The 57,477-nt window shown below is 63.7% G+C and carries 53 protein-coding genes (1 of these 53 only partly in view); 32 read left to right on the top strand and 21 right to left on the bottom strand.

The annotated features are described in order from the left end of the window. The 7 genes from ARC39_RS06475 to metG form a co-directional block, all read left to right on the top strand. Positions 1–432: the 3' portion of an ATP-binding cassette domain-containing protein gene (locus ARC39_RS06475; RefSeq protein ID WP_068111876.1), read on the top strand. The gene continues 342 nt to the left of window position 1, outside the view; 432 of the gene's 774 nt are visible here — the last part of the coding sequence; its start codon lies off the left edge, out of view; the stop codon is at positions 430–432. Then, entirely contained in the window at positions 432–1,871 is a 1,440-nt protein-coding gene (gene xylB / locus ARC39_RS06470; protein WP_068111873.1) for a xylulokinase, read from the top strand. Before ARC39_RS06475 ends, xylB begins: the two co-directional genes overlap by 1 nt. Further along, positions 1,868–3,175: a xylose isomerase gene (gene xylA / locus ARC39_RS06465; protein WP_068111870.1), complete on the top strand. Its 1,308-nt coding sequence runs from the start codon at positions 1,868–1,870 to the stop codon at positions 3,173–3,175. The genes xylB and xylA overlap by 4 nt, the downstream gene beginning before the upstream one ends. Positions 3,176–3,325: 150 nt before the next feature. Further along, complete coding sequence (locus ARC39_RS06460) at positions 3,326–3,988, top strand: hypothetical protein (protein ID WP_068111868.1); 663 nt, start codon at positions 3,326–3,328, stop codon at positions 3,986–3,988. 294 nt (positions 3,989–4,282) lie between these two features. Beyond that, the gene (locus ARC39_RS06455; protein WP_068111865.1) at positions 4,283–5,539 is read left to right on the top strand and encodes an MFS transporter; all 1,257 of its coding nucleotides are present in this window, start codon (positions 4,283–4,285) and stop codon (positions 5,537–5,539) included. A gap of 50 nt (positions 5,540–5,589) precedes the next feature. After that, entirely contained in the window at positions 5,590–6,336 is a 747-nt protein-coding gene (locus ARC39_RS06450) for a hypothetical protein (RefSeq protein ID WP_068111862.1), read from the top strand. Positions 6,337–6,509: 173 nt separating this feature from the next. Continuing rightward, positions 6,510–8,228 carry a methionine--tRNA ligase gene (metG, locus tag ARC39_RS06445; protein ID WP_068111859.1) on the top strand — a complete coding sequence of 573 codons (1,719 nt, stop codon included), beginning with the start codon at positions 6,510–6,512 and terminating at the stop codon, positions 8,226–8,228. A 72-nt stretch (positions 8,229–8,300) separates the two neighbouring features. Here the strand turns inward: metG and ARC39_RS06440 are convergent, their stop codons facing one another. After that, positions 8,301–8,723 carry a hypothetical protein gene (locus ARC39_RS06440; RefSeq protein WP_161470938.1) on the bottom strand — a complete coding sequence of 141 codons (423 nt, stop codon included), beginning with the start codon at positions 8,721–8,723 and terminating at the stop codon, positions 8,301–8,303. A gap of 155 nt (positions 8,724–8,878) precedes the next feature. Here ARC39_RS06440 and ARC39_RS06435 point away from each other — a divergent pair, with 155 nt between their 5' ends. The 7 genes from ARC39_RS06435 to ARC39_RS06405 all read left to right on the top strand — a co-directional run bounded on the left by ARC39_RS06435 (position 8,879) and on the right by ARC39_RS06405 (position 19,332). Next, positions 8,879–9,535 (top strand): ABC transporter ATP-binding protein, encoded by a 657-nt coding sequence (locus ARC39_RS06435; RefSeq protein WP_068111854.1) that lies wholly within the window; start codon positions 8,879–8,881, stop codon positions 9,533–9,535. Further along, the gene (locus tag ARC39_RS06430) at positions 9,532–11,940 is read left to right on the top strand and encodes an FtsX-like permease family protein (protein ID WP_068111851.1); all 2,409 of its coding nucleotides are present in this window, start codon (positions 9,532–9,534) and stop codon (positions 11,938–11,940) included. The genes ARC39_RS06435 and ARC39_RS06430 overlap by 4 nt, the downstream gene beginning before the upstream one ends. Further along, positions 11,930–13,033 carry a lipocalin-like domain-containing protein gene (locus ARC39_RS06425; RefSeq protein WP_438273255.1) on the top strand — a complete coding sequence of 368 codons (1,104 nt, stop codon included), beginning with the start codon at positions 11,930–11,932 and terminating at the stop codon, positions 13,031–13,033. The genes ARC39_RS06430 and ARC39_RS06425 overlap by 11 nt, the downstream gene beginning before the upstream one ends. 356 nt (positions 13,034–13,389) lie before the next feature. Continuing rightward, positions 13,390–16,458 carry a valine--tRNA ligase gene (locus ARC39_RS06420; protein ID WP_068111846.1) on the top strand — a complete coding sequence of 1,023 codons (3,069 nt, stop codon included), beginning with the start codon at positions 13,390–13,392 and terminating at the stop codon, positions 16,456–16,458. 106 nt (positions 16,459–16,564) lie between these two features. Then, on the top strand, positions 16,565–18,088 hold the full coding sequence (locus tag ARC39_RS06415) for a DUF3300 domain-containing protein (RefSeq protein ID WP_068111844.1): 1,524 nt from the start codon (positions 16,565–16,567) through the stop codon (positions 18,086–18,088). Positions 18,089–18,092: 4 nt separating this feature from the next. After that, on the top strand, positions 18,093–18,998 hold the full coding sequence (locus ARC39_RS06410) for a DUF2950 family protein (RefSeq protein ID WP_068111842.1): 906 nt from the start codon (positions 18,093–18,095) through the stop codon (positions 18,996–18,998). A gap of 4 nt (positions 18,999–19,002) precedes the next feature. Beyond that, positions 19,003–19,332 (top strand): DnaJ family domain-containing protein, encoded by a 330-nt coding sequence (locus ARC39_RS06405; RefSeq protein ID WP_068111840.1) that lies wholly within the window; start codon positions 19,003–19,005, stop codon positions 19,330–19,332. Between the two features lie 3 nt (positions 19,333–19,335). Here the strand turns inward: ARC39_RS06405 and ARC39_RS06400 are convergent, their stop codons facing one another. Further along, on the bottom strand, positions 19,336–19,815 hold the full coding sequence (locus ARC39_RS06400) for a VOC family protein (protein ID WP_068111837.1): 480 nt from the start codon (positions 19,813–19,815) through the stop codon (positions 19,336–19,338). Positions 19,816–20,007: 192 nt separating this feature from the next. Here ARC39_RS06400 and thrS point away from each other — a divergent pair, with 192 nt between their 5' ends. Further along, complete coding sequence (thrS, locus tag ARC39_RS06395; protein ID WP_068111834.1) at positions 20,008–21,966, top strand: threonine--tRNA ligase; 1,959 nt, start codon at positions 20,008–20,010, stop codon at positions 21,964–21,966. Between the two features lie 85 nt (positions 21,967–22,051). Here the strand turns inward: thrS and ARC39_RS06390 are convergent, their stop codons facing one another. Together ARC39_RS06390 and ARC39_RS06385 are read right to left on the bottom strand one after the other, a co-directional pair. Continuing rightward, the gene (locus tag ARC39_RS06390; protein ID WP_068111831.1) at positions 22,052–22,693 is read right to left on the bottom strand and encodes an NrsF family protein; all 642 of its coding nucleotides are present in this window, start codon (positions 22,691–22,693) and stop codon (positions 22,052–22,054) included. A 2-nt stretch (positions 22,694–22,695) separates the two neighbouring features. Next, positions 22,696–23,250 carry a sigma-70 family RNA polymerase sigma factor gene (locus ARC39_RS06385; protein ID WP_068111829.1) on the bottom strand — a complete coding sequence of 185 codons (555 nt, stop codon included), beginning with the start codon at positions 23,248–23,250 and terminating at the stop codon, positions 22,696–22,698. 156 nt (positions 23,251–23,406) lie between these two features. Between ARC39_RS06385 and ARC39_RS06380 the strand changes: the two genes are divergently transcribed. The 6 genes from ARC39_RS06380 to ARC39_RS06355 all read left to right on the top strand — a co-directional run bounded on the left by ARC39_RS06380 (position 23,407) and on the right by ARC39_RS06355 (position 26,908). Continuing rightward, a complete protein-coding gene (locus tag ARC39_RS06380) occupies positions 23,407–23,700 on the top strand; it encodes a BufA1 family periplasmic bufferin-type metallophore (RefSeq protein ID WP_068111826.1) in 294 nt (97 codons plus the stop codon). A 73-nt stretch (positions 23,701–23,773) separates the two neighbouring features. Then, positions 23,774–24,640 carry an MNIO family bufferin maturase gene (gene bufB, locus ARC39_RS06375; RefSeq protein WP_068111823.1) on the top strand — a complete coding sequence of 289 codons (867 nt, stop codon included), beginning with the start codon at positions 23,774–23,776 and terminating at the stop codon, positions 24,638–24,640. After that, a complete protein-coding gene (locus tag ARC39_RS06370) occupies positions 24,637–25,386 on the top strand; it encodes an HvfC/BufC N-terminal domain-containing protein (RefSeq protein ID WP_068111820.1) in 750 nt (249 codons plus the stop codon). The genes bufB and ARC39_RS06370 overlap by 4 nt, the downstream gene beginning before the upstream one ends. A gap of 4 nt (positions 25,387–25,390) precedes the next feature. Then, positions 25,391–26,011 carry a DoxX family membrane protein gene (locus tag ARC39_RS06365; RefSeq protein WP_078059118.1) on the top strand — a complete coding sequence of 207 codons (621 nt, stop codon included), beginning with the start codon at positions 25,391–25,393 and terminating at the stop codon, positions 26,009–26,011. 163 nt (positions 26,012–26,174) lie between these two features. Next, positions 26,175–26,381, top strand: coding sequence for a cold-shock protein (locus ARC39_RS06360; protein WP_068111817.1), 207 nt, complete (start codon positions 26,175–26,177; stop codon positions 26,379–26,381). A gap of 212 nt (positions 26,382–26,593) precedes the next feature. Continuing rightward, the gene (locus tag ARC39_RS06355) at positions 26,594–26,908 is read left to right on the top strand and encodes a hypothetical protein (RefSeq protein WP_068111814.1); all 315 of its coding nucleotides are present in this window, start codon (positions 26,594–26,596) and stop codon (positions 26,906–26,908) included. A gap of 37 nt (positions 26,909–26,945) precedes the next feature. Here the strand turns inward: ARC39_RS06355 and ARC39_RS06350 are convergent, their stop codons facing one another. The 5 genes from ARC39_RS06350 to thyX all read right to left on the bottom strand — a co-directional run bounded on the left by ARC39_RS06350 (position 26,946) and on the right by thyX (position 30,508). Further along, on the bottom strand, positions 26,946–27,239 hold the full coding sequence (locus ARC39_RS06350; protein ID WP_068111810.1) for a hypothetical protein: 294 nt from the start codon (positions 27,237–27,239) through the stop codon (positions 26,946–26,948). 93 nt (positions 27,240–27,332) lie between these two features. After that, the gene (locus ARC39_RS06345; protein ID WP_068111806.1) at positions 27,333–27,659 is read right to left on the bottom strand and encodes an arsenate reductase family protein; all 327 of its coding nucleotides are present in this window, start codon (positions 27,657–27,659) and stop codon (positions 27,333–27,335) included. 61 nt (positions 27,660–27,720) lie between these two features. Beyond that, the gene (locus ARC39_RS06340; protein ID WP_068111803.1) at positions 27,721–28,119 is read right to left on the bottom strand and encodes a DUF2177 family protein; all 399 of its coding nucleotides are present in this window, start codon (positions 28,117–28,119) and stop codon (positions 27,721–27,723) included. A 68-nt stretch (positions 28,120–28,187) separates the two neighbouring features. Continuing rightward, a complete protein-coding gene (locus ARC39_RS06335; protein WP_236545139.1) occupies positions 28,188–28,577 on the bottom strand; it encodes a TraR/DksA family transcriptional regulator in 390 nt (129 codons plus the stop codon). 1,025 nt (positions 28,578–29,602) lie between these two features. After that, a complete protein-coding gene (thyX, locus tag ARC39_RS06330) occupies positions 29,603–30,508 on the bottom strand; it encodes an FAD-dependent thymidylate synthase (protein ID WP_068111797.1) in 906 nt (301 codons plus the stop codon). 199 nt (positions 30,509–30,707) lie between these two features. Between thyX and ARC39_RS06325 the strand changes: the two genes are divergently transcribed. The 4 genes from ARC39_RS06325 to ARC39_RS06310 all read left to right on the top strand — a co-directional run bounded on the left by ARC39_RS06325 (position 30,708) and on the right by ARC39_RS06310 (position 34,657). Next, a complete protein-coding gene (locus ARC39_RS06325) occupies positions 30,708–31,811 on the top strand; it encodes a hypothetical protein (RefSeq protein ID WP_068111794.1) in 1,104 nt (367 codons plus the stop codon). Next, positions 31,789–33,249, top strand: coding sequence for a surface lipoprotein assembly modifier (locus tag ARC39_RS06320; protein ID WP_149866340.1), 1,461 nt, complete (start codon positions 31,789–31,791; stop codon positions 33,247–33,249). Before ARC39_RS06325 ends, ARC39_RS06320 begins: the two co-directional genes overlap by 23 nt. An 87-nt stretch (positions 33,250–33,336) precedes the next feature. Beyond that, positions 33,337–33,765, top strand: a complete 429-nt coding sequence (locus ARC39_RS06315) for a VOC family protein (protein ID WP_068111787.1) — start codon at positions 33,337–33,339, stop codon at positions 33,763–33,765. Between the two features lie 85 nt (positions 33,766–33,850). After that, positions 33,851–34,657 carry a DUF1194 domain-containing protein gene (locus ARC39_RS06310; RefSeq protein WP_236545138.1) on the top strand — a complete coding sequence of 269 codons (807 nt, stop codon included), beginning with the start codon at positions 33,851–33,853 and terminating at the stop codon, positions 34,655–34,657. A 291-nt stretch (positions 34,658–34,948) separates the two neighbouring features. Here the strand turns inward: ARC39_RS06310 and ARC39_RS06305 are convergent, their stop codons facing one another. The 3 genes from ARC39_RS06305 to ARC39_RS06295 all read right to left on the bottom strand — a co-directional run bounded on the left by ARC39_RS06305 (position 34,949) and on the right by ARC39_RS06295 (position 36,209). Further along, positions 34,949–35,446, bottom strand: coding sequence for a MarR family winged helix-turn-helix transcriptional regulator (locus tag ARC39_RS06305; RefSeq protein ID WP_068111784.1), 498 nt, complete (start codon positions 35,444–35,446; stop codon positions 34,949–34,951). 89 nt (positions 35,447–35,535) lie between these two features. Beyond that, entirely contained in the window at positions 35,536–35,811 is a 276-nt protein-coding gene (locus ARC39_RS06300; RefSeq protein WP_068111783.1) for a succinate dehydrogenase assembly factor 2, read from the bottom strand. Then, positions 35,808–36,209, bottom strand: coding sequence for a helix-turn-helix domain-containing protein (locus tag ARC39_RS06295; RefSeq protein ID WP_068113162.1), 402 nt, complete (start codon positions 36,207–36,209; stop codon positions 35,808–35,810). The genes ARC39_RS06300 and ARC39_RS06295 overlap by 4 nt, the downstream gene beginning before the upstream one ends. Positions 36,210–36,307: 98 nt before the next feature. Here ARC39_RS06295 and ARC39_RS06290 point away from each other — a divergent pair, with 98 nt between their 5' ends. The 3 genes from ARC39_RS06290 to ARC39_RS06280 all read left to right on the top strand — a co-directional run bounded on the left by ARC39_RS06290 (position 36,308) and on the right by ARC39_RS06280 (position 38,997). Then, positions 36,308–37,510, top strand: a complete 1,203-nt coding sequence (locus ARC39_RS06290; RefSeq protein ID WP_068111779.1) for a pyridoxal phosphate-dependent aminotransferase — start codon at positions 36,308–36,310, stop codon at positions 37,508–37,510. 110 nt (positions 37,511–37,620) lie between these two features. Further along, positions 37,621–38,037, top strand: a complete 417-nt coding sequence (locus ARC39_RS06285) for a hypothetical protein (protein WP_068111776.1) — start codon at positions 37,621–37,623, stop codon at positions 38,035–38,037. A gap of 15 nt (positions 38,038–38,052) precedes the next feature. Next, complete coding sequence (locus tag ARC39_RS06280) at positions 38,053–38,997, top strand: hypothetical protein (RefSeq protein ID WP_068111773.1); 945 nt, start codon at positions 38,053–38,055, stop codon at positions 38,995–38,997. 19 nt (positions 38,998–39,016) lie between these two features. On the opposite strand, the gene ARC39_RS06275 is transcribed toward ARC39_RS06280, so the two are convergent. Further along, positions 39,017–40,393 carry an MATE family efflux transporter gene (locus tag ARC39_RS06275; RefSeq protein WP_068111770.1) on the bottom strand — a complete coding sequence of 459 codons (1,377 nt, stop codon included), beginning with the start codon at positions 40,391–40,393 and terminating at the stop codon, positions 39,017–39,019. A gap of 73 nt (positions 40,394–40,466) precedes the next feature. After that, positions 40,467–41,066, bottom strand: coding sequence for a class I SAM-dependent methyltransferase (locus ARC39_RS06270; RefSeq protein ID WP_078059116.1), 600 nt, complete (start codon positions 41,064–41,066; stop codon positions 40,467–40,469). 121 nt (positions 41,067–41,187) lie between these two features. Between ARC39_RS06270 and parE the strand changes: the two genes are divergently transcribed. After that, entirely contained in the window at positions 41,188–43,149 is a 1,962-nt protein-coding gene (gene parE / locus ARC39_RS06265; protein WP_068111765.1) for a DNA topoisomerase IV subunit B, read from the top strand. On the opposite strand, the gene ARC39_RS06260 is transcribed toward parE, so the two are convergent. The 7 genes from ARC39_RS06260 to ARC39_RS06230 form a co-directional block, all read right to left on the bottom strand. Continuing rightward, a complete protein-coding gene (locus ARC39_RS06260) occupies positions 43,146–43,433 on the bottom strand; it encodes a hypothetical protein (protein ID WP_149866338.1) in 288 nt (95 codons plus the stop codon). The genes parE and ARC39_RS06260 overlap by 4 nt on opposite strands. A 634-nt stretch (positions 43,434–44,067) precedes the next feature. Further along, the gene (locus ARC39_RS06255) at positions 44,068–45,957 is read right to left on the bottom strand and encodes a bifunctional sugar phosphate isomerase/epimerase/4-hydroxyphenylpyruvate dioxygenase family protein (RefSeq protein ID WP_068111759.1); all 1,890 of its coding nucleotides are present in this window, start codon (positions 45,955–45,957) and stop codon (positions 44,068–44,070) included. After that, positions 45,954–46,805: a shikimate dehydrogenase family protein gene (locus ARC39_RS06250; RefSeq protein ID WP_068111747.1), complete on the bottom strand. Its 852-nt coding sequence runs from the start codon at positions 46,803–46,805 to the stop codon at positions 45,954–45,956. Before ARC39_RS06250 ends, ARC39_RS06255 begins: the two co-directional genes overlap by 4 nt. Further along, positions 46,802–48,316, bottom strand: a complete 1,515-nt coding sequence (locus ARC39_RS06245) for a tripartite tricarboxylate transporter permease (protein ID WP_068111744.1) — start codon at positions 48,314–48,316, stop codon at positions 46,802–46,804. The genes ARC39_RS06250 and ARC39_RS06245 overlap by 4 nt, the downstream gene beginning before the upstream one ends. Continuing rightward, positions 48,313–48,891, bottom strand: a complete 579-nt coding sequence (locus ARC39_RS06240; protein ID WP_068111741.1) for a tripartite tricarboxylate transporter TctB family protein — start codon at positions 48,889–48,891, stop codon at positions 48,313–48,315. Before ARC39_RS06240 ends, ARC39_RS06245 begins: the two co-directional genes overlap by 4 nt. Positions 48,892–49,017: 126 nt before the next feature. Next, on the bottom strand, positions 49,018–50,019 hold the full coding sequence (locus ARC39_RS06235; RefSeq protein WP_068111740.1) for a tripartite tricarboxylate transporter substrate binding protein: 1,002 nt from the start codon (positions 50,017–50,019) through the stop codon (positions 49,018–49,020). 119 nt (positions 50,020–50,138) lie between these two features. Continuing rightward, positions 50,139–51,065, bottom strand: coding sequence for a LysR family transcriptional regulator (locus tag ARC39_RS06230; RefSeq protein WP_068111737.1), 927 nt, complete (start codon positions 51,063–51,065; stop codon positions 50,139–50,141). Positions 51,066–51,186: 121 nt separating this feature from the next. Between ARC39_RS06230 and ARC39_RS06225 the strand changes: the two genes are divergently transcribed. The 3 genes from ARC39_RS06225 to ARC39_RS06215 all read left to right on the top strand — a co-directional run bounded on the left by ARC39_RS06225 (position 51,187) and on the right by ARC39_RS06215 (position 56,822). Continuing rightward, complete coding sequence (locus tag ARC39_RS06225) at positions 51,187–52,881, top strand: FAD-dependent oxidoreductase (protein ID WP_068111734.1); 1,695 nt, start codon at positions 51,187–51,189, stop codon at positions 52,879–52,881. After that, complete coding sequence (locus ARC39_RS06220; RefSeq protein WP_068111731.1) at positions 52,878–53,702, top strand: sugar phosphate isomerase/epimerase family protein; 825 nt, start codon at positions 52,878–52,880, stop codon at positions 53,700–53,702. Before ARC39_RS06225 ends, ARC39_RS06220 begins: the two co-directional genes overlap by 4 nt. A 405-nt stretch (positions 53,703–54,107) precedes the next feature. Further along, positions 54,108–56,822, top strand: a complete 2,715-nt coding sequence (locus ARC39_RS06215) for a cation-transporting P-type ATPase (protein ID WP_068111729.1) — start codon at positions 54,108–54,110, stop codon at positions 56,820–56,822. The last annotated feature ends 655 nt before the right edge of the window (positions 56,823–57,477 follow it).

Genomic DNA, 57,477 nt, shown 5'->3' with positions numbered 1-57,477 from the left:
GTGACGTCCACGGGGCTCGTCGACGATGCCAAAATGGAAGCTGAGACGCGCAGAATCATGGCGCGTCTCAACCCCAACTTCCAACGCTTCCACACACCGGTCGCTGGGCTTTCGGGCGGACAACGCCAATCGGTTGCCATCTCTCGCGCCGTCTATTTCAACGCCAAGATCCTGATCATGGACGAACCTACCGCCGCACTCGGCGTCGAGGAAACGGCCATGGTCGCAAAGCTGATCGACGAGTTGAAGGCGCAGGGCCTGGGCATCTTCCTGATCGACCACGACATCCACCAGGTGAAAGCGCTCTGCGATCGGGCCTCGGTGATGAAGAACGGCCGGCTAGTGGGCACCGTCAAGGTCGATGAGGTCTCCGAGGACGACATCCTCGGGATGATCATCCTCGGCAAGAAACCGGAGAAAGGACTGGCGTGATGTTCATCGGTCTCGATCTGGGGACCTCGGGTCTCAAGGCGCTCCTGATCGACGAGACGCAGGGCGTCGTTGCCGAAGCCACTGCCCCGCTCACCGTCTCGCGCCCACATCCGGGATGGTCGGAGCAATCGCCGGCCGACTGGCTGGCGGCGGCCTCCGCCGCGATGGACGGGCTGGCCGCCGCGGCCCCGCTGTCCGGCGTTCGCGGGATCGGCCTGAGTGGGCAGATGCATGGCGCAACGCTCCTTGATGCCGCAGAGAACGTCCTGCGTCCCTGCATGCTGTGGAACGATACGCGCTCCTTCGAGGAGGCAGCCGCGCTCGATTTGGCCCCGTCCTGGCGCGAGATCACCGGCAATATCGTCTTTCCGGGCTTCACCGCGCCCAAGGTGATGTGGGTTCAGAACAACGAGCCGGAAATCTTTGAAAAAGTTGCAAAAGTCTTGCTGCCCAAGGACTACCTGCGACTGTGGCTGACGGGTGAGGCCGTTTCGGAGATGTCGGATGCGGCGGGCACAAGCTGGCTCGACACCGGCGCGCGGGACTGGTCGGATGCGCTTCTTGCGGGGTCCGATCTCAGCCGGGAACATATGCCGCGGCTCGTCGAAGGTTCCGAGGTTTCGGGCACTCTGCGCAAGGAACTGGCCGATCGCTGGGGCCTGCCGCAAGGCGTGGTGGTCGCTGGTGGCGGCGGCGACAATGCCGCCTCGGCCGTGGGCGTGGGTGTGGTCAATGCCGGCGATGCCTTCATCTCGCTCGGCACGTCCGGCGTGCTCTTTGCGGCGTCGGACGCCTATCAGCCCGATGCCGCGACTGCGGTTCACACCTTCTGCCATGCTCTCCCGGGAACGTGGCACCAGATGGGCGTATTCCTGGCCGCGACCGACTCGCTGAATTGGTACGCCGCACTCGTCGGTTCGGACGCTGCGACGCTCACCGGCGAACTCGAGGCGCTGCGTGCGCCCGGCCGCACGATGTTCCTGCCCTATCTCGGCGGCGAGCGAACGCCGCACAACGATGCGCAGATACGCGGCAGCCTTACAGGGCTGGAGCACGCCACGGACCGCGCTGCGGGCACGGCCGCCGTGCTGGAAGGCGTGACCTTCGCCGTGCGCGACAGCTACGACGCGTTGGCTTCCACCGGCACCAGGTTCGACCGGCTGATCGCCGTGGGCGGCGGGTCCCGCTCGGACTATTGGCTGCAAGCTATCGCGACGGCCCTCGACATGCCGGTTCAGGTGCCGGTCGCCGGCGATTTCGGCGGTGCCTTCGGCGCGGCGCGGCTGGCACTGATGGCGGCCACCGGTTCCGGCGCCGAGATTGCGGGCATCCCGGAGATTTCAAAGGTCGTCGAGCCAGTCAAAGACCTGACGGCCGCCTTCGCCGAGGCGCAACAGCGCTATCGGCAAACCTATCAAGCCCTCAGAGGTCTCTCATGACAAACTTCTTCGACGGCATCGCGCCGGTCAAATTCGATCCGGATGCCGGGGCCGATCAACTCGCCTACCGCCACTACGACCCCGACGAAATCGTCATGGGCAAGCGGATGGAGGAGCAGCTTCGTTTTGCCGTCGCCTATTGGCACAGTTTCGCATGGGAAGGCGGCGACCCATTTGGCGGGCGCACCTTCGAACGCCCCTGGTATCCGCAGGACAGGATGGATACGGCAAAGATAAAGGCAGATGCGGCCTTCGAGATGTTCGACATTCTCGGCCAGCCATTCTTCTGCTTCCACGATGCGGATGTCTGCCCGGGCGGCGACAGCTTTGCCGAGTACAAGCGCAATCTCGAAGAGATCGTCGACTATATCGCCGGGAAGATGGAGAGCCGCAAGACGAAGCTCCTCTGGGGCACGGCCAACATGTTCACCCACCGACGCTTCATGTCCGGAGCAGCCACCAACCCGGATCCGGACGTCTTTGCCTGGTGCGCAGCGACAGTGAAGGAATGCATGGACGCCACCATGAAGCTTGGCGGTCAGAACTATGTGCTCTGGGGCGGGCGCGAAGGCTACGAGACGCTGCTCAACACCGATCTTGTGAAGGAGCGCCAGCAGGCCGGCCGCTTCTTGCAGATGGTTGTCGACTACAAGAAGAAGATCGGCTTCGAGGGCACGATCCTGATCGAACCGAAACCGCAGGAGCCATCGAAGCACCAGTATGACTACGACGTCAACACGGTCTATTCCTTCATCAAGGAGTTCGACCTTGAGGGCGAAGTGGCGATGAATATCGAGCAAGGCCACGCAATTCTCGCCGGCCACAGCTTCGAGCACGAGCTGGCCATGGCGGCGGCATTCGGCATTCTCGGCTCCATCGACATGAACCGTAACGACTACCAATCCGGCTGGGATACCGACCAGTTCCCCAACAACGTGCCGGAAGTGGCGCTGGCCTATTACGAGATCCTGAAGACGGGCGGTTTCACAACTGGAGGCACCAACTTCGACTCCAAACTAAGGCGGCAATCGCTCGACGCTGCTGATCTGATCGCCGGGCATGTGGGCGCAATGGATGTTTGCGCCCGTGGACTCAAGGCAGCCGCGGCGATGCTGGAAGATGGCGGATTGGAGACCGCGCGTGCCGCACGCTACGCGGGGTGGGACAAGCCCGAGAACAAGGCGATGCTCGAGAGCGGTACGCTCGACGGGATCGCGCAACGTGTTCTGGACGAAGGCCTCAACCCGGAGCCGCGTTCCGGGCGCCAGGAAATCCTGGAAAACTACGTCAATCGCTTCGTCTGACGCCAAATCTCCATTCGCGGGTAAAACGGCGGTCCATCCGGGCCGCCGTTCCCATTTGTGAATGCCATGTCGGACGCCCTGCGTTTAATCGGCCGTTAGGCCGCATCGCCTAGAACGCGCCTCAGCGCCATTGCCAGAGGAGTGCCGTCGATGCTGCCCGGAAAGACTCTTGCGAAACTGTCCGCTCTCGCCGTTCCCCTCCTGTCGCTGGTTGCCTGCGCTGCCCCTGACGCCGATACGTCCGTTTCGCGATCTACATCGCGGATCGAGGCGGCGGCCCCCGCACCACATCAGGAGTACCTTCCGCCCGGCCAACGCTGCACGCAGGCGCAGACACGTGCTCCTGAAGACGCGGACGGTAAAAAGGCGCGCACGCCTTGCACCTCCGGCCAGAACGGCACGAAACCGGCTGCGGGCGCGCGGCTCGGGATCGGCGATTTTTCCGATGCCGGCGCTTCCGCACTTGCGGCGGCGAGCGGTCTGACGGAACTCAACCCTGCCTATGCCTCCTTCGGACCGGCCGCGCCTGTTGCCATGCTCGGTCTGAAATGCGCGGGAAAACAACTCCTGACGAATGCCGGACTGCCGGCACACGAGGTCAACCGTTCGGTCGAGTCCGTCGGAATGCTTGGTGGATGCTACAATCTAATGCTTGTCGCCGGCGCCGCGGCCCCGCCGGCTGCCGCCGTGGGTGCAGCCTGCGGCCTCGTTTACAACGACCTGCTGAAGAAACGGCAGCGTCAGGCGAACACCAGGTATCTTGAGTTCCGGGACGGAGAGTGGCGCCTCGCATCTGCGACCGCTGACCGGTGAACGTGGGTAAACCGCGTCGCGCGACGCTTCCTTCAGTCTGCGAATTCCGAGCGCCCGGAGAAGCGGACTGGGCGCATTGTTCCTAGGGAGTGGAATGAACCGGGTTCGTATTTCGTGCCGCCTGGCAAGTCAGATGTCGGGAGACGTGGTCATTGTCCCCCGCCTTCAACAGATTCTCGCGGATATGACTGCATAGAGCGATCAGGCCCGGGAACGACCTCGGGCGTCGCGAACGGGCCAGACGCAACAGCGTCTCCGTTTCACGCCCGGCGGTGACCCGTACGGACCCGTCTCATGCGCCTCCTGATCTCCTTTGCAGCCCTTCTGCTTTCTGTCCTGCTGCTACAACTATCTTCCGGCGGCGTGGGTCCGCTTGACGCCCTTTCAGGTCTTGAGCTGGGCTTCACCAAATCGCAGGTCGGGCTGTTGGGGTCGGCCCATTTCCTTGGCTTCTTTGTTGGGTGCTGGTGGGCGCCGCGGCTTATGGGATCGGTTGGCCATTCCCGCGCTTTCGCCGCTTTCACTGCGACCGGTGCGATCGGCCTCATCTCCCACATGATGATCGTCGATCCCTGGGCCTGGGCCGCAATGCGCACCGCCACGGGCCTCTGTGTCGCCGGGTGCTACACGGTAATCGAGGCTTGGCTACAGGCGAAACTACGCAACTCGATTCGGGGGCGCGTCATGGGCTACTACCGCGGCGTGGACCTGACTGCGGCCATCGGCGCACAACTCCTGATCGGCGTACTGGAGCCGGCGAATTACGTCTCGTACAACCTTCTGGCAATTCTCTGTTGCGCAGCACTCCTGCCGATAGCGCTTACAACCGTGCGCCAGCCGAAAACGCCAGCCGCGCCCCGCTTGCGGCCCGAACTCGCCTTTCGCCGCTCGCCGCTGGCTGCCGCCGCCGTCGTCGTGGCCGCGATCTCGTCGGCCGCGTTCCGCATGGTCGGACCGATTTACGGGCAGGAAGTCGGCTTGAGTACAAACCAGATTGCCTGGTTTCTCGCAGCCTGGGTGCTTGGAGGCGCCATGGCACAGGTGCCGATTGGATGGTTGGCAGACAAGTATGACCGCCGCTGGGTTCTCCTGGGGCTCTCTCTCGCCTCCGTGGCAAGTTGCGCGGCAACACTCTCCATCGGCGCCGCAAATAGTGCGGTTGTCTTCGCCAACGCGGTGATATTCGGCCTTACCACATTCCCGGTATACTCCGTCGCGGTTGCACATGCCCATGACTTCGCCGAAAGCCGCGAGCGTGTCGAATTATCTGCCGCGTTGATGTTCTTCTTCGCGGTCGGTGCCATAGGGGCGCCGCTCCTAGCGTCAACGCTCATCGCGCGTTTCGGACCGGCCGCGCTCTTTGTCCTGATCGCGACGGCCCATGCGATCCTGGCTATCGTCGGCCTCTACCGGATGACCGCCCGGCCTACCGTCTCGGAGCGTACACCGTATGTCTATGCACCGCGCACGTCCTTTACCATCGGCCGGTTGCTGCGCGGCAGCCGCGACGCGCGCGACAGAAAACCTGCCGACGCGAACGGCGACCGTTGACGCGGTAGCGTCGTGTTTTCATTCTGGACAGGGTTCTCAAGGGAGTCGCCATGAAGCACGCCGTTATCACCGCTTTGCTGGCACTCTGGCCGTGTGTTTTGCCCGCCTCCGAGCCGCTGACCTTCACGGAGCGTGTCGATATCAATGGGCATCGGCTGCCGATCTTCATGGAGGTCTACCTCGAACCGGCCAGCCGAACGCGGATCGACGTCAAGGTGGCAGGCAATCTCCGCGCGATACAGGTGAACCTGCCGGGCCTGTTGTCCGGTGTCATCCAGGAGGAATGCGAACAACGAATCGGTTTGCAACTCGACAAGGCACGCTCGGAAAACGACCACATCCGTCTGCTCGGCCGGGTCCAACTCATCCGGTACAAATGCAATGCCGCCAACGACTTCGACAGCCGCAAGCGCACGATCAGCAATATCACCGCCGTTGACGCATTGCTGGATGGACAGATTGTCGACAATTGCCTGTATGCCCAGCTGGAAGAGCTGACAATCGAGCCAAGCGGGTTGGCCGGCGGCGTGATGAACCTGCTCAACCTGACCGAACGCATTTCCACCCGCGTGCGCGAGGCACTCAATGCGGAACTCGTCGACAAGGATATGTGCTTCGATATGCCTGACCCGCTACTGGCGCTCGATGCACATGTGAGCCGCGGCGGCTTCCGGGACTTCGGCGAAGGGCACCTTGGGTTTGTCGTAGAGGGCAGTATCGATCTGAACGCGGCCGGCGTGATCTCGATTCTAGAGATGCTGCCGGAAATGGGCGGTGACGGCTGCGACTGCGACTAGCGGGACCGAGCACATCGCATCCCGTGGACGAAAGCAGGCCAATCATAGGTAGTCGCCTGCGGGCATGCCCCGGTCATGCGTGCACCGGTCCGCGCCGCAAGTGCCACAGGAGAGTGGCGCTCGCGCGATGCATCGGCTAAAGGCTCCTGCGTCGGAAACGGAGCAGCCCTCGCATGTCGCGCATTCTCATCACCTCAGCCCTTCCCTACATTAACGGCATCAAGCACCTGGGCAATCTGGTGGGCAGCCAGTTGCCGGCGGACCTCTACGCCCGCTACTGCCGCGCCCGCGGTCACGAAGTCCTGTTCCTGTGCGCCACCGACGAACACGGCACGCCCGCCGAGCTGGCCGCGGCCAAGGCCGACATGCCGGTGGACGCCTATTGCAGCCAGATGCACAGGACCCAGGCCCGGCTCGCCGCCGGCTTCGGGCTCTCCTTCGACCATTTCGGCCGGTCCTCGTCGCCACAGAACCACCGGCTGACGCAGTATTTCGCGGGCCGGCTGGCCGAGAACGGATACATCTCCGAAGTCTCCGAGAAGATGGTCTACTCGCCCGCCGATGGCCGGTTCCTGCCGGACCGCTACATCGAGGGCACCTGCCCCAATTGCGGCTACGACCGCGCCCGTGGCGACCAGTGCGAGAACTGCACCAAGCAGCTCGACCCAACGGACCTGCTGGAGCCGCGCTCGGCCATTTCCGGTGCGACGGATCTGGAGGTGCGCGAAACCAAGCACCTTTTCCTGCGCCAATCTGCGCTAAAAGACGATATCGACAGCTGGATCGACAGCAAGGCCGACTGGCCCGTTCTGACGACCTCCATCGCCAAGAAATGGCTGCACGATGGCGACGGGTTGCAGGATCGCGGCATCACCCGTGATCTGGACTGGGGCATCCCGGTAAAAAAGGGCGACGAGAGCTGGCCGGGCATGGAGGGCAAGGTCTTCTACGTCTGGTTCGACGCGCCCATCGAATACATCGCCTGCGCCGCCGAATGGGCAGAGGCACAGGGCAAGGACGAGGAGGACTGGTGGCGCTGGTGGCGCACCGACGCGGGCGCGGAGGACGTGCGCTATGTGCAATTCATGGGCAAGGATAACGTGCCATTCCACACCCTGACCTTTCCCTCGACGCTGATCGGCAGCCGCGACCCGTGGAAGCTCGTCGATTACATCAAGTCGTTCAACTACCTGAACTATGATGGCGGGCAGTTCTCCACCAGCCAGGGCCGCGGCATCTTTCAGGACGACGCGCTGGAGATCCTGCCGGCCGATTACTGGCGCTGGTGGCTGCTCTCCAACGCGCCGGAAAGCTCCGACAGCGAATTCACCTGGGAGAAATTCCAGACCGGCGTGAACAAGGATCTTGCCGACGTGCTGGGCAATTTCGTGAGCCGCGTGACCAAGTTCTGCCGCTCGAAGTTCGGCGAGGAAGTGCCGGAGGGCGGGGAAATCACCGAAGACGGGCGGCGCCTCATCGGCGAGCTGAACACGCGCCTCGCGACCTACGTGGGCCACATGGACGCCATCGAGGTCCGCAAGGCGGCCGCCGAACTGCGGGCGATCTGGGTGGCGGGCAACGAATTCCTGCAAACCGCCGCGCCCTGGACCAGCTTCAAGACAGACCCAGAGCGCGCGGCCGCCGACATTCGCCTGGCGCTGAACCTGATCCGCGTCTACGCCGTCCTCTCCGCCCCCTTCATCCCCGGCGCCGCCGCCACGCTGCTGGAGGCGATGTGCACCGACGACACTGGCTGGCCCTCCGACATGGAAGCCGCGCTCGCCGTGCTGGAGGCGGGCCACGGCTTCTCCGTGCCAGATACCCTCTTTGCCAAGATCGGCGACGAGGACCGGGAAGGCTGGGAAGTGCGGTTTGCGGGAGGGCGGGGGTAAGGGCGGCACGGCTTTCGGACTGCGAATTGAAATACCCGGTCCCCGCCGCCCATTTGGGAGTTTTCCGCCGACTTACGATCCGGCCGTTATCATTAACGGCAGGGCGATGCGATCACGCGACGTCCCGCAATCCACCGCCGCATAGGATCGATTTCGGTCATTCACAATTGTCTCTCGGATCACTGCGCACCCTGTCGCACGTTCAATAGCGACCAAATTCCAAAGAATTCCACCGTAGTCCATGTCGGCGTCGCCCTTCGCGCCGACAGCTTCATATGTCGCCAATCCGCTCTCCACATAGGTCTTCTTGCCAAATGCACGTTTCATTTGCCGAACCTTGATTTTGTACTTCACGGTTTTGCCCGGGCCATGAACTGAGAATTCCACGATCTTTGGTCCAACCCGTTCCTGAGCATCGACAGAGCCGACCGTCGACGCAAAAGCCGCGAAAATACAAAAGGCAGCAATCATTCGCACCAATTTCATTTTGAGCACCTATTCTATCGTTCAAATACCGCCAGATTTACCATAGTTTGCAAATATCCAATATTGCTTTTTCCTACCTGCTCTCGCGTGCACCGTCCATCGCCAGACGCGCATCTTTGCCACACGCGCTTTTCCCTGCGCGGATTACGCGCTACGTCACCCTCATGCTGATCGAAGCCCGAAACCTAACGAAGAGCTTTCCCACCGGCGACGGGTCGTTGCCCGTGTTGAATGGCGTTTCGCTGGATCTGGCGGCGGGCGAGACGTTGGCTCTGACGGGCGAATCCGGCTCCGGCAAGAGCACGCTTTTGCACCTGCTGGCCGCTTTGGACCAGCCCGACAGCGGGTCCATCCTGCTTGGTGGAGAGGAGATCGCCACCATGGGCGACACCGGGCGCGCCGCGATCCGGCGGGACCGGATCGGGCTCGTGTTCCAGCAATTCAACCTGATCCCCTCGCTCGACACCGGCGCCAATCTCGCCTTTCAAGCCCGCCTTGCCGGCCGGCACGACGCGGCGTGGTGTGCGACGCTTGCCGACCGGCTCGGCCTCGCGGACTTGCTCGATCGCTACCCGGAGCAGCTTTCCGGCGGACAGCAGCAGCGGGTCGCCATCGGGCGGGCGCTGGCGCCCCGGCCGCCGGTCCTGCTGGCCGACGAGCCCACCGGCAACCTCGACGAGGCGACCGCCGACGGGGTTCTGGACATGATCCTCGAACTTGTCACGGAAACCGGCGCCGGGCTGCTAATGGTCACCCACTCCACCCGCCTCGCGGCCCGCCTCTCCCGCCGCCTGCACCTCTCCCAAGGGAGCGTCGCATGAGGCGCGCCGCTTTGGCCGCCTTGCTCTCGCACTGGCGGCGCCAGCCGCTCCAGCTCTTCACCCTGCTCGCCGGGCTTGCATTGGCCACGGCCCTCTGGTCCGCAGTGCAGGCGATCAACGGCGAGGCCCGGCGCAGCTACGATGCGGCCGCAGCCACGCTGGGCATCGGTGGCTACGCCAGCCTCGCGCACCCGGACGGCCCGATGCCCGTCGCCACCTATGTCGCCCTGCGCCGCGACGGCTGGGACGTCTCGCCAGTGATCGAAGGGCGGATCCTTCGCGGCGAAACGCGCCTGCGGGTCACGGGGCTGGAGCCTCTGACCGCCCCGACAGGCCTGTTGCCGGCGTCATTTGCCGGGGATGCCGGTATCGACCCGCTCGACATGCTGCGCCCGCCCGGTGTCGGTTTTGCCGCGCCAGAGACTGTCGATGCGCTTCAGGGCGCGCCCGGCCTGCCGCGGCTCGTCGCGGATACGGCGGTTCCGCCGGGACAGATGCTCACCGATATCGGCACGGCAGAAATCCTGTTGCAGAAGGGCGGAATGATCGACCGCCTCCTGGTGCGCCCCGGCCAACCAGACCACCGACGGGCGTTGGAGGAGATCGCCCCGGCCCTTGCCCTGACACCCGCGCAGGATCAAGGCGACATGGCGCGGCTAACCGACAGTTTCCACCTGAACCTCACCGCCTTCGGGCTGTTGAGCTTCGCGGTCGGCCTCTTCATCGTGCACGGCGCCATCGGGCTTGCCTTCGAACAACGCCGACCCATGTTCCGAACGCTTCGCGCGCTCGGTCTGCCGGCGCGCAGCTTGCTTGCGCTGCTTCTGGCGGAGGTCATGCTGCTGGCCTTCGTCGCAGGCAGCCTCGGCATCGCGCTCGGCTATCTCATTGCCGGGGCACTCCTTCCGGACGTCGCCGCCACGCTGCGCGGGCTCTACGGGGCGGAGGTGCGCGGCGTGCTGGGTTTTCATCCCGGATGGGCACTGGCAGGGCTGGCCATTGCCCAGGTCGGCGCGCTGGCGGCCGCCGCCCACGGGCTGCATCAGGTCCACCGCATGCCGTTGCTGGCGTCCGCCCAGCCGCGCGCCTGGGCCACCGTCTCCGCGCGCGCGCTGCGGCGCCAAGCCGTTGCAGGGCTCGCGATGATTGCCGCCGGGATCAGTGCCTCTCTGCTCGCCGACGGGCTTGCCGCCGGTTTCGCCCTGCTCGGCGGGGTGCTGCTGGGGGCGGCCCTTCTGTTGCCCCGCCTGCTCGCGGCCGTCCTCGGCCTCGGCGCTCGCCATGCCCGCCGTCCGCTCGCGCAATGGTTCTGGGCGGACACCCGGCAACAGCTCCCCGGCCTGTCGCTTGCGATGATGGCGCTGATGCTGGCACTGGCAACCAATATCGGCGTGTCCACGATGGTCGCCTCCTTCAGGCTCACCTTCACCGGCTGGCTCGACCAGCGCCTGGTCTCCGACATTTACGTAACTGCCCGCAACGAAGCGGACGGTCGCGCACTCCGGTCCTGGCTTTCCGGTCGCGCCGACGCCGTCCTGCCGATCTGGAAGGTCGACCTGCCGCTCGCGGAGGCGCCGGGGGAGGTCTACGGAATCGTCGATCATGCGGTCTACCGGCAACATTGGCCCTTGCTGCGTTCCACGCCCGACACGTGGGACGCGGCCTTCGCCAATCGTGGCGTGCTGATCAACGAACAGCTCTCCTACCGGGCGGGGCTCTCACCCGGCGACACGCTGCACATCGGCGAAGGATGGACGATGTCGGTGGTCGGCGTCTATTCCGACTACGGCAATCCGGTCGGGCAGGCCGTGGTCGGGCTCGACAGCCTGCTGGCACACCATCCGGATGTGCCCCGGCTCCGCCACGGTATCGTGGCATCCGATCCGCCCGCGCTCGCCCGCGCCCTCCGTGACGACTACGGCCTGCCGGAGGCGAACCTGATTGACCAGGCGCGCCTTAAGGCGACCTCGCTGCAGGTCTTCGAACGTACATTCACCGTGACAGGCGCGCTCAACGTGCTGACCCTCTCGGTGGCTGGCTTCGCCATCCTGACGGCGCTGCTGACACTCTCAACCATGCGCCTGCCGCAACTGGCGCCGGTTTGGGCACTCGGCCTGACCCGCCGCCGCCTTGCCCGGCTGGAGATCCTGCGCACCCTCGCGCTCGCGGCCCTAACCTTCCTCGCAGCGCTCCCAGTGGGCCTCGCGCTTGCTTGGTGTCTGCTGGCGGTGGTCAATGTCGAGGCATTTGGCTGGCGCCTGCCGATGTTCCTCTTTCCGCTCCAATGGGTCGCACTCTTCGCGCTCACTCTCCTCGCGGCCGCGGCTGCCGGCGCCTTACCGACGCGTCGCCTCGCGCGCACCGCGCCTGCACAATTCCTCAAGGTCTTCGCCGATGAGAGATAGCCTTGCCCGCCAATTCGGACGACCGCCCCTTGCGCTTTGCGCGCTTCTCGTCGGTCTGAGCTTCATGGTCTCCGCGCCGGCGTCGCCCCAGGGCTTCGCAGGGCTCGGCACCGAAGCCGAGGGCTTTGCCCTGCCCAGCCGCGAAATCCCGCTCACGTTCCCGGCCGACCACGGCGCCCATCCGGATTTCCGCATCGAGTGGTGGTATCTCACCGCCAACCTCGCTGGTGCGGACGGGGAAGAGTATGGTGTTCAATGGACGCTCTTCCGCTCCGCCCTCGCTCCGGAGCCCGACGCGCCGGTGGAGGGATGGGCCAGCCCGCAGATCTGGATGGCCCACGCCGCGCTCACGAGCCGCGACACGCACCGCAGCGCCGAAAAGCTCGCACGGGGCGGTATCGGGCAGGCAGGCGTCACGGCGGACCCCTTTGCCGCCTGGATCGATGACTGGCATATGTCGGGCACCGGCACAGGTGCGGACGCTTTGGACAGTCTGAACCTGACCGCTCACGGCGCGGATTTCTCCTACGCGCTCACGCTCGACGCCGATGGCCCGCTGGTCCTCCAAGGCGAGGGCGGCTATTCTGTGAAGTCTCCCGGTGGGCAGGCGAGCCACTATTACTCCCAGCCCTTCTATCGCGTCGCCGGGACCCTCACCCTCGACGACACCGACATCCCGGTCACCGGGCACGGCTGGCTCGACCGCGAATGGTCCTCCCAGCCCCTTGCCGAAACACAAGACGGCTGGGACTGGATCTCGCTGCATTTCGACAGCGGCGAAAAACTCATGGGCTTTCGCCTGCGCGACCGCACGGGGCCGCCATTCACCTCCGCCACATGGATCGCCACCGACGGCACCCCCGCCCCCTACGGCAACGGCGCGCTCATCCTCACCCCCCTCGCCGAGAGCGCCGAAGAAATCCCCGTCCGATGGCAGGTCGACCTGCCCGCACACGGCCTCTCGGTCGAAATCGGCGCCCTCAACCCGGATGCCTGGATGGACACCTCCTTCCCCTATTGGGAAGGCCCGGTAAGCATCACTGGCAGCCATACCGGCCGCGGCTACCTGGAAATGACCGGCTACGGGGAATGATCCGCTTCGGAGCCGTCCTCGCCTGAGGCCCGTCGGGCGGATCGGCGACCGGCGGTCAAGGGAAATTGCGGAGGCTCCGCGGGGCTTGCCCCGTGGAAACCGCCATTTCCATTGAGCAGCGGGCGGCGACCCGGCAGGCAAGGCTCAGGGGAGGACGAAACCGCAAGCGGCATCCGCTTTGGTGGGCTCCGAGCCCCCCTCCCCCTCCACAGGCCCTGCGCTGGCCCACCGCGTCGCCGCGCCACCCGCACGGCCAAGTGGAATGCGCCCCTTGGGGCGCGCAATTTGGCAACCGGCCTTTTCCTCTCGCGAAGCATTCGCTACAGGAACCTCCGACCCATCCGAGGACCAGATACATGCCGATGGAAAAGACTTTCGATGCCCAAGCGGCCGAACCGCGCATCTACGCCGCCTGGGAAAAGGCGGGAGCCTTCCGCGCCGGCGCCAATGCCAGCCGCGACGAAACCTTTTGCGTGATGATCCCGCCGCCCAACGTCACGGGCGTCCTCCACATGGGTCATGCCTTCAACAACACGTTGCAGGATATCCTGATCCGCTGGCACCGGATGCGCGGCTTCGATACGCTTTGGCAACCCGGTCAGGACCACGCCGGCATCGCCACGCAGATGGTCGTCGAACGCGAGTTGGCCAAGGACAAGGCAAACGCCACCCGCCGGGAGATGGGCCGCGAGGCGTTCCTGGAGAAGGTCTGGGACTGGAAAGGCACCTCGGGCGGGATCATCATCGAACAGCTCAAACGCCTCGGTGCCTCCTGCGACTGGTCCCGCAATGCCTTCACCATGGCCGGCGCTCCGAACGACCCGCGCACCGGTCACGAGAACAGTCCTGATTTCCACGAGGCCGTCATCAAGGTCTTCGTCGACATGTACGAAAAGGGTCTGATCTACCGTGGCAAGCGGTTGGTGAACTGGGATCCGCATTTCGAGACCGCGATTTCCGACCTCGAAGTGGAGAACATCGAAGTTGCCGGTCACATGTGGCACTTCAAGTATCCGCTCGCTGGCGGGGCGACCTATGAATATGTCGAGAAGGACGAGAACGGCAACGTCACCCTGCGGGAGACGCGGGATTACATCTCCATCGCCACCACCCGGCCCGAAACCATGCTCGGCGACGGCGCGGTGGCGGTTCACCCGTCGGACGAACGCTATGCGCCCATCGTGGGAAAGCTCTGTGAAATCCCGGTTGGGCCGAAAGAGCATCGCCGCCTGATCCCGATCATAACAGACGAGTACCCGGACCCGGACTTCGGCTCCGGCGCGGTGAAGATCACCGGCGCGCACGATTTCAACGACTACGGCGTTGCCTCCCGCAACAGCATCCCGATGTACCGCCTGATGGATACGACCGGCCATATGCGGAACGATGGCGCGCCCTATGCCGACGCAGCCGCCCACGCCCAGGCAATCGCCGAAGGTGCGGCGTTCAACGAAACGGATGTCGATACACTAAATCTCGTCCCCGACGAGTTGCGCGGGCTCGACCGGTTCGAGGCGCGCAAGTTGGTCGTCGCCCAGATCACCGAGGAAGGGCTGGCCGTCACGCACGAGGTCACGCGCAAAGACAAGGAAAGCGGCGAGGAAATCACCGAAACGGTCCCGCTGGTCGAAAACAAGCCGATCATGCAGCCCTTCGGCGACCGCTCAAAGGTCGTCATCGAGCCGATGCTGACCGACCAGTGGTTCGTCGATGCCGAAAAGATCGTCGGCCCGGCGCTCGATGTGGTTCGCGACGGCACGGTCAGGATCCTGCCCGAGAGCGGCGAGAAGACCTATTACCACTGGCTTGAAAACATCGAGCCCTGGTGTATTTCCCGGCAGCTCTGGTGGGGACACCAGGTTCCGGTCTGGTACGCGCCCGCCCTCTTCGACCACGAAGGCGAGCCGGAAGCCGAATGGCGCCCCTTCTGTGCAGCGACGCAGGAAGATGCCATCGCGATGATGACGGACTATTACGGTCACAGCGATCTCAAGCTGGTTACCGAGCGTGGGGAAGCGGAACAACTGCTGCGCGCGGCGGTTGGACGGACTCGCACCGAGGGCCGCATTCGCTCGCCGCAGGAGCCGTCAGCGATCCCCTACTACCGCGACCCCGACGTGCTCGACACCTGGTTCTCCTCGGGCCTCTGGCCCATTGGCACGCTGGGCTGGCCCGAGAAAACCGAGGAATTGAAGAAGTACTTCCCGACCGACGTGCTCATCACAGGGCAGGATATCCTGTTCTTCTGGGTCGCCCGGATGATGATGATGCAACTCGCGGTGGAAAACGAGGTGCCGTTCCACACCGTCTACCTGCATGGCCTTGTCCGCGACGCCAAGGGCAAGAAGATGTCGAAATCGACCGGCAACGTGGTCGACCCCTTGGAGATCATCGACGAATACGGCGCCGATGCCCTGCGCTTCACCAATGCCGCCATGGCCTCCCTCGGCGGGGTGCTGAAGCTCGATCTGCAACGTATCGCAGGCTACCGCAACTTCGGCACGAAACTCTGGAACGCCGCGCGCTTCGCAGAGATGAACGGCGTCTTCGAGCCCTCCGTCGCCCCCATCGACCCCGCCGAAAAGCCGCAAGCCACGGTCAACCGCTGGATCATCGGCGAGACGGCGAAGGTTCGCGAGGAGGTCGATGCGGCCCTTGAGGCCTATCTCTTCAACGATGCGGCCCAAGGGCTCTATGCATTCGTCTGGGGCAAGGTCTGCGACTGGTACGTGGAATTCGCCAAGCCCCTCCTGCAGGGCGAGGACGAATCCCTTGCCACCGAGACCCGTGCCACCATGCGGTGGGTGCTGGAGCAATGTTTCACGCTCCTCCATCCGATCATGCCCTTCGTCACCGAGGAACTCTGGCAGACACTCTCCTGCGGCTCCAAGATGCTCGTGCATACGGACTGGCCCAGCTACACCGCGGCCGATCTGGTGGACGAGGCGGCGGACAAGGAGATGAACTGGGTCATCACGCTCATCGACGGTATCCGATCCGCCCGCGCGCAGGTGCGGGTGCCGGCCGGGCTGCAGGTGCCCATGGTCCACACCGGGCTCGATGCCGCCGCGCAAGCCGCCTGGGAAAACAACGAGGCGCTGATCAAGCGGATTGCCCGCGTCGCCTCGCTCCAGGCCTTTGACGCGATGCCCAAGGGCTGCATCACCGTGCCTGTTCCCGGCGCGACCTTCGGCCTTCCGGTCGCCGATATCATCGATGTTGGCGAGGAGAAGGCGCGGCTGGAGAAATCCATCGCCAAGCTCGACAAGGAAATCGGCGGGCTCGCCAAGCGGCTGGACAATCCGAAGTTCGTGGCCTCCGCGCCCGAAGAGGTGGTCGACGAGGTGCGCAAAAACCTCGCCGCGCGCCGGTCAGAGGCCGAGCGGCTCGGCGAAGCGCTGGAACGCCTGGCGGAAATCGCCTGATCCCGTCCCCGCGCGGCTCCGAAACCGGCGCAGCGCGGGGAACCGTTGACCGGCTGCCTCCCCTCGCCTACCGTCGCCCGCATAGTCGGGTCGCGAGGAGCTTGGAATGGCGCACCGAACCTTTTTAGCTTGTCTGGCGTCTCTGGCACTGCTGGCGGGCCCGTCTTCGGCTCAGGATGCTTCTTCGGCCGAGGGAACGGCGGCGCAGGCCGATCTGCTGACGGACGCCGAGTTACAGACGCTGGCCGCACCGGTCGCGCTCTATCCCGACACGTTGCTGATCCAGGTGCTGGTGGCGTCCACCTATCCGCTGGATGTGGTGAAGGCCGACAATCTGCTGGACAAGAACACAGATCTGCCACCGGAAGAGCTGGAGGCGGCGATCGCCGTGGAAGGCTTCGACCCCAGCGTTGAGGTGCTGGCCACCGCCTTTCCCACCGTTATCGGCGAAATGGCGGACCACGTGGATTGGACTGACACGATGGGCAACGCCATGCTCGCCCAGAGCGACGACGTGATGGCTGCTGTGCAAGTGTTGCGCCAGCAGGCCATTGAAACCGGCGCGTTGGTGGACACAGACGAGCAGACGGTATCGGTGGAAGAGGTCGAGACGACCGTGTCCACCAAAGACGCACCGACCGAGTCGGTTGTCATCCAGCCGGCGGATCCCGAGGTCGTTTACGTGCCGCAATACGATCCGAACGTGGTCTACGATACCAACAGCTATTCGGTGGCGGATGCGGTGCTGACCGGCGCGCTGGCTTTCGGGACAGTTGCGCTGATCGACGAGATTTTCGACGATGACGACGACTGGGATGACTACTGGGGCTGCCGGAATTGTGCCGGCTGGGGCGGCGGCCCGATCTATCGTGAGCCCGATATCGACATCGACGTGGACGGCAACGTCAATATCGGCAACGAGATCGACTTCGACAGGGACAAGCTGAATATCGACCGCGACAAGATCGACACCGGCGATATCAAGATCGACCGCGACAAGATTCAGAATATCGACCGGGACGAGGTGAACATCGACCGGGACAAGATCAAGAACATTGATCGCGAGAAGGTGGAAGGCTGGAAACCAGACCCGGATCGGCAGAACCAGGCGAAAGACAAGATCGCCGCACGGCGCGACGAGGAGGGGGCAACCACGCTGCCGCTGGAGCGCAAGCAGAGCCAGGGCGACGCGCTCCGGGACAAGCTTTCGCAAAGCACGGGGGCGGCGGATATCACTCGCCCCGGCAACGAAGGGGCATTGCGCGACGCCGGTGGCGGGCTCGGCGCGGCCGCAACGGTGGGCGCGGCAGGCGCCGCCGGTGCCGTCGCGGGCAAGGAATTGCTGAAGAAATCCGGCAACAATCAAAAGCAGATTTCCCGACCGAAAGGCAATGCCAAACCGGCGGCGAACAAGCCTGCGGCGAAGAAGGCCGCCAGCAGCGCGGGCGCAAAGAAAACGGCGAACCGCCCCCAGGTTTCGAAGCCCAAAACCAAGGCCGCGGTTCAGAACCGTTCACCGAAGCCAACCGCCAAACGGCCATCGGGCGGAGCGATCAAGAAGAGCTCATCCGGACACAAGGCCAGAAAGGCCTCGGCGCGCGGCGGCGGCAAGATGAAGAAGCGCAGGTAAGACGATGAAACACGCACTCTCGGTCTTCGCCGCGTCCCTGGTCTGCATGAACTCCCCTGCCGGTGCCGAAGACGCGCCCACCTACCCCGGCCCGCAGGAGGCGCTCGATGCGCTCGTCGGCGCTCTTTCCGACGGATCTGCCGGCGGCGTGGTTGCCGCACTCGGCCCGGGTGTCTCTGGCCTGCTTCGCCCCGATGGCGATCCTGAACGCGCACAGGACTGGGCGGAAATGCTGATCGCCTATCGCGAAGGCTATCTCTTCGTGCCACTCGCGGACGGCCGCGCCGAGATCGTGCTCGGCGCAGATGACTGGCCATTTCCGATTGAACTGGTACGCGGCGATAGCGGCTGGAGTTTCGACATTGAATCCGGGCTCGACGAAATCGCGGCACGGGAAATCGGGCTGAACGAGCTCGACGTCATCGACGCCCTGCACGCTTACGTGGAGATCCAGAGCGCCTACCGGCAGGTGGATCACGACGGCGACGGCGTGATGGAATTCGCTTCGCATGTGATTTCGACCGAGGGAACGCGCGATGGCCTCTATTGGCCCGGCGGCGACAGCCCTATCGGCGATCTGGCGGCGCGCGCGAGCTTCGACGGATATGCTGACGGCGAGGGCGACCTCGATCCCGAACCTTACCTCGGCTACGTCTTCCGCCTGCTCAACGCGCAGGGGCCTGCGGCGCAAGGCGGCGAAATGAGCTACATGATCAACGGCAACCAGGTGGCCGGGCACGCACTTCTTGCGGTTCCCGCGGACTACGGGGTGACCGGGGTCATGACCTTCATGGTTGGCGAAAACGGCCGGGTCTTCGAAGCGGATTTGGGAGATGACACCCTCGCCGTGGCGGCCGATATCACGACCTTCGACCCCGATGAGCGCTGGACGGAAACCGAAGGGGAATGAGCCTATGAACCGATGGGATCGTATCGCCGAACGCCGGATGCGACGGGCGGGCGCCGATGGCACGCTGTCGGGACTGCCGGGCGAAGGAAAGCCGTTGCCCGAACGCCCAGAGGCGGCAATGGTCGACACCGGTACGGCAGTGGGTCACAGGATCATGGCGGAGGCTGGCGCCTTGCCACGCGAGATCGTTCTGAAGAAAGAAATTCAAGACTTGCAGAAACGCTACGCCGCCGAAACGAACCCCGCGGCGCGAAAAGCTCTCATGGCAGAGATGGCGCAAGTCCAGATGAGGCTTGGCATGGAACAGGAGGCGCGCCGGGCGTTTTTCCGGTAGCCGTCAGCTACGCCGCGCGGCCTCGATCGCGGCGACGTCGATCTTTCGCATCTCCATCATTGCCTCGAAAACGCGCCGTGCTTCCTCGCCGCCGGCTGCGAGCGCCTCTGTCAGGACGCGCGGTGTGATCTGCCACGAGATGCCCCACCGATCCTTGCACCAGCCGCAAGCGCTTTCCTGGCCGCCATTGTCGACAATGGCGTTCCAGTACCGGTCCGTCTCCTCCTGGCTGTCGGTCGCGATCTGGAACGAAAAGGCTTCGCTGTGCGAGAAGGTCGGCCCGCCGTTGAGGCCGAGACAGGGAATGCCCGCAACGGTGAAATCGACCGTCAGAACGTCCCCCGCCTTGCCCGACGGATAATCGGCAGGTGCCCGGTGGACGGCGTGAACGTAGCTGTCTGGAAAGATCTCCGAATAAAAGCGGGCCGCCGCTTCGGCCTCCGTGTCGTACCAGACGCAGATCGTGTTCTTGGCGATTGTCATTGCCTTTCCTCCATCGGCGTCATCCGGACCCGCCTGCCCGGGCAGGCCAACAGACTACCACATCCGACAGCATCCCGCGCGCAGCATCTGGCCTCCGCCATTGACATCGCCAGCCGGCGGGCGCATGAGGCCCGCACACATATTTCCTGCAACCGGGCGTTCCGTGGGCGCCAAACCGACGAGGAGAGCGGCATGGCCAAAGACCAGTCCCTGATTTCCCTCACATTCCCCGATGGCGCGAGCCGAGACTTCCCGCAGGGCACGACGCCCGCCGAGGTCGCCGCCGCTATTTCCACTTCGCTGGGCAAGAAGGCCATTTCCGCCACCGTCGACGGCGCGCATTGGGATCTGCAATGGCCCATCGAGGCCGATGCCGCCATCGCCATCAACACGATGAAGGATGAGGCCCCGGCGCTGGAACTGATCCGTCATGACCTCGCGCATATCATGGCGCGGGCCGTCCAGGAGATCTGGCCGGATATCAAGGTCACCATCGGGCCGGTCATCAAGGACGGCTGGTATTACGATTTCGACCGCGAAGAGCCTTTCACGCCGGAGGATCTCGGCCAGATCGAGACGCGGATGAAGGAGATCATCAATCGCCGCGATCCGGTGACCACCGAGGTATGGGAGCGCGACCGGGCGGTGAGGTTCTACGAGGCCAATAACGAGCCCTACAAGGTGGAGCTGATCGAGGCCATTCCGGGCGACGAGCCGATCCGGATGTATTGGCACGGCCATTGGCAGGATCTCTGCCGTGGCCCGCATCTGCAGCACACGGGCCAGGTTCCGGCGGATGCCTTCAAGCTGATGAAGGTGGCGGGTGCCTATTGGCGCGGCGACAGTAACCGGCCGATGTTGCAGCGGATCTATGGCGTCGCGTTCCAGAACCGGCAGCAACTCAAGGACTACCTGACCTTTCTCGAGGAAGCCGAGAAGCGCGATCACCGGCGGCTCGGCCGCGAGATGGAGCTCTTCCACTTCCAGGAAGAAGCGCCGGGCATGGTGTTCTGGCACCCGAACGGCTGGACGATCTATCGCGAGATGGAAGATTACATGCGGCGCAAGCTGGACCGCGCCGGCTATCGCGAGATCAAGACGCCGCAGGTGGTCGACCGCAAGCTCTGGGAAGCCTCGGGCCACTGGGACAAGTATCGCGAGAACATGTTCATCACCGAGATCGACGAGGAACATGCCAACGAAAAGCGGACGAACGCGCTCAAGCCCATGAACTGCCCCTGCCACGTGCAGGTGTTCAACCAGGGCATCAAGAGCTATCGCGACCTGCCCCTCAGGCTGGCCGAGTTCGGCTCCTGCCACCGCTACGAGGCGCATGGCGCCTTGCACGGTCTCATGCGGGTGCGCGGCTTCACCCAGGACGATGCGCATATCTTCTGCACCGAGGACCAGATCGAGAGCGAGTGCGCCGCCTTCATCGACCTGCTGTCTGACATATACCGCGACACCGGATTCTCGAAATTCGACATCAAGCTCTCGACGCGGCCCGAGGTGCGCGTCGGGTCCGACGAGGTCTGGGACAAGGCCGAAGCGGCACTGGAAAAGGCGATCCTCAACGTGCGGAACGATTTTGAACTCGATCCGGGCGAAGGCGCCTTCTACGGGCCGAAGCTCGATTTCAAGCTGACCGACGCGATTGGCCGCGAATGGCAATGCGGCACCTTCCAGGCCGACTTCAACCTGCCCGAGCGGCTGGACGCGACCTACATTGGTGCGGATGGCGAGAAGCACCGCCCGGTAATGCTGCACCGCGCCATTCTCGGCTCTTTCGAGCGGTTCATCGGTATCCTGATCGAAAACTACGCGGGGCGGATGCCGCTCTGGCTGGCGCCCCGGCAGGTCGTGGTTGCCTCCATCGTCTCGGATGCCGACGATTTCGTGATGGAAGCGGTGAAGACCCTGCAGGACGCGGGCCTGCGCGCGGAGGCCGACATCCGAAACGAGAAAATCAACTACAAGGTACGCGAGCATTCCGTTGGCAAGGTGCCGGTGATCCTGGCCATTGGGCAGCGAGAGGTCGACGACCGAACCGTCACCGTACGGCGCTTGGGCGAAAAGCGTACGCAGACGATACCCCTCGATCAGATCGTCGCGGAACTGGCCAAGGAAGCGTTGCCGCCAGACCTGCAATAACCCTCTGTTCTTTCAACATAAACCAAACGGGCGGCGCGTGCCGCCCGTTTCGTTTCAAGTAGCGTAGAGGCTTATAGGAGAGGTGTTACCAGCGCAGTTTGCGCTGCCCGAGATACGCGCCCAAGGCGGTGACCAGCAGGATTCCGAGGCTGTACCAGACACCGTAGAAGAGTGGTGAATCCTCCACGCAGAAGAGCGAATAGAGTGCCGTCGCCAGTCCCGCCGCGCCCAGACCGGCAAGCGCACCACAACGCGCCGGCTGCACCGGAGCGCCCTGTCGCAAGGCCCGGATAAGCCCGCCGAGGATCGGCAACGAAAGCAACAGGATCGACGGCAGGCAGACGTGAATGGAATGGCCCACGAACAGCGGCAGGCGCTGCGCGGCGGGGGTCGTTGCAAAGGCCCAGACGAGGAGCGCGGCCACCGCCGCCGGAACGATCCAGACCAGTCGCTGCGCCATGCCAAACGATGCACCCGGTCGTGCGGCGCGGAGCGCAAGCAAACCGGCCATTGCACCCAGGAAAAGCGGCAGCAGGGTTTTGGCTAAGGACACGAGGTCGGAAAGCGCGTCGCCAAGCTCCGGCCGCGGGCCGTAGAACGCTGCGAAAACGGCGATGGACACCGCTGCGCCCATCGCCACGCCGGTCACCGCACGCTGTTCCAGCGAGGGGCCGTTCGCGGGAGCGGGGTCCGCGGCAAGGGTGGCAATCAGGTCTTCGGTCTTCATCTCTACATCTCGTCCTTCTCGTGGTCGGCCGCCGCCAGATGGCGCAGCCGGGTCATTGCGCGGTGATAGGCCACGCGTACCGCCCCCTCGCTCATTCCCATGCGAGTGCCGACCTCACCCGCGCTTTCCCCTTCCAGCCCGACCGCCCGCACGATGCTGGCGGAACGGTCATCGATCTTGCCCAGCAGGCGCGTCAGATCGCGCGCTGCCGTCGGGTCTCCCTGCCCTTCGTCCACCAGCCGGTCGGCATGTTCCCCGATCGGCACTTGCACCGGCCCGCGCCGCAGGCGGCGAAAGGCGTCGGCCGTCTTGTAACGCGCTATGGCATAGAGCCAGGGCGTCACCGGATCCGTTTCACGCCACGTATGGCGCTTCGCATGGATCGCAAGCAGGACTTCCTGAACGATGTCCTCGTTGCCACTGTCGTCGCCCGAACGCCCTCGCACGATAGTCCGAATTGCAGGCGCCACCTCGGTCAGGAACTCCGCATAGGCCACAGCGTCACCGCCGTTCGCCCTCCGCAGGAGCTCCCCCCACCGGTCGTTGCGATCCGTCATTTCCCCTCCATTCGCGCGGAACGGCAAAACGTTACAGCCGCCTCACGGGTTTGACCATTTCCATAACCAATTCGTGAGGTGCGTAACATCTTCCGCCAGACCACCGAACAGGAAAGCACGGACGCCACGACGGCGCCGATCAATTGGAGTATATTCATGAAACCGACCAACAAGACCATTCTCGCCACCGCCGTTGCAGCCGCCCTCGTCAGCGTCGGCGCCACCGGAATGGCCTCGGCCCAGGACGGCAAGGAAAAGTGCTTCGGCGTCTCCATGGCCGGACAGAACGATTGCGCCGCCGGTCCCGGCACCACCTGCGCCGGCACGTCCACCGTCGACTATCAGGGCAACGCCTGGAAGCTGGTCGACGCCGGCACCTGCGAGAGCATGGAATTGCCGGACGGCCGCATGGGTTCGCTCGAAGCTCTGGACCGCGATCTGCCGGCGTAAGGCGTCACCGACCCCGATGTGCCCGGCGAGACATTCGCCGGGCACGCCCATTCCGAAGCCCCGGAGACGACAGATGCTCGACACGACCGCCCGCAACACCCTGCCACTTGCCCCCGGCGTCGGCTACAAGCCGCAACATTTCACCGACATTCTGGAATCCCCCGGGCCGGTTCGCTGGCTGGAGATCCATGCGGAGAACTACATGGGCGATGGCGGCCGCCCGATCGCGCAAATTCGTCATCTCGCAGAGCGGTTTCCGATCTCGGTCCACGGTGTCGGCCTCTCGATCGGCGGCGAAGCGCCGCTCGACCCGGACCACCTTGCGCGGCTCGCGCGGCTCGTCGGTTGGTTGAATCCGGCGAGCTTCTCGGAACACCTCGCATGGTCGACGCATGACACCGAATTCCTGAACGACCTGCTTCCCCTGCCCTACACCGAGGAAACCCTCGCCCGCGTCTGCTCGCACATCGACCAGGTGCAGGAAGCCCTCGGACGCCAGATGCTGCTGGAAAATCCCTCGACCTACCTCGCCTTTGCCGAATCCGCGATGTCTGAGACGGATTTCCTTCGCGAGATTGCCCGCAGGACCGGTTGTGGCCTACTGCTCGACGTCAACAACGTCTTCGTTGCCACCACCAACCAGCAGACGGACCCGAACGCGTATATCGCGGAATTCCCGCTGGACCTGGTCGGCGAGATCCATCTTGGCGGCCATGACGAACAGGTCGACGAATACGGCGACCCTCTGCTCATCGACAGCCATGGCACCGAAGTCGTGGACCCCGTGTGGAAGCTCTATGCTGAAACGATATCCCTCATGGGTCCGCGTCCGACACTGATCGAGTGGGATACCGATGTGCCCGACTGGAGCGTCCTTGCCGCCGAGGCTGACCGGGCGGCCACGATCCTCGCACCCGCACGGAAGGCGGCCCTGCAATGAACGTGGATCAGCACGCTTTCCGATCCGCCATCCTCGACCCGACCGCACATGTACCGGACGGTCTGGTGGACCCCAAGGGCCGGGCGGCAGGAAAACGCTTTGATGTTTACCGCAACAACGTAATCGTGAGTCTGTCGAACGCGCTCGCAGAAGCGTTCCCGGCGATCCAAAAGCTGTTGGGCCCGAACAATTTCAGCATCCTTGCTGGCCATTTCGTGCGCGCCCATCCGCCGCGCTCGCCCCTCATCGCCCTCTATGGCGACGCGATGCCGGCCTTTCTGGAAACCTTCGAGCCCGTGCAGAAATTGGGCTACTTACCCGATGTGGCACGGCTGGAACTGGCGTTGCGGCAATCCTATCACGCAGCCGACAGCCAACCGGTAGACCCGGCGCTGCTCCAGCAGATTCCGCCGGATCGGTTGCCCGCAGCCCGCCTGATCCTTGCCCCCGCAATGCGCCTGGTTGCTTCCGACTGGCCGATCGCCGCCATCTGGAAATTCAACATGGCCAATGGGCCGAAACCCGCAATGCGGCCCGAAACCGCGCTCGTCACGCGCCCGGAATTCGACCCGGGCGTCGAGGCGCTCACCCCGGCCGGCGGCGCATTCGTGTCGGCACTGGCGGCGAGGCAAACGCTTGGCGATGCCCTCGCGACGGCAAGTGGCAGGGATCCCGCGTTCGATTTGATGCCCACACTCGGCGCCCTGATCGCCGGGGGCGCCATCACCGCAATCGAAGAGGAGTGAAACGATGACCGTCTCCGCAACCGAGACTGCAGGCAAAGACGCGCAGTCGAGAAAGGCGCAGGTCGCAGCCGCGCTCATTCGCCTCCACAACGGCGTGTTCGGTGCGCTTGACCGAGCCGTTTCGTCCTGGGCGATCCCCACAATGGCGCGGTTCGCCTTTGCAGCCGTGTTGCTGATGTACTTCTGGGCGTCTGCGAAAACGAAACTCGGCGATGGGATTTTCGGACTGTTTTCGCCTTCGACAGGGGCATACGCTCAGATCTTCCCAAAGAAGGCCGAGGCCGTGCTCTACGACGCCAGCCAGTTCTCGTTCCTCGAAAAACTCGTCATTCTTGCAGGCACCTGGGCGGAGTTCCTGCTTCCCCTCCTCATCGTCCTCGGCCTGTTCACCCGCCTGGCCGCCCTTGGCATGATCGGATTCGTCACCGTGCAGAGCCTGACGGACATCTACGGGCACAATGCCGATGCCACCACCATCGGAAGCTGGTTCGACCGTGCCTCGGATTCGCTCATCATGGATCAGCGCAGTTTCTGGATCTTCGTTCTCATCGTCCTTGTTTTGCGGGGTGCAGGACCGATCTCCATTGACCGCCTGATAGGCATCGATCGACCGTTGACGAAATGATTCGCCAAAGAGGGTTGTTTTATTTCACAACTCCGGCACCCTCTGACCTGTGACGATGCCACCTACGACTCACTGGCCATGCCACTGCGAGACTGATCGGCTCCGTGACCACGCCGCCGCAATTTCGCGGGCGGACTAAGATGAGACGAAGGAGACGCGGGATATGCCGACGGGCACCGTGAAATGGTTCAATACCACCAAGGGCTATGGTTTCATTGCCCCCGACGAAGGCGGCAAGGATGTGTTCGTGCACATCAGCGCCGTGGAACGCGCCGGCATGACCGGCCTCGCCGACAACATGAAGATCGCTTACGAACTACGTGAAGGCCGCGACGGCCGCTCTTCAGCGACAGACCTAAAAGCATTGTAAACAAGTAACTTTTCAAGATTAGCAGCCGCGCGAAACCCGGCGCGGCTGTCGTTCGCCCGCTTGCATTGCTGCATTGCAGCAATTGCGGGTTTCCCATGAGCGGAACCGTGCTATCTTCTCCCGCATAACGTTACTGGGAGGAGGCGCGGCCGTGTGGCTGATGCCCCCCAAAGGGTCCGCGTCTCCGAGCCCGATGAGCAGGAGACAGGAAAATGCCGAACCTGAAGGCCATACTGGCGTTGTACGAGGCGCATACGTTTTTTGCGCTTACAGGTGCATTGCCAGACGAAGCCGCCACGGCCGCCTGGGCGGAGCGCGACGTCGTGATTCGGCACTTCCTGAACCCCGCGGAGCGATCGGAGTACGACAACGGTTCCAGATCGTTGCACGCCGCACTTCAGAAAAAGGGTGATCAACGGTTCCGCGCCTGGGAACACGAGAATCCGGATATCTCAGCCGTTCTCCGCAAACGGGCAGAAGACAAGATCTTCGGACCGGTGAGTGTTCGCGAGACCGAAACGGCCTGACCTGCTGGCGGACTGAGGCGGGCGCGAGGCCGCGCCGTTACCCCTCACGCGGGTAAACTGGGCCGTCCCAATGCTCGCCCATCGCGACGATACAGGACTGTCCCGACGCATAGGTCATCACCAATGTCCAGTCCCCGGAGGCACCCGACCAGAGTTCCATAACCTGATCGGGGCCCCGGAGCCCCGTCCCCTGCTGAACCTCCCCGAATTGCCGTAACAGTTTTTCACGCATCTCGTCCGTGGGGGCGCAAATAACATCGGCAATCGGCGACCGGGCGATGGCTGGTGCCGTGGGAAGCAGGAAGGCGCAGATCAGGGTAACGAGGCGCACTGGAATCGGTCCTCAACTGTTGCAAGGCTAGAACTGTAACAGTCTTATGACGACGATCAAGGCGCGAATTCTATACCCTGGGTACCAATCCCTTCACAATTTCCACATTGCGCGCGCCTTCGCGTCCCACCCAAGGCTCACGGTCTCTCCCTCCTGGCAAACCGGGCGTTTCATCAGCGCCGGATGTTCCGCAAGCAATGCCGCCGCCGACGCGGCGCGCTCGGCCTCCGTCAGCCCGCGCCAGGTGGTGGAGCGGCGGTTGACCAGGGCCTCGCCGAACTCCGCCAGTAGCGGCGCCCATTCCTCCGTGGTCAGCGGCTCCTTGCGGACATCGCGGAACGTCACCGTGTAGCCGCCGGCCTCCAATGCTTTCTTCGCCTTTCGACAGGTGTCACAGGTTGGCAGGCCGTAGAGGATCATTGCGGTCTCCGGTGTCTATTCGTCGTTCGCTGCGTGCCACGACCCGCCCGTCGAGGCAAGCTCAGCCGATGGCCCGCGCCGCCAGCACGCCGCCCCACGCCGACACGCCGGTCAAAACCGCCCCCCAGGCCATGTCGACGAGTGTCATCGACAGGTGCCAATCCCGCATCACCGCATAGCTCGTCAATTCATACGTCCCGTAGGCCACCAACCCAAGCAGCGCGCCATTCAACAACGCAGCCGTCGGCGCATTCGCCCGCAGCGCCGGCAGGGAGACGAAGTACATGAGCCCGCCCATGTAGAGCAGATAGAAGGCCACCGCCGGCCCGAGCCGCAGATCGTCGAGCAGCCCCTCGCCCAGGTGGCGCTCAAAGAGCGGGCGCAAGACAGTGCTCAGCATCACCGCGTCGAGCGCGAGAAAGATCAGGCCGGTCGCCAGGAACAGGGTGAGAATGGTCATCGCTACCTCCTTTCGGCGACCTAGCGCCGGGATCTGGCGTGGCAAGGCAGTCTCGAAGGAGGGGGCCGCTAGCCGCGCATGCAATCTGCGCAGCGCGCCAGTGCCGGGTCGAGCGCCAGCCGGTCCGGCGCAATCGCCTCGCCGCAATCTGTGCAATAGCCGTATTCGCCATCGTCCAGCCGCTCCAGCGCCGCCCGGATGCGCAGCCGTTCCCCCGCCCGCCGCCGGGCCTGCGCCTGCGCCATCGCCTGATGCTGCAACGCATCCATGCGGGAGAGCCGGCCGGTGGACGTCTGGTCCAGATCCACCACGGCCCGCGCATGGGCGGAGGCCGCATCCTCGGCATCGAGGGCGGCAAGGCGGTCCATCAGGCGCTGGCGGATCTCGGCATCGGTCATGTCCGGAGGGTGGCAGGCCCCGCAGCGTTGCGCAAGCCGCCGCCCCGAGCACCGGAGCATCGCGCGGCGCGTTTACGCAACGCTAACGGATTGGGCGCTACACCGGGCAGGCAGCGGGGCGCGGGTAATCAGCTGGCTCCTGACCGTCACGCGCCCCGGCTGCAAATCCCCCACACGAGAGGCCGTCCGCCCCGGAGCGAGAAGGGCCGCACCCGCCCCTTTGGAGGGCGTCCGCCCCGCCCGAGGTCCGCGCTTTGTATCTAAAGCCCGCAGGACGCGCGTGCGGTGTGCCGCGTCGCCAAAGCGCCCTCCCGCGGGGCGGTTCGGGACGAACCAACCGTGCCCGCTCGATCTCAAACGCAACCAAGCGCGGGAAGGGCCGCGCCCGACCCTGGGTGGGCGTCCGCCCCGCCCGTGGTCGGCGCTTTATCTCGAAAGCCCGGATGACGCGCGTGCGGCGTGCCGCATCGCCAAAGCGCCCTCCCGGGGGGAGGGTCGGGCGCGGCCCGGGCTGGTCGCCCGGGCGGACCACTAGGTGATTAAACGCCCACGTCGAATCTTTCCACTTCCTATCTCTGTAAGCTCTGATATTAGCCTTTCAGCCTTTTCATCCAGCCATTTAATATAGGAAATTGATCTATTTTCACTGTGGTAACGCCTCATCTGTTGGGTGGATATCTCGGCATTGCACACTAAAAATAAATACATGAATTCAAGGTATTGAGAAAATCGTTCAGGCCCCAGGAGGACATAAAAATGGCCGGACTTGACGAGCGGAGAGATCGCCAAATAGTCAAACCTATGCATGGGAACGAACAAATTAGATTCTTCTAACTGACCACTACCAATGTCCTCTCGCAGCTCCGCCAACTTTTTTTACGGCATTGGCCTCCTTTATGTTGTGAGCAATTTCTGTCTTTAGCGCTTCGAAAGCCAGCTTCGCTTGCCGACGGCCAGAAAGCCAATTCAGGTAGTGCTGAATGAGCGCACCAGCCACGACGCCAAGAAACAGCCAAAAAAAGCGCTTAGGAACGCAGTAGAACTTGCGGCTGATGCGACAATACGAGGTACACTCGCCTCGGAATTCACCCCAGCAACCCCTCAAACTCCCGCCATTCCCCCTTGGACATCCCGGAGTTCTCCTGCGTCACCGCTTCCCCCTTCAGCATCCGTTTCACGCAGTCCAAGGCTTTCGCCGAGAGGTTCACCCCGCCCAGCCGGTAATCCTCGAAGGCGCCGTAGGCGGCGGGCACCCAGTCGGCGACGATCTTGCAGATGGTCTCGGCGTAGACGCGGATTTCGTATTGCGCGTGTTCGTCCGCCCGCAGGCGCAGGAAGTGGAAGAGGTTGTGCAGGTCCACCTTCCAGTACCATTGGGTGTAGACATTCGCCGGCAGGTTCATCCGCGCCAGTTCCCGCGCCAGCCCGGCCTGGCCCTCCTGGCTCAGCATTTCCTCGTAGTGATCGTAGGCGCGGCCGGCATCGCCCTTCAGGATCTCCAGCACCTTCGCGGCCTCGGCCCCTTCCAGTACCGCACCGCGGCCCTGGTTGTTCACGGTCGATTGCGCGGCGAGCTGTTCCGGCGCGGGGATGTAAAATTCCCGGTCGAGGATGGAGTAACGCGCCGAGTATTCGTTGACGTTGGCGGTGCGGTGGCGGATCCACTGGCGCGCCACGAAAACCGGCAGCTTCACATGCAACTTGACCTCGCACATCTCGAAGGGCGTGGAGTGCCAGTGCCGCATCAGGTAGCGGATCAAGCCGCTGTCGTCGCGGGACTTTTTCGTCCCCGCCCCGTAGGAGACGCGGGCCGCCTGGACGATGGCGGCATCGTCGCCCATGTAGTCGATGACCCGTACGAAACCGTGGTCGAGCACCTCGTATGCCGTGTAGAGATGCTTCTCCATGCCCGGCGCGGTTGCGCGCATCGTGGGCTGGCTTACCGACCGTTGGGCGGCGATTTCGGCGATCTGGTCTTCGGTCAGCGGCATGGGGCGATTCCCTTCTGTCTCGGTGGGGTGTTGCGCACACCATATCTATGGATCGCGGCGCAGAAAACCTCCATATGCGGTGGTGGACGCAGAAGAGTCACAGGTGGGGCGAATCGCGTATCGTCAATGGCTTGACAGTTGACTTGCCGGCCCGGGCTTGCGCACCATTGGGCAAAACGAACCGAGGCAGAGCAGTCCAATGACAAAGAACCTGGCGCTAATCCTAGCGCTGCTTGGTGTGCTTGCGGCATGCAGCGACGGCAGCGGCAGTAACCCTGTCTTCAACGGCGAGGATACCGCCGAAGATGGGGACGACGGCGACACCGGTGACGGTGACGACGGCGACGATACCGATGACGGTGACGACGGCGACGACACCGATGACGGCGACGACGGAAGCATCGACGGCGACAGCGATCTGCCGCCGGGCACCACGAGCCCCTCGGCCAAGAAGGGCATCATCCGCTACGAGGCCTATGACGAGGATGCCGGCACCGGATTTGCGCGGCAGGTCAGCTACGATTCCGACACCGACACCTTCCTGGTGAACAACCTCGGTTTCGACGGCACGGAAGCGACCCCCTACACCCGCGGCGTGGCCGTTGGCAGCCTCGGGCCCTTCGCGGTCTACGAGGCGGTGGACACGGTCGTCGACCCTCTCTCCGGCGAAGAGATCGAGCAGTTCCCGCACAAGGCGATCTACGGCGTGAGCCGGTCCGGCGCGACGCGGTTTGCGATCGTGCGGACTGGTGCCTACGTGGATTACGGGTATGGCGGCTTCATCTACGAGCGTGACGGGAGCGTCGTGCTGCCGACCGAAGGCCAGGCCACCTACGAGGGCGACTATGCCGGCCTGCGCGACTTCAACGGCCGCGACGGCGTGGAATACTCCACCGGTACGATGAATGTCGACATCGACTTCGAGGATTTCGACAACGGCGGCGCGGTGAAAGGCTACGTCACCGACCGCGCGATCTTCGACATCGACGGCAACGAAGTTACGCAAGACATCCTCGATGCACTTGCAGCCGATACCGGCTCCACGGTGACAGCCCTTCCGACCCTGATCTTCAAGGTTGGCCCGGGCCATCTGGACAAGAACGGCGAGATTGCGGGCGAGATCAACTCCTGGAAGCCGGGCACAGGCGACTCGCTGGAAGAGTTCGAGTCGGGCAACTACTACGCTGTGATCTCCGGGGACGACGCAGAGGAAATCGTCGGCGTGATCGTCGTCGAAAGCGAAGACCCCCGCTACGAAAGCGTGACCGTGCGAGAAACCGGTGGCTTTATCCTCAGCCGATAACGGGCAGCGCGGGCCCGGCACCCGCCGCTTGCTTTCCCTTCTTCTTGGCGCCTCCCTAGTTTTGGGGGGCGCCATTGCCGCTTCGGCGGAGCCGGTAACGCTGACCCCGCCGCAAATGCGGGCCGCCGCCAAGCTCTCCCTGCAGACCGGACAGCCGAACCAGGCTCTGCAACTGGCCGAAGCGCTGCTCAGTCGCGATCCTCAGGATATCGACGCGCTGATCCTGAAGTCGCAGGCGTTGCGCGACCTCGGCCGCTACGACGCCGCGCTCGACGCCGCGCGCGAGGCGTATGGTCTCGCCGATACCGACGAGGAGATCTTCGCGGCCGCGATGGTCCGGGCCCAGGCCTATGCGTCCAAGGGAGCACGCACGCGCTCGCAACTCTGGCTGCGCATGGCGGCGCAGTACGCACCCGACGAAGAGGCAAAGGCCATCGCGGCCCGAGACTACCGCTACGTGCGTGACCGGAACCCCTGGTCCACGAATCTCAGTTTCTCCGTCTCCCCGACGTCGAATGTGAACAACGGATCGGCCAATGACACGATCAGTTCGGGCGGCAACCAGGGCGCGATATCCGGAGATGCCCGCGCGCTTTCCGGGCTTCAGCTCACCAGCGGTCTGACCACGCGCTATCGCTTCTCGGAAGGCGAGCGGCACGAGACCTCCGCAGGCCTGCATCTCTTCGGCCAGACCTACGCGCTCTCGGACGACGCGCAGGCACAAGCACCGGATGCATCGGGAAGCGACTACGCCTATTCGTCCGTCGCCCTGGGCCTCGTTCACAAGTGGCGCGCCGACGACTGGAAAACGCCGCTGGAGTTCAATCTTCTGTCCGGGCGCAGTTGGTACGGCCTGGAGGATTACTCGCGCTATACCCGTGCAGGCATCGCGAAGCCCTTCGTCCTGAACAAGTCGACCATTCTTCGTCTCGACGCCGGCGCAGAAGGTTTCCGCCGCGTGACCGACGATGCCACGTCTCAGACACTCAGCGCCAACGCCACGCTTTTCCACGAGCTACAAAGCGGCGCCAGCCTGCGGCTCTCGATGGGGATCCTCGACACCAGTTCCCGAGAAAGGTCTCTGAAGCGAGACCGCATTCATGGCGGCGTCGGATACACGCTTGCCGAGCCAATCCATGGCGTCCGGATCACGTTTGAAGCGGATGTGCAGAAGACACGTTACCCCGAGTACCCGCAATACAGGCTGGGTGATCCGGTGACGATTGGCGACGACACGACCGTTCTTCCGATTTTCGAATACGAAACGAACCGAGAGGATCTTCGCGGGCGCCTCGCCATGCGGCTCTGGTTCGAAGAAATCGACTACTACGGGTTTTCACCGACCGTCACGATCAGCCATGCCGAGACACGCTCCAACCTGGACCGTTTCGACATCGTCGAGACAGGTGTGAACTTCGGCTTCCGCTCCGCGTTTTGACCATCGCCCTCCTCCGGGTCGATCCCGGTTGCCATGCGCGTGCCGCGCGCTAGTGTATCTTCACCGGAAACGCGAGGGAGACACGCGGTGGACGTGAAATATCTGCACACGATGGTGCGCGTCAAAGACCTGGAAAAATCCATAGCTTTCTTCGAGTTGCTCGGATTGGAGGAAACCCGCCGCACCGAGAGCGAGGGCGGCCGTTTCACGCTCGTGTTCATGTCGCCACCGGGCCAACCGGAGTGCCCTGTGGAACTGACGTACAATTGGGACGGCGACGAGGGCCTGCCCTCGGACAGCCGGCATTTCGGGCATCTCGCCTATGCGGTGGGGAACATCTACGAGATGTGCCAGCATCTGATGGACAATGGCGTAACCATCAACCGGCCACCGCGCGACGGGCGCATGGCTTTCGTGCGGTCGCCCGACAACATCTCAGTCGAACTGCTGCAGATGGGCGACGCGCTGGCGCCGGCCGAACCATGGACAAGCATGGAGAACACCGGTCACTGGTAAGGCTCTGACCCGGCTGGCCGGCGGGCTGGCCATCGCCGCCCTGTCGGCCCTGGCCGGCACGGCGCAGGCGTCGTGCAGGCTGTCGTTGCAACTGGCGCTCGACGTGTCCGGGTCCGTCGATGCGAGCGAGTACCGACTACAGATGGACGGGTTGGCGTGGGCGCTGGAAGAGCCCGAGGTACAGGCAGCGCTGCTCTCCATGCCCGCGGTGCCTGTCGTGCTCTCTGTCTACGAGTGGAGCGGACACGGCTACCAGCGTGTTCTGGTCGATTGGTGGACCATGCAGGCCGAGCGCGACGTCGCAGCTGTCGCAGATCTGCTGCGCGAAACCGCGCGGCGAGAAGCCCCCGTCAGCACTGCGATCGGGGCGGCATTACGGTTCGGCCAGGACCGCGCCGATGAGGGGCCCGATTGTGCAAGACGCGTCATCGACATCTCGGGAGACGGGCGCAACAACGATGGTCCGCGTCCGCAGGATGCCCGGCCGCATCTATCGGACATGCAAGTCAACGCTCTGGTCATCGGCCCCGGGTACAGCACGGCCTTCGGCGCAATGGCGGGCGAAACGCAGGGTTTGCTCCGCTACTTCCGGCATCACGTGATCTACGGCAGGGGCGCTTTCGTGGAACTGGCCGACGGTTACACTGCATTTGCGGAGGCGATGCGCCGCAAACTCATCCGGGAACTCGATGTTATCGTTCTGGGCAACATCGGTGCGCGAAACCGAAACACGACCACCTCGCGCCCCCCTGAGGGGACAACGGCCCCCGGATCAAGGAATGCCGCGCCCGGTCCAGAGGTCACAATATCCGTGCCAGACGTCACAAAACCCGTTCCGGGCATGACCGCAGTGTCGTCAGAGGTTCGAAGTGCCACCGCGCATCGACCATGATGCAGGGCACTTGGCCCCATTTTTGGTTGCCACCCGCTTCGCGACTCCGTTTTCAACGCAAACCCGTCCGATCACTCCTGAGTCATGCCGCGGTCGCCAAACGCCGGCGGGCTCCGCATCCGAGGCGGTGCTTTGACTATCCTCGTTGCAAGTACCCACGTGGCTGCCGACGAACAAAAAGCACGGCAATTGTCGCGCCTGCCCAAGGGCACGACAATTGCCGAGGGTCAAGCGGGCGCCCACTCAAGCCCGTCGACCTGCCGAACGCCATGTCGGCGCCCGGAAAAAACTTCAGTAAATGTAGCGGATCTGGTCCGTCCAGTAGCGCTCGACCCGGCGAAGCGACATGGTGATATCTTCCAGCCCTTCGAAGCCGATGACCTCGCGTTCGATCAAGCCCCGCGCGTGACGTTCGAACAATTCGTTCACGATGCCCCGAATGCCCCTGCCCTTTTCCGTCAGCCGCACACGAACGGCCCGGCGGTCGATCTCGCAACGCTGATGGTGCATGTAGCCCGTCTCCACCAGCTTCTTGAGATTGTAGGATACGTTGGACCCCTGGTAGTAGCCGCGCGTTTTCAATTCGCCGGCCGTTACCTCGTTGTCGCCGATATTGAATAGCAGCAGCGCCTGAACCGCATTGATGTCCAGGATACCGACCCGCTCGAACTCGTCCTTGATCACGTCCAGCAACAACCGGTGCAGCCGCTCCACCAATGCGAGCGTTTCCAGGTATCCGGACATGAACCCCTGTTCGTGGCCCGCACGCATGCTACTGTGAATACTCATATGGGCCTCCGCCTTGGCTTCTGCCCATGGTCCTACGCGACAATCTCCAAATAAGCCGTTAAACCAGATCGAAAAATGGCTCGATTGCGCTAGCTGGCGGCCCCGCTGTTACGTGCGTGTTCGGCGATCCGCGCGAACAACGCCGAATAGCGTTCCGGAACCGGGTCCTGGCCCGTGATCCAGCGAAGCATGTCCTGGTCGTTCTCGTGCAGAAGCAAATCATACAGGTCGAGATCGGCCTCCGACAGGCGTTCCAGCTCGTCGTCGCTGAACTTGCCCAAAACGAGGTCCATCTCCTTGATGCCGCGTCGCCAGGATCGCATGTGCAGGCGTTTCAGGCGGTCTACACGGTTTTCTTCGGTCATTCCTTTCCAGCCTCCAGCAACGCAACCCTGAGCATTTTCTCTACCCTCGCCAGACGGTCCGCCGCATCGTCGACCTCCGAGCGGATCTGCCGCATCTCCAGCAACAGCGAACGGACTTCGGGTACCAGTAAGGTCTGCTCCTCCGAAGGGCCTTCCAGGCCGTCGCCCTCGCCGTTCAGCAACCACATCAGCGACACGCCCAAGATGCCAGACAGCATCTGCAGCTTGTTCGCCCGCGGCTCGCTGAGATCGTTTTCCCACCCCCGCACGGTCTTGAGTTTCACGCCGAGGCGCTTGGCCATATCTGCCTGACTCATGCCAAGCGCTTCGCGCGCGCCGGCCACCCGGTCTCCGAAGGTCGCCCGTTCGGCGCTGTACCAGTCCGATGTATCGTCCATGCTGTTCTCCATGTCGTCGGTTAATCCTTGAACGCCTTCGAGCGCAAGCCTAAGAAGCGGCCGGACCATTTGTCACAATCAACCACCGGAGGCCGTACATGTCCTTTCTCTCCGCGACCCTCGACCGGGTGAAACCGTCGCCGACCATCGCTGTCACGACGCTTGCGAACGAGCTGAAAGCTGCTGGCAAGGACGTCATCGGCCTTGGCGCGGGCGAGCCGGACTTCGATACCCCCGACAACATCAAGGCCGCGGCGAAGGCGGCGATCGAGGCGGGCAAGACGAAATACACCGCGCCCGACGGCATTCCGGAGCTGAAGAAAGCGATCTGCGAGAAGTTCAAGCGCGACAACGGCTTGGATTACGAACCGGCACAGGTGAGCGTGGGAACCGGCGGCAAGCAGATCCTCTACAACGCCCTGATGGCAACGTTGAACCCCGGCGACGAGGTGGTCATCCCGGCGCCCTACTGGGTGAGCTATCCCGACATGGTGCTGCTGGCAGGCGGCGAGCCGGCGATTGCCGAGGCGGGCGCCGAGACTGCCTACAAGCTGACGCCGGAGGCGCTGGAAGCCGCGATCACGCCGAAGACCAAGTGGTTCATCTTCAACTCGCCGTCGAATCCGACCGGCGCGGCCTATACCCGCGCCGAGCTCAAGGCGCTGACCGACGTTCTCATGCGCCATCCGCAGGTCTGGGTGATGAGCGACGACATGTACGAGCATCTCGTCTACGACGATTTCGAGTTCACCACGCCTGCGCAGGTCGAGCCCGGCCTCTACGACCGCACGCTCACCTGTAACGGCGTGTCGAAAGCCTATGCGATGACCGGATGGCGGATCGGCTATGCCGCGGGGCCGCAGAAGCTCATCGCGGCGATGCGCAAGATCCAGTCGCAATCGACCTCCAACCCCTGCTCCATCAGCCAGTGGGCGGCGCTCGAAGCGCTGACCGGCACGCAGGATTTCATCCCGGTGAACAACGAGACGTTCAAACGCCGACGCGACCTCGTGGTGGAGATGCTGAACGCGATAGACGGCATCACCTGCCCGACCCCGGAAGGTGCCTTCTACGTCTATCCCTCCATCGAGGGCTGCATCGGCAAGAAGACCGCCGCCGGCACCGAGATCGACAGTGACGAGACCTTCGCCAAGGCGCTTCTGGAGGAAACCGGCGTCGCCGTGGTTTTCGGCGCAGCCTTCGGGCTCTCGCCCTGTTTCCGGGTGAGCTACGCCACTTCCGACGAGAACCTCAAGGAGGCCTGCGGCCGGATCCAGAGCTTCTGTGCCAGCCTCAACTGAATGGCCGCGCCGCCCGGCCCCGGGCGGCGTCCTGCGCCTTGCGTGCCTTTGACACTGTCGCGCCACGCACCTAGTGTGGCGCGACGCAACGAAGCCCGGACGCAGAGCCGATGAGCGATCTTCCTGAGTATTATTTTCGCGTGCGCGACAACGGCGCGACCGTGTTTCGGATCGAAACCGAAAACCGCCAGCGGCGGATCGAGATGGATCAGATCGCGGTTGCCAACATCCGCAACGGCGAGATCAAACCGCAGGGCAACCGAGAGCTGGACGAGCGCGACACCACGGCGATCCGTGCCTGGATGGAGGAGCGCCAGCGGCACCTGAAGCAGCGCGAGATCGACGACATCCTGCGCACCGTCGACCATCTGAACCTGACAACCCAATGGGCGCAGTCCAAGGCGACCGACGAAGAGCTCGAAGCGGTCACCGACGCATTGTTGCTGGCCATGCACGACCTGCGCTCGATGCTCGTCCGCAAGAAGGCCAACCGGGTTCTTCAGGCCCGCGGCGCCGAAGAGGCCTAAGGGCGGCGGCGCACGATGCGGAAGATCGTTCTTCACATGGGGGCGCACAAGACCGGGTCCACCACGCTTCAGAAGAGCTTCGCGAAACACCGGGACGCTCTGGCGGCCGAAGGTGTCCGGTTCATCGGCCCCGCGGGGCCCTACCCGCATCTCTATTCCGCATTTCTCGAGAACAAGTCGGATTTCGTGCGCAACCGCGAGTGCGGCTTGTCTGACGCGGAGATCCGCCAGCGGGACCAGGACGTTCTGAAAGAGATCGACAGGAAAATCGAGGCGTCGCCATCCCCGACAATCGTTCTTTCGAGCGAGTTCCTGTGCAAGTTGCAACAGAACGAAATGGCCGCGATGCGCGCGCATTTCTCGCGCCACGGAGAGGTCGTGGCCGTCTACTTCTATCGCGACCTTCAATCCTGGATCGGCTCGGACTCGCAGGAAATGGCGAGGGCCGGCCGAAACATCAGGCCGACGACCTTTCGCATGGCGTTGGCCCGCGTGGTCGATATCCCGCTCAGGGTTGCCGGGGCGTTCGGCAGGGACGCGACCACGTTCATTCGCTTCGAAGACGCAATCGGGCGCGGCATCTGCAATAGCCTACTCGAACACCTCGGGGCGACCACGCTCGCCGCGCTCGGTCTGAAGGAAGTCCGGGCAAACGAGGGTATGTCGGAAAACGCCGTGCGCGCGCTCTTCGTCTTCAACCGGATGTTCCCACCCGGCACCCCGGACAGGCCGTTGGAGCTGATGGAGTCGTTGAAAAAACTCCCGGGCCCGAAGTACCAGGTGGCAGGGTTCGGCCGCCGGCAAATTGCCGAATATGCGGATCGACGCGAGGAGGTACAGGAGAAGCTCGAGCTTGTCTTGCAGGATCCGGAGACGCTTCCGGTCAGCCGAAGCCTCGATCCGCTCTCGGAGGCGATTGCCGAGGTACTCGACCTGTATCGCAAGCGCCATCCGCAGTGATCTCAGTGCCGCGCCGGTGTCACGGAATGGCGCCATGCCGTCGTGCGGCAACCGGAAGCGCGCTGCGCCAGAAACGCCACATGAGCGCGACGACGGCAACGACCAGCCCCAGCACGAGCCCTACCCAGACGCCAATGGCGCCAAAGCCCATCGGGAAGCCGAGGACGTAGCCCGACAGGATGCCGACCGGCCAATAGGCCACGGCAGAAATCGCGAGCGGTACACGCGTGTCCTGCACCCCGCGCAACAGGCCGTGCGCAACGACCTGACCGCCATCTGCAAACTGAAACAGGGCCGCCATGGCCATGAGACCGACGCCAATGGCAACGATTTCCGGCTTGCGCGGGTCGTCGGGGTCGAGAAACAGCGACATGAGCACGTCTGGCCAGATCAGGAATGCCGCGACCGCGAGGCCAGCGAACACGAGCGAGGTGAATACCGTCACCTGCCCCGTCCGGCGAAGGTTTGCCATGTCTCCGCGGCCGAGCGCCTTTCCGGTTCGGATCGTTGCCGCGTTGGACAGGCCAAGGTGCACGAGGAAGGTCGCCGAGGTGACTTGAATGGCGATTCCATGGGCCGCAAGCGGGATCGCCCCCAGCCAGCCCACCATGATCGCCGATGCGGCGAACAATCCGACCTCCAGAAGATTGGTAAGCCCGATCGGCCACCCTAGCCGGAACACCTGCCTGAAGGCTGACCAGTCCGGCCGCCACAGCCGCACGAACAGCTGGTGTTCCGGAAAGGCATGAACGACGTAGACCGCCAGCCCCGCCACCGAGATGATCTGGACCGAAACCGACGCGATGGCAGCGCCGCGGATGCCAAGCTCGGGAAAACCGAAGTTCCCGAAGATCAGCAGGTAATTGATCATTGCGTTCGCCGCTGCGGCCGCCAGCGTGACCCATAGGACCAGTTGCGTACGCTCCAGCGCCGAGAGGTAGGATTTGAGCACCATGACGCCGAGGCCGGGCACGATCCCCCAACCGGCAATGGCGAGGTATTGCGCGGCTTGTCGCGCCAGTTCCGGCTCCTGCCCCATGGCCAGAAGGATCGGTTCGGCCCTTAGCAGGGGCACCAGCGCCACGGTGGAAAAGAGCGCCGACAGCCACAGCCCCATGCGGGTTACCCGGCGCACCTGCGCCGCGCCCTCCGCGTTTTCGCTGGCGGCTGCGACCAGCGGCATGACGGCGAGGCCAAATCCCGAGCCCATGATGAACACGACGAAGAAGACCGACCCCCCGAGCACCATCGCGGCCAGCGCCTCCACGTCGTACCAACCCATCATGATCGTGTCGGTCACCTGGATGGCAAACTGCGCCAGATGCCCGCCGATCAGGGGCAGGCCGAGTGTGAGCAATGCGCGGGTGTGCGCGGGATAGGACATGACGGAGGACATGACCGCCCATTAATCGGGCAATCCCTGCGGGGCAAGCCCGGTCCTGCATCGGCGTCAGATCGGACGGCGGATGTCAGCCGGCCGGTTTCACGGCGACGAAATCGATCAGGGCCGACAGTCCCGAATGGCCCTCGCCTTCTTCGATCTCCGCGTCGTAATCGGCGGCGTCGAACACATGCCAACCGGGGAATGCCGTTTCCAGCATCGGCAGCGTGTACATGTTCGCCTCATTCGGCGGCCCTCCGGTACCGAAGGATACCTGCCGCGGCGCGTAGCCATGCAGGAGCAGATGCCCACCGGGCCGCAGGCTGCGTGCGATGTCCTCGAAGATCCGCGTCCGCAGCGGCGGTCCGGCGAACTGGATGAAAACCGCGACCACCGCGTCCCAGGTTTTCTCTCCCCAATCCCAGCTTTCGACGTCGGCCTCGTGGAAGGCCACCTCGACGCCCGCCTCGGCAGCCAGTCGGCGCGCCTTGTCTACCGCGTTCCCGGACATGTCGAAGGCCGTCACCCGATGACCGAGCCCCGCAAGGTAGACTGAGTTGCGCCCTTCCCCGTCGGCCACGCACAGCACCGTGGAGCGCGGCGGGATCACATGGGCATGCGCCTCCAGGAACCCCGCCGGCTTCTTGCCGAACAAGTAATCAGGACGGTCGTAACGTTCGTTCCACATGGCGGTTCTCCCCTTCGCACGGGGCCGCATGGCTGTACGCCGGGCAACCCCCTTCCCCCTTCCGCGCATTCCTGACAGAATAGACGAAATCACAATAGAACACGACGCCAAGAGCAGTGCCATGCCCGAAGATCTCCTATCCGGCGGTCAATCCTCGCAATCCTACGACGCCTCCTCCATCGAAGTGCTGGAGGGGCTGGAACCCGTCCGCAAGCGCCCCGGTATGTATATCGGCGGCACCGACGAACGCGCCCTGCACCACCTCGTTGCCGAGATTCTCGACAACGCCATGGACGAGGCGGTGGCCGGCCACGCGAACCGGATCGAGGTTGAGCTTCACGCCGATTACGCCATGACCATCCGCGACAACGGCCGCGGCATGCCGGTGGACCCACACCCGAAGTTCCCCGACAAATCCGCCCTCGAAGTGATCCTCTGCATGCTGCACGCGGGCGGCAAGTTCTCCGGCAAGGCCTACCAGACCTCCGGCGGCCTGCACGGCGTCGGCGCCTCGGTGGTCAATGCGCTCTCCGATTCCATGGTCGTTCAGGTCGCCCGCGACCGGCAGCTCTGGGAACAGCGCTTCTCCCGCGGCAAGCCGCTCGGACCGGCCGAGATCGTCGGCAAGGCCCCGAACCGGCGCGGCACCACTGTCACCTTCCACGCCGACGAGGAGATCTTCGGCCACCATCGGTTCAAGCCCGCGCGGCTCTTCAAATCCATCCGCTCCAAGGCCTACCTGTTCTCCGGCGTGGAGATCCGCTGGAAATCGGAGGTCGACGACGGCGAAACGCCGACCGAGGCCACCTTCCACTTCCCCGGCGGTCTCGCGGATTACCTGAAGGAAACCCTCGGCGCCTCCACCACCTATTCCCCCGTCCCGTTCGCCGGCAAGGTCGACTTCCAGGAGAAATTCGGCGAGCCCGGCTCCGTGGAATGGGCGATCAACTGGACGCCCGCGCGCGACGGTTTCATCCAGTCCTATTGCAACACCGTCCCCACGCCCGAGGGCGGCACCCATGTTATGGGCTTTTGGAACGCGATCCTGAAAGGCATCCGCGCCTATGGCGAACTGGCGGGCAATCGGAAAGCCGCGCAGATCAACCGCGACGACCTGATCTCGGGCGGTTGCGCGCTCGTCTCCTGCTTCATCCGCGAACCGGCCTTCGTCGGCCAGACGAAGGACAGGCTCTCCACCGAATCCGCCCAGCGGATGACCGAGAACGCCGTGCGCGACCATTTCGACAACTGGCTGGCAGCGGACACGAAATCCGCCGGGGCCATTCTCGATTTTCTCGTTCTGCGCGCGGAGGAACGCCTGCGCCGCAAGCAGGAGAAGGAAACCGCCCGCAAATCCGCCACCAAGAAGCTGCGCCTGCCCGGCAAGCTGGTGGATTGCTCCGCCACCGCCCGCGAGGGCACGGAGCTGTTTATCGTGGAGGGCGATTCGGCGGGCGGCTCGGCCAAGATGGCCCGCGACCGGAAGATCCAGGCGCTGCTGCCGCTCCGGGGCAAGATCCTCAACGTGCTCGGCGCGGCCTCCTCCAAGCTCGGCTCCAACGCGGAGATCAGCGACCTGTCACAGGCGCTCGGCACCGGGCTCGGCACCAAGTTCGTGCTCGACGATTTGCGCTACGACAAGATCATCATCATGACCGACGCCGACGTGGACGGCGCCCATATCGCCTCGCTGCTGATGACCTTCTTCTTCTCCCAGATGCGCCCGATGATCGACGCGGGCCACTTGTATCTGGCCTGCCCGCCGCTCTACCGGCTGACGCAAGGCGCTAAGCGCGTCTACTGCCTCGACGAGGCGGAGCGGGACATGTGGCTGGAAAAGGGGCTCGGCGGCAAGGGCAAGATCGACGTCTCCCGATTCAAGGGCCTCGGCGAGATGGACGCGAAGGACCTCAAGGAAACCACCATGGACCCGAAAAGCCGCAAGCTGATCCGGGTCAGTATCGACGAGGACGAACCGGGCGAGACCGGCGATCTGGTGGAGCGCCTCATGGGCAAGAAGCCGGAACTGCGCTTTCAGTACATTCAGGAGAACGCGCGGTTTGTGGAGGAGTTGGATGTTTAGTCACGGGACAAATCGTCGATTTCTTCGATTTGGAGTTCCCACCATTTGATGGCTTCACCAGCAGCGTCTCTAGCATCCATTCCGGCAAATGGGCCGCCGAGCAACGGCCAGTAAACATCTGCATCAATATCTGTGAAGGTACTCCCTTGGCCGTCTTCAATCAACAACCGTAGTGCTTCCCCTTGGAACGTGCCGTGTACGTATTCATGGACAATATTTGTTCGCTCTTGATTGATGAAGTCTCTCCATATGGAAGTGCCTTTCGGCTCCGCTTTCCAGTCCAAAATCCGTCGCTGATACTCCTGTCTAACGAAACGATTCGAACTCCGATCTAGTGCATCACCTATAGTTCGGAGCATTGTGATTACTCCAACCCAGATTACACGACGCAATTGTGGCGTGTCCGTATCTTCCAACAAATGCAATCCTGCCCTACAATCAGACAGAATTAGTTTCGCAACTTGCATACACTTCACCCCTTTACATCTTACGCACTCAAGTCATGGACATTTTGAGAAGAAGTGTCACTTCGGAAAGTACGCATTCGACGTTTTGCGTAGGACCGCGCCCGACCCTGGGTGGGCGCTTCGCACCGCCAATTCAACGCGCTTTATCCCAAAGCCCCGACCGACGTCTGAACGCTTCTCGACATCGCCAATGCGCCCTCCCGGGGGGACTGAGGAGGGACCGTGGCCCCGGTGGGGCCGCGAAAGCCTGACGAAGCGGGCGCGGCCCGGGGCTGGTCGCCCCGCGCCATCCTGTGATCGGCGTGCCGCCCCTATTCCAACGGCCGCACTCCTTGCACCGTCGCAGTACGCCCTCGTCGTGACGAAAGCCCGCCTCCGGCATAACGGGAGGCTCGGGTGCGTCCCGGGGCCGGCCGCCCCGCGCCACCGTGTGATCGGCGTTCCATCCCGGCTAGCGCTTCGGCATGCCTTTCGGGCGCCCCAGCCGCTTCTGCGCGGCAATGCGGAACGGTGCGTTCGGCGCGCCATATCCGTCGTAGCCCTCCACGCGCTGTACGATCTCGAAGAAGAGCCCGCCCGCGAAAGGCCGACTGTAGAGCTGAAAGAACGCCCCGTCGGCGTCTTCGTCATAGAGGATATTCAGATCCTCGAGTTCGGTCAGCCTTTCCGGCGTCAGCGAGAACCGGGCGCGCAGGTCGCTGTAGTAATTCACCGGCATTTCAAGCGCCGCGAAACCGAAGTCCCGCATCTTCCGCGCCGTCTCGAAGATGTCACGGGTCGAGAAGGCCACGTGCTGAACGGCGCCCCCGAAGCTCTCGGCAAGGAAACTCCCGGCGAGCGTCCGATGGGTTTCCGCGCCGTTCAGCGTGATCCGCAACTCCGCATTGCGCGCGCTGATCGCCTGGCTGCGAACCAGCCCATCGGGGTCGATCACGTCGACCATCGGCGCGCGGGTCATGTCGAAGATTGAGGTATAGAAGAGCGACCAGCTGAGCATCTCGTCGTATTTCATCGTCTCGGCCACGTGGTCGATCGTGGTCAGGCCAGCGTCCCCGCGCACCTCGGCGCCTGTCGGCGTGAACTCCACCGACCAGACATTCGCCAACCCGCTGTCCTTGTCGATGAAATGCATGACACTGCCGCCAACGCTGCGGATCGCCGGGATATCCAGTTCGCCGGGGTCCACGGGTTGACGGAACGGGGCGGCGGCCAGAGCCAGGGCGCGGGATGTCGTGTCGGCGGCGTTGGCGACCGAGAGCCCCACATCGCAGATCGTCGTTCCGTGCATGATGTAGGCGGAATTGGCGAAGCCGCTGGTTTCGGTGTTCAGGACAATGCGGATATCGCCCTGCTGCCAGAGCGCCACTTTCTTCGAGACATGATCGCCAACATGGGTGAACCCCATCGACCGGAGCAGGGACGCGAGCGCGTCGGCCTCGGCACCCCGGGTGGCAAATTCGACGAAGGCGACGCCCTCGACGCCGACACGCGCCGGGATCTCGGGCACGTCGATCCGGATGTCCGGCTCCGCCCGGCGCACGTCATCCATCAGCGCCACGAGGGACCGGTAGCCGTCCCGCGCCAGCCCCTCCGGGTGCCCGCCCCGGAACTGGTCGTTGAAGATCTCCAGGCTGACCGGTCCGTCATATCCGGTCGCGGCGACAGCCCGCATGAAATCCGTCACCGGCAGATCGCCCTCGCCGGGCATGTTCCGGAAATGCCGCGACCAGTAGAGAAGGTCCATGTCGATCAGGGGCGCATCGGCCAGCTGGACAAAGAAGATCTTGTCACCCGGAATGCGCCGGATCGTATTCGGGTCGATCTTGCGCGCAAGCGTGTGAAAGCTGTCGAGGATCAGGCCGACATTCGGGTGATCGGCCCGGCGCACGATTTCCCAGGCGTCCCGGTGGTCGTTCACGTGCCGCCCCCAGGCCAGCGCCTCGAAGCCGACCCGGATACCCTGCTGCCGCGCAATGTCGCCAAGCTCGGCGAAATCATCCGCCGAACGGTCGATGCCGCCAAGCGCCTGCGGATGCACCGTGGAACAGACGAGGATCAGATCGGTTCCAAGCTCGTTCATCGTGTCGAACTTGTACTTCGCCCGGTCGAACGCTTTCTGGCGCAACGCACCGGTCAGGCCTTCGAAATCCCGGAACGGCTGGAACAGGGTGATGTCCAACCCCTGATCGCGGATCAATTGTCCGATTTCCCGCGGTGTGCCGGTATCGGCGATGAAATCCTGCTCGAATATCTCGATCCCCGTGAACCCGGCCTTGGCGATCGCCTCGAGCTTCTCTCGCAGGTTGCCGGAAATCGAGACGGTTGCGATGGAGGTCTTCACGCTGCTTCTCCATGTTCCAACAATGCGGCCCGCAAACGCGTCTCGTCCAGCGGCAGTCCGGAGAAATGGGTCCACGCATGGATCCCCTGATAGATGAACAGCTCTTCCCCGGAGATGACGGTCAGTCCGGACGCCTCGGCGTCCCGAAGGAACTCCGTGTCGACCGGCGTATAGACAGCGTCGAACGCCCACCTGGCTCCCTCCATTGCCCCGCGCGGCAATGGCGTGCCATCGTGGCCAACCATGCCGACAGGTGTTCCGTTCAGGAGGCCGGTCGCCCCCCGCGCAGCCTCACTCGCATCGGCGAAGACGCTGATACTGGGTGCATTGGGGAGATTTCTCAGGTCCTCCGCCGTCGCACGCGCCTTCGCGTCGTCCCGGTCGACAAGCCTGATTTCGTCCGCCTCGAGCGCCGCGAGGCCGAACGCGAGGGCGCGCCCGACGCCCCCTGTGCCAATGAGGCAAACGACACCGGGCGTTTCCGCGCCCATGGCGCCACGATAGGCCGCGATGAACCCCGTGTAGTCGGTGTTCTTGCCCCTGGCGCCATCCGCGTCGAACAACACCGTATTCACGGCGCCGATTGCCCGGACGGTTGGGTCATCGATGACGACCTTGCGCGCCACATGCTCCTTATAGGGATAGGTCACGTTAATGCCGCGATAGCCGCTCCCGACACAGCGATCAAAAACGGTGTCGAAGTCCTCCCCCATTTCCCTCGGGATCAGCCTGTCGTACCGGACGTTGACGTCATTCTGCGCCCCGGCGAGCCGATGCAACAACGGCGATCGCGACCGCGCGATGTTGTCGCCGATCAGGCCAAGCTTGAGATCCGGTGTCTGGCTCATGACTGGGCGTCCCTCCTCTTGAAGAGCTGCGATTTGGCCCGGCCCCAAATCGGGGTCTGCGAGACGAAGATCAAGATCACCGCGACAAACAGCACCAGCGACAGCGGGCTCGTGAGAATGCCTGCGAAGAAGGCGCCGAGGTCTTCGCGCTCCGAAATGATTGCCCGCCGCCAGTTGTCGTCGAGCAGGCGCGACAGGATCACACCAAGGATCACCGGGCCGAGCGGATAGCCATAGTGGCGCATGAAGTACCCGAAAATACCAAAGCCAAGCATCCAGTAAACATCGGCAATCGCATTGTTCACCGCATAGGCGCCGACGATGGACAGCAGCATGATGAGCGGGATGAGCACGCTGCGGGGCATCTCGACAATCTTGGTGAAGAGCTTGATGCCGGTCAGGCCGAAAAGCAGCATGAAGCAATTGGCCATCACCAGGCAGCCGACGATGAACCAGAACATGTCGGGCTGATCGATCATCAGCATCGGACCGGGGTTGAGGCCGTGGATGAACAGCGCGCCGATCATGATCGCCGTAACCGCATCGCCCGGGATGCCAAGGGTCATCATCGGGATGAAGGCTCCGCCAACGGCGGCGTTGTTGGCCGTCTCGGGCGCCACGAGCCCCTCCATTGCGCCATCGCCGAATGGGCGCTCCGGGTTCTTGGTCACGCGCTTGGCGTGGTCATAGGCCATGAGGGCCGCAATGTCGCCGCCGGTGCCCGGCAGTGCGCCGATGGTTACGCCGATGGCCGAGGTCTGCAGCGACAGCGGCAGGTGCTTCTTTACCGTCGACAGCGACGGCACGATGCGGCTGATCTTCTGCCGTACGGCGTCCTTGTCGACATGGTGAAGCTGCAAGAGCGCTTCCGAGACACCGAACATGCCGATCATGACGGCGATGAAGGATATCCCGCCTTCGAGGATCTGGAAGTTGAACGTGAACCGCTCGGCAAAGGTCAGCGGGTCACGTCCCACGGCGCCGATTGCGATGCCGAGCGCGCCGGCAAAGATGCCCTTCACGAGGCTGCCCTGGCTCAGCGACCCCACAAGGAGGATGCCGAGGATCGCAAGCAGCATGTAGTCCCTTGGCTGGAATTTCAGCGCGAAATCGGAGACGAGCGGCGCAGCCAGCGCGAGGACGCCGATCCCCAGGAAACCGCCGATGAACGACATCACCGTGGTCACGCCGATGGCGGTGCCAGCCTCTCCCCGCTTAGCCATGGGAAAACCGTCGAGCGCGGTGGCAATGGCCGAGGGCGCGCCGGGGATGTTCAGAAGGATCGCGGTGCGCGACCCGCCGTAGACCCCTCCCATATAGATCCCGATCATCAGCGAGATCGCCGGATAGACGTCCCACGCGAAGGTGAAGGAGATCAGGATCGAGACCGCCATCGTGACCGAGAGACCGGGTATCGCCCCCACGTAGACGCCGGCGAACGTGCCAAGCCCGACGAGCAGAAGAAGATCAGGCTGGGTTACGACAGTGAGAAAGTCCATGAGAGCCGTCATTGCTCCGCACCTCCGCTGGAAAGACCACGAAAGAACTGGATGAACTCGGCCTCCGGCACGATCCCTGCCGGCATGAGCACCGTGAAGACGATGCGGAAGATCAGCCAGATGACGAGGAGGCTTCCAAGCGAAACGCCCAGCGTCCACAGCCAACCGCGCTTGGCGAGGATCTTGATCGAGGCGACAAGAAACAGCGCCGACGTGGGCAGGAAGCCCAGCGGCCGCAGGAGCAGACCATAGGCGACAAGGAAAACCACGAAGAGCAGAACGACCCCCGGCAGAATATCCTTCGCAAAGCTCTCCGCATTGTCGAGCGGCAGCCTGACGGTCGTGAGGAAGACAATCGCGGCCGCTACGGCCATCGCAAGCGTCGTCGCCACGGGTATCGAGCGGGGTGACGACAATCCATTGGGCCCGAAGGGATTCTCGATCCCGAAGGCGCTCCAGAGAAGCCCGAGGCTTGCGAGCAGAAGGAACGCCGCGAAGGCCAGTTCGCCCGGGCGGCGCTTGTCCAGTTCGCCACCTGGTGTGGCGTCGGATGTGCCGTCGTGATGTTCAGGATCGATGTGCTGCATGGTTTCCTCCCCGAAACCGATTACCCAGGAATCGCCGTGCTCTGGGTCTGAATGAAATGGGCGCCGCACTTCGCTCAGGAATGCGGCGCCCGCTTTCGGCAGTCGCCCGAGGGCCTGCCAGGGAGATTACTCTCCGGGACGCGCGATCCCGAATTCTTCCGGCGATGCCTTCGTCAGGCCCGCATCCTGCAGCAGCCACGCCGTGCCCTGCTGCCACTTCGTAAGGAAGGCGTCAGCTTCCTCGCCCGAGATGCCCATCAGGGTGAAGCCGCGGTCGTTCATCAGCTGCACGAAATCGGGGTGCTGCGCGCCAGCCGCATAGGCGTCGGCCAGCTTGGCAACCACGTCGTCCGGGGTGCCCTTGGGAACGAAGACGCCGAAGAACGGGCCCCACGGCAGATAGGTGCTGTAGGCCTCGTTGAACTGGGTCACGTAAGGCGCGTCCGGCAGTTGCTCGTTCGCCGCAACGTCCATCACGGCCAGCGGCTTCATGTTGCCGGCACGAATGCCCTCGATGGCGGCACCAAGCACCGCGGGCATCACGTCGATTGCACCGCCCTGCAAGCCGGTGAGGGCCGGACCGTCGCCGTCATAGGGCACGCTGGTGACGTCCAACTCGCCTTCCACGGCACCGATCATCGCGTTGATCACCGACGGCAGGCCGCCCGGCCCGGTCGAGCCGAACTTCACCTCGCCCGGGTTCTCTTTGATATGGGCGATCATCTCGGCATAGTCGTTGAAGGGCGCATCCGGGTTGGCAACCAGGATCGGCGTGCCGCGGGCGAGGATCGAGATCGGGATGAACTCGCCGTAGTCTTTGTCGCCCAGCCCCATGATCTTGTAGAGCATCGGGTTTTCCGCGCCCATGAGCAGCGTGTAGCCATCGGCGGCCGAGCCCGCCACGTGGTTGAGCGCAATCGCGCCCACGGCGCCAGTCATGTTCTGCATGACCACGGTGCCGCCAAGCGCCTCTTCGGCATGCGGCGTGACGGACCGCATCACCGTGTCGGTGGACCCGCCGGCCCCCCACTGGATGATGCCTTGGATTTCTTTCTCGGGATATTCCGCAATGGCCGCGGTGGCCGTCAGTGCCAACGCGCCAAGCGCGCCTACGAGAATTCGCTTCATGGTGTCCTCCCCTGCAGAGCGAATATGGATGCCGAGTACCTCGGCGAGCGGTGTCACTCTTTGTGCCCCTTGGTCAACTTAACGTCAAATACCCGTTTTTCATTCTCATTAACATAATGTTATTTTCTTGCGCGGTACCAAGGCCCGTCCTCGACCGCCTTGCCGAGTTCGCGCCGAAACTGACTGATGGTGTATTCGGCGAATCCCGACAGAACCCGTCCCTTCTTCCGCGCGACATAGCTTCCCACGTGGACGTCATCCGCCAACGGGCGACGCTCAAGCCCCGGCATGTAGACTTCCGCCACGGAGAACTCGTCGATCAAAGCGACCCCGAGCCCATGGCGGACAAGGCTCACGACCGTTTGGGCAAACCGCCCCCGCATGGAGTGGTTGAGCGGAACGCCCGCGCGGAGGAAGGGTTGCGCCAGCAAGGCACCATAGGGGTCCGCCGGATCGACTCCGATCAACGCTTCGCCGGCAAGGTCCGCCACCGATATCTTGTCCTGGCTTGCAAGCGCATGTCCCTCCGGCAGGACAACAACCAGCCGCCCTTCGGCGATCTTCTCGTTCTCGACCGCATCGTTCTGGACAGCGGAACTCATGATGACGAACTCCCCCCTTTCCAGAAGAAGGTAGTCGGCGGTCTCCTCGATCTTCAACACGTTCATATCGACGAACAGGTCTGCATACCGGCTGCGGACCTGTCGCAGGACGCGCGCCGCAATGAACTGCGCAATGGACGGCGCCGTGGCAAAGGCGAGTTGAACGTCCTCCCCTTTTTGCAGCGATCCCACCGCGACCTGGAGGTTTTCGACCCGCTTGTAGACCTCCCGCACCTGGTCAAAGACCCGGCTTGCCTCGACCGACGGCGTGAAGAGACCGGCCTTGCGTTCGAAGAGCCGTATGCCAAGCGATTCCTCGGTGTGCTTGACGAGGCGACTGATACCGGGCGCCGAGACGTTGAGCATCTTCGCGGCCCCGCTGATCGTGCCGGTCATCATGACGGCACGGATCACCTCGATTTGTCTGAGCGTCATGTCGGGCATGGGATCCTCCTTCGCCACATTAACATCACGTTACGAACAGTCAAAAACAAGCATTTGACGTTACGCCTTTTGGTGCCGATCCTTCCGACAACGCGCTTGCAAGGGGAGGTCTCATGCACCGATGAGAAGCGAAGGGTTCGAAAACTGTGATCTCCTCGTCGCGGGCTCCGGCGCGGCCGGGCTCGCTGCGGCGGTGACGGCAGCGCATCACGGGTTGAAGGTGCTTTTGATTGAGAAGGACGACGTGCTCGGGGGCACGACCGCTTGGTCCGGCGGATGGATCTGGGCGCCCTGCAACCCGATTGCCAAGGCACATGGCGTCGTCGAGGACATCTCCGAACCTCGGCGTTACCTCGAAGCCGTCCAGGGTAACAATTTCAACGCCGAGCTTGTGGATGCCTTCCTCGCGGCAACACCGGAAATGGTGGATTTCTTCGAGAATGAGACAGCGCTGCAATTCGACCCCGGTCTGCACATTCCCGACACCTACGGCCATCAGCCGGGCGCCGGGACCGGCGGGCGATCGGTCATCGCCAAGCCGTTCGACGGAAGGGAACTCGGGCCAGATATCGTGCGAATGCGCCTCCCGCTACCGGAGACCAGTTTCATGGGTCTGACCATTCAGGCGGGGCCGGATCTCAAGGCCTTCATGTCGGTCACCAGATCGGTGCGGTCGGCCGCCTACGTGGCGAAAAGGATGGGGCGACATCTCCGGGACCTCGCACGTCACGGTCGCGCCATGCAGCTTCGCAACGGCAGCGCCCTGGTCGCGCGCCTCATACGATCCGCCAAGGATGCAGGCGTGGAGATCCGGACAGGTCACGCGATCTCCGGTCTTGTAACCGGCGAGAACGGCGTCGAAGGGGCGACCATCTCCGGCCCCGATGGAGGCCTGACGGTCAGGACAAGCCGCGGTGTCATTCTGGCCTGCGGAGGCTTTCCGAACGACCCGGCCCGGAAGAACGCCTCCTTTCCCTTTCCCGAAACGCATCGCACGCTCGCCGTTCCCGCAGCGTCGGGCGACGGTCTGCGCCTCGGCGAAAGCGTCGGCGGGCATCAGGGGAGGACGCTGGACTCGCCCGGTGCGTGGTGCCCGGTGTCGGAAGTCACCTGGCCGAACGGGAAGACGGGCGTCTTCCCGCACATTATCGACCGCGGCAAGCCCGGCCTGATCGGGGTCCTGAAATCGGGCCGGAGGTTCTGCAACGAGGGGCTGGGCTATCACGACTACGTCAAGGCGCTGTACGACGCGACGGACGGCGACGAGACGCCTGAATCCTGGCTCATCTGCGACCACCGGTTCATCCGACGCTATGGAATCGGCATTGTCCGTCCCGCACCGATGCCGATCCGGCCCTGGCTGAAAACAGGTTACCTGAGTTCCGGAAAAACCCTGTCAGAACTCGCGCAGGTTTGCGGGATCGACGCCAAGGGGCTGCAGGACACCGTCTCGGAGTTCAATTCCGGCGTGGCGCAAGGTGTGGACCACGCCTTCGGACGCGGAACGACACCCTATATGCGCCTGCAGGGCGATGCAGAGGTTCAACCGAACCCCTGCCTCGCGCCAATCGAACGCGCCCCATTCTATGCCGTCCGTGTCATCCCCGGCAATTTCGGCACCTTTGCCGGACTGCAGACCGACGGCCACTCCCGCGTCCTGGACGACAGCGGCGCGCCGATCCCCGGTCTCTACGCAGCCGGCACCGACATGGCGAGCGTCATGGGGGGGCATTACCCGGCCGGAGGAATCAACCTTGGGCCTGCGCTGACATTCGGCTTCATTTCCGGGCGCCATGCTGCCGGTGCCGCCCCGTGACACGGTTCCTGTCCCTCGCGCATCTGACAGCCATCGACCTGCCCCCGCCCGAACTGATCGACGCGGCCGCACGGGCCGGTTTCGATGCCGTGGGACTGCGCCTGATCCGGGTGACCGAAACGTCGCCCGGCTATCCGCTGATGCAGGATACCCGGATGATGCGTGCCACCAAAGACGCCCTGCAGCACACCGGGTTGACAGTGAACGACATCGAATTCGTCAAGATCCAACCGGAAACGGATGTGGAGTCGCTGTCCGCGTTCCTCGACGCGGGCGCTGAACTTGGCGCACGGGAGGTCATTTGCGCGCCCTACGATCCGGACCTTTCACGCCTGGCCGATACACTTGCCGCGCTCTCGGAAAGGGCGGCTGCACGCGGGCTCGGGGTATCCCTCGAATTTTTCCCCTGGACACCGGTTCCGGATCTCGGTTCGGCGTATCGCGTCGTGCGCCGCGCGGGTCCGGACATTGCCATTCTGGTGGATGCGCTGCATTTCGACAGATCTGCAAGCACATTGGACCAATTGCATGACATCCCCGCAGACAGGTTGCGCGTGGCGCATCTCTGCGATGCCCCTGTTCTATCCAGCTATTCGACCGATGACCTCCTTCACACCGCACGCGAGGCGCGCCTTCCGCCGGGTGCGGGTCAGATCGATCTTCCGGGGCTCCTGCGCGTTCTGCCGCAGGACCTGCCACTCGGGATTGAAGTTCCAATGGCACGGTCCGCACCCGTGGCGAACGTTGACAGCAGGCTATCGAGCCTGATCAACGCGACACGCCGGCTCCTCCGCGCAATCCCGGCAAGCGGCGCCAACTGAAACCTCCAGACGCTCGCATCGCACCGCGCAGAATGCCCCCAGACGGCAGCCGTCGCATGTGGGTGTTGCGATGGCTCCAAGACCTTGGCCCAGAACAGCGTATGAGTTCCAAGGACACCGGGTTCCGTCCTGTCAAACCCGGTCTCGTTCCGTTTCGCATTTCGGCCCCGTGACGCTACCGAGGCACCAGGTCCCCGGCGCGAATATTCCACCACCGCGTCACTCCTCCACGCCGGTTCTCAGCATGGCGGAAATCTGCGTCGGCTTGGCCACGATACTGCGCCGCATCAAGGCGGATGCGCGGCAGATGTCCTAAGATAGCCGTCGAATCGAAGGCGTTTGCCTCTAGATATTTCTGTGTCTTGAGACGCTCCCGGTGACGCCAAGCGATCCAGGTGAAGATCGATGCCGGAACAGGCAAGTTCGCAATTCCACTCCATATCCATGGACGATGTTTTTGAAGTCCTACGGACGACGGCTGATGGCCTCACCGCCGCCGAGGCGGCACGCCGTTTCGAGACCTATGGCCCGAACCGCCTCCCGGAGCCACCGAAACGAAGTGCTTTCCGGCGGTTCCTCGTACAGTTCCACAGCGTCCTGATCTATGTCCTGATCGGCGCTGCCGTCGTCACCGCAGGGTTGCAGCATTGGGTGGATACCAGCGTGATCCTGGCGGTCGTGCTGGTCAACGCGGCGATCGGCTACCTGCAGGAGGGGCGGGCTGAGAACGCGATGGTCGCCATTCGCGAGATGCTCGCGCTGCGCTCCGCGGTTCTGCGCGACGGGCGGCGGGTCAGCATCGACGCGGACGGGCTGGTTCCGGGCGACATCGTTCTGCTCGCGGCGGGCGACCGGGTGCCCGCCGACCTTCGCCTGATCGAGGCGCGCGGCCTGAGGGTGCAGGAAGCGATCCTGACCGGGGAATCCGTCCCGGTGGACAAGGGCACCGGCCCTGTCGCGGCCGAGGCGGCCCTGGGGGACCGCAGTTCGATGATGTTCTCCGGTACGCTGGTCGCAACCGGCGCCGGGCGCGGCGTCGTCGTCGCGACGGGCATGGGCACCGAGATCGGCCGGATCAGCGGATTGCTGTCCGAGGTCGAGACCCTGACCACGCCGCTCGTCCGCCAGATGGACATCTTCGCGAAATGGCTGACCGTGTTCATCCTGCTTGTGGCGTCGAGCTTGCTGCTCTTCGGTTACTTTGTCCGGCACCTGGCCTTCGCTGACCTGTTCCTTGCGGTCGTTGGTCTCTCCGTCGCGGCAATTCCCGAGGGCCTGCCGGCCGTTCTCACGATCACGCTCGCCGTTGGCGTGCAGGCAATGGCGCGACGGAACGCCATCGTGCGCCGATTGCCCGCGATCGAGACGCTCGGCTCGGTGTCGGTAATCTGCTCGGACAAGACCGGCACACTCACACGCAACGAAATGATGGCGACCACACTCGCGGCCGCCGAGCATCTCTATTCGGTCGATGGCCGCGGCTACGCGCCCGAGGGGGCCGTGAAGTGGCGAGAAGCCGACGCGCGCCCGGACGAGCACACGGTGCTGATGGAATTCGCCCGTGCCGCCGGGCTTTGCAACGATGCAATGCTGAACGGAGCCCCGGATGGCTGGCGTGTCGAGGGGGACCCGATGGAAGGGGCGCTGCTGGCGCTGGCCGGGAAGATCACCAAGGAAGGCGCCGAGCCCTTCCGCCTCTGGACAAGAACCGATGCAATCGCCTTCGACGCGGCCCATCGCTACATGGCGACGCTCCATCACGACCACGAGGGCCACGCACATATCCACGTCAAGGGCGCGCCGGAAACGATCCTGGCGATGTGCGCCGACCAGCGCGCGCCCGACGGCGGAGCCGAAGACCTGGATCCGGCGCATTGGCATGCGGTGGTCGAGGATTTGGCGGCCGACGGTCAGCGGGTGATCGCCGTGGCGACGCGCGCCGTCGAGCCGGAACATCTCGTACTGAACACCGCCGATCTTCACGGGCATCTCACTCTGATCGGGCTGGTTGGTCTGATCGATCCGCCGCGTGTGGAGGTCATTGAGGCCGTGGCCGAATGCCACGCGGCAGGCATCCGCGTGAAGATGATCACCGGCGACCACGCTGCCACAGCGCGGGCCATCTCCGAACGGATCGGGCTGAAGAACGTACAGCAGGCGCTTACGGGCAACGATATCAACGCGATGGACGATGCCGCGCTGGCCGACGCCGCGATCACGACCGATATCTTCGCCCGCACCTCTCCCGAGCACAAGCTGCGCCTGGTGACCGCGCTGCAGTCGCGTGACCTGATCGTCGCGATGACCGGCGACGGCGTGAACGATGCACCGGCGCTGAAACGTGCCGATGCCGGGATCGCCATGGGACAGAAGGGCAGCGAGGCCGCCAAGGACGCGGCGGAGTTCGTGTTGGCCGACGACAACTTCGCCTCAATCGCCTCCGCCATCCGGGAAGGGCGGACCGTCAACGACAACATCACCAAGGTGATCAGCTGGACGCTGCCGACCAATGCGGCGGAAGGGATGACGATCACCCTGGCGCTTTTCGCCGGGCTCTCGCTTCCGATCACCGCAGTGCAGATCCTCTGGGTGAACCTGATCACGGCGGTAACACTCGGGCTGTCGCTCGCCTTCGAGCCGTCCGAGGCCGGAACCATGCGCCGTCCGCCCCGACGGCGCGACCAGCCAATCCTGACCGGCGCGCTCGTCTGGCAGATCGTCTTCGCCTCCACGCTGTTCCTCTGCGCGGTGTTCGGTGTCTTCTTCTACGCAACGGACGCCGGCCATTCCCTCGAACTGGCGCGAACCATCGCGATGAACATGTTAGTAGTGCTCGAAATCGCCTATCTATTCTTCATCCGCAACATCCACGGGGCTTCGGTAACCTGGGCCGCGGCGCGGGGCACTCCGATCCTCTGGATCTGCCTCTCTACGGTGATCGCGGCTCAATTCGCCCTCACCTACCTGCCGCCCCTCCAGGCGGTCTTCGGCACCGCCCCGGTCTCGCTCTTCGACGGATTGCTGATCGTTGCCATCGGCGTGCTGGTCTTCGCGCTGCTGGAGACGGAAAAGCAATTGCGCCTGATCTTCGCACGCAACGGCCAGTCCGACACGAGCTGAAACGGCACAGGGTCCGGTCACTCGTCGGAATCGGGAGTCGGCGGGGCGATTTCCGAAAAGAAATGGCGCCCCCTGATACGGTCGAGCGCCAAGTGTGGAACGAGGGACAGTGCAGTAGGTTGCGGCTGTTCCAATACCCGCAAGCCATAATCATCTCCTAACAGAAATCTGTTATCTCGCCATGATTTGGGTCAACAAACTGGCCGCGAAACGCGAAAAACCGCCGCTTCTGGCGCCGTCCGTCTCCCCAGCCTCTAAACCAAGATCATCCCGTCGCCAGCCCCAGAAGACCACGGTCTCTCTCGTGATGACGAGCGCATATCCACTCTGACGCGCCGCTACGGTGTCGCGCCCGATCTCCTTTGGTGGTGGCGCCGGTCGATACCGGATGGAGGGAGTGTCGCGGTGGTTGGCGACGAGGACGTGCCGGGTACTCTACGATGTGGGTTCCTCGCGCCCTCCGGTCGCGCGCACAATCGTAGGTGCATTTTCACCACGCTCCCATCAGTTACCCAGTGACTGTTCGAAGGCGGGTTCCGGAAAGTTCCAACATCACATGAGGGAAGTTCTGGAATAGCTCCAAATCACGTGAGAAAACTTCTGTTTGTTTTCATCGACATTCAGAGAAAATGGCGATCCCACGAGGACGACAACA

The sequence above is a fragment of the Tropicimonas marinistellae genome, from assembly GCF_001509585.1.
GTDB classification, from domain to species: domain Bacteria; phylum Pseudomonadota; class Alphaproteobacteria; order Rhodobacterales; family Rhodobacteraceae; genus Tropicimonas; species Tropicimonas marinistellae.
The sequence above is the reverse complement of the archived record's forward strand: the minus strand, read 5'-3'. Positions and strand labels throughout refer to the sequence as shown.

Bases quoted from the DNA above. Each gene is read 5' to 3' on its own strand.
- xylB (WP_068111873.1), top strand. From the start codon at position 432: ATGTTCATCGGTCTCGATCTGGGGACCTCGGGTCTCAAGGCGCTCCTG.
- xylA (WP_068111870.1), top strand. From the start codon at position 1,868: ATGACAAACTTCTTCGACGGCATCGCGCCGGTCAAATTCGATCCGGAT.
- ARC39_RS06460 (WP_068111868.1), top strand. From the start codon at position 3,326: ATGCTGCCCGGAAAGACTCTTGCGAAACTGTCCGCTCTCGCCGTTCCC.
- ARC39_RS06455 (WP_068111865.1), top strand. From the start codon at position 4,283: ATGCGCCTCCTGATCTCCTTTGCAGCCCTTCTGCTTTCTGTCCTGCTG.
- ARC39_RS06450 (WP_068111862.1), top strand. From the start codon at position 5,590: ATGAAGCACGCCGTTATCACCGCTTTGCTGGCACTCTGGCCGTGTGTT.
- metG (WP_068111859.1), top strand. From the start codon at position 6,510: ATGTCGCGCATTCTCATCACCTCAGCCCTTCCCTACATTAACGGCATC.
- ARC39_RS06435 (WP_068111854.1), top strand. From the start codon at position 8,879: ATGCTGATCGAAGCCCGAAACCTAACGAAGAGCTTTCCCACCGGCGAC.
- ARC39_RS06430 (WP_068111851.1), top strand. From the start codon at position 9,532: ATGAGGCGCGCCGCTTTGGCCGCCTTGCTCTCGCACTGGCGGCGCCAG.
- ARC39_RS06425 (WP_438273255.1), top strand. From the start codon at position 11,930: ATGAGAGATAGCCTTGCCCGCCAATTCGGACGACCGCCCCTTGCGCTT.
- ARC39_RS06420 (WP_068111846.1), top strand. From the start codon at position 13,390: ATGCCGATGGAAAAGACTTTCGATGCCCAAGCGGCCGAACCGCGCATC.
- ARC39_RS06415 (WP_068111844.1), top strand. From the start codon at position 16,565: ATGGCGCACCGAACCTTTTTAGCTTGTCTGGCGTCTCTGGCACTGCTG.
- ARC39_RS06410 (WP_068111842.1), top strand. From the start codon at position 18,093: ATGAAACACGCACTCTCGGTCTTCGCCGCGTCCCTGGTCTGCATGAAC.
- ARC39_RS06405 (WP_068111840.1), top strand. From the start codon at position 19,003: ATGAACCGATGGGATCGTATCGCCGAACGCCGGATGCGACGGGCGGGC.
- ARC39_RS06400 (WP_068111837.1), bottom strand. From the start codon at position 19,815: ATGACAATCGCCAAGAACACGATCTGCGTCTGGTACGACACGGAGGCC.
- thrS (WP_068111834.1), top strand. From the start codon at position 20,008: ATGGCCAAAGACCAGTCCCTGATTTCCCTCACATTCCCCGATGGCGCG.
- ARC39_RS06390 (WP_068111831.1), bottom strand. From the start codon at position 22,693: ATGAAGACCGAAGACCTGATTGCCACCCTTGCCGCGGACCCCGCTCCC.
- ARC39_RS06385 (WP_068111829.1), bottom strand. From the start codon at position 23,250: ATGACGGATCGCAACGACCGGTGGGGGGAGCTCCTGCGGAGGGCGAAC.
- ARC39_RS06380 (WP_068111826.1), top strand. From the start codon at position 23,407: ATGAAACCGACCAACAAGACCATTCTCGCCACCGCCGTTGCAGCCGCC.
- bufB (WP_068111823.1), top strand. From the start codon at position 23,774: ATGCTCGACACGACCGCCCGCAACACCCTGCCACTTGCCCCCGGCGTC.
- ARC39_RS06370 (WP_068111820.1), top strand. From the start codon at position 24,637: ATGAACGTGGATCAGCACGCTTTCCGATCCGCCATCCTCGACCCGACC.
- ARC39_RS06365 (WP_078059118.1), top strand. From the start codon at position 25,391: ATGACCGTCTCCGCAACCGAGACTGCAGGCAAAGACGCGCAGTCGAGA.
- ARC39_RS06360 (WP_068111817.1), top strand. From the start codon at position 26,175: ATGCCGACGGGCACCGTGAAATGGTTCAATACCACCAAGGGCTATGGT.
- ARC39_RS06355 (WP_068111814.1), top strand. From the start codon at position 26,594: ATGCCGAACCTGAAGGCCATACTGGCGTTGTACGAGGCGCATACGTTT.
- ARC39_RS06345 (WP_068111806.1), bottom strand. From the start codon at position 27,659: ATGATCCTCTACGGCCTGCCAACCTGTGACACCTGTCGAAAGGCGAAG.
- ARC39_RS06340 (WP_068111803.1), bottom strand. From the start codon at position 28,119: ATGACCATTCTCACCCTGTTCCTGGCGACCGGCCTGATCTTTCTCGCG.
- ARC39_RS06335 (WP_236545139.1), bottom strand. From the start codon at position 28,577: ATGCTCCGGTGCTCGGGGCGGCGGCTTGCGCAACGCTGCGGGGCCTGC.
- thyX (WP_068111797.1), bottom strand. From the start codon at position 30,508: ATGCCGCTGACCGAAGACCAGATCGCCGAAATCGCCGCCCAACGGTCG.
- ARC39_RS06325 (WP_068111794.1), top strand. From the start codon at position 30,708: ATGACAAAGAACCTGGCGCTAATCCTAGCGCTGCTTGGTGTGCTTGCG.
- ARC39_RS06305 (WP_068111784.1), bottom strand. From the start codon at position 35,446: ATGAGTATTCACAGTAGCATGCGTGCGGGCCACGAACAGGGGTTCATG.
- ARC39_RS06300 (WP_068111783.1), bottom strand. From the start codon at position 35,811: ATGACCGAAGAAAACCGTGTAGACCGCCTGAAACGCCTGCACATGCGA.
- ARC39_RS06295 (WP_068113162.1), bottom strand. From the start codon at position 36,209: ATGGACGATACATCGGACTGGTACAGCGCCGAACGGGCGACCTTCGGA.
- ARC39_RS06290 (WP_068111779.1), top strand. From the start codon at position 36,308: ATGTCCTTTCTCTCCGCGACCCTCGACCGGGTGAAACCGTCGCCGACC.
- ARC39_RS06285 (WP_068111776.1), top strand. From the start codon at position 37,621: ATGAGCGATCTTCCTGAGTATTATTTTCGCGTGCGCGACAACGGCGCG.
- ARC39_RS06280 (WP_068111773.1), top strand. From the start codon at position 38,053: ATGCGGAAGATCGTTCTTCACATGGGGGCGCACAAGACCGGGTCCACC.
- ARC39_RS06275 (WP_068111770.1), bottom strand. From the start codon at position 40,393: ATGTCCTCCGTCATGTCCTATCCCGCGCACACCCGCGCATTGCTCACA.
- ARC39_RS06270 (WP_078059116.1), bottom strand. From the start codon at position 41,066: ATGTGGAACGAACGTTACGACCGTCCTGATTACTTGTTCGGCAAGAAG.
- parE (WP_068111765.1), top strand. From the start codon at position 41,188: ATGCCCGAAGATCTCCTATCCGGCGGTCAATCCTCGCAATCCTACGAC.
- ARC39_RS06250 (WP_068111747.1), bottom strand. From the start codon at position 46,805: ATGAGCCAGACACCGGATCTCAAGCTTGGCCTGATCGGCGACAACATC.
- ARC39_RS06245 (WP_068111744.1), bottom strand. From the start codon at position 48,316: ATGACGGCTCTCATGGACTTTCTCACTGTCGTAACCCAGCCTGATCTT.
- ARC39_RS06240 (WP_068111741.1), bottom strand. From the start codon at position 48,891: ATGCAGCACATCGATCCTGAACATCACGACGGCACATCCGACGCCACA.
- ARC39_RS06235 (WP_068111740.1), bottom strand. From the start codon at position 50,019: ATGAAGCGAATTCTCGTAGGCGCGCTTGGCGCGTTGGCACTGACGGCC.
- ARC39_RS06230 (WP_068111737.1), bottom strand. From the start codon at position 51,065: ATGCCCGACATGACGCTCAGACAAATCGAGGTGATCCGTGCCGTCATG.
- ARC39_RS06225 (WP_068111734.1), top strand. From the start codon at position 51,187: ATGAGAAGCGAAGGGTTCGAAAACTGTGATCTCCTCGTCGCGGGCTCC.
- ARC39_RS06215 (WP_068111729.1), top strand. From the start codon at position 54,108: ATGCCGGAACAGGCAAGTTCGCAATTCCACTCCATATCCATGGACGAT.